Annotated in this window: 86 protein-coding genes and 2 tRNA genes (1 of these 88 running past the window's edge); 6 read left to right on the top strand and 82 right to left on the bottom strand. The window is 33.9% G+C overall.

Annotated elements, in window-relative coordinates:
* The 66 genes from RQ893_RS00440 to RQ893_RS00115 form a co-directional block, all read right to left on the bottom strand.
* On the bottom strand, positions 1 to 612 hold the beginning of the coding sequence (locus RQ893_RS00440) for a hypothetical protein (protein WP_311481085.1). Its footprint begins 762 nt before the window's first position; 612 of the gene's 1374 nt are visible here — the first part of the coding sequence; it begins with the start codon at positions 610 to 612; its stop codon lies off the left edge, out of view.
* A gap of 27 nt (positions 613 to 639) precedes the next feature.
* Positions 640 to 1401, bottom strand: a complete 762-nt coding sequence (locus tag RQ893_RS00435) for a hypothetical protein (RefSeq protein ID WP_311481084.1) — start codon at positions 1399 to 1401, stop codon at positions 640 to 642.
* A gap of 2 nt (positions 1402 to 1403) precedes the next feature.
* Positions 1404 to 2159: an HK97 family phage prohead protease gene (locus tag RQ893_RS00430; RefSeq protein WP_311481083.1), complete on the bottom strand. Its 756-nt coding sequence runs from the start codon at positions 2157 to 2159 to the stop codon at positions 1404 to 1406.
* Between the two features lie 108 nt (positions 2160 to 2267).
* Positions 2268 to 2483, bottom strand: a complete 216-nt coding sequence (locus RQ893_RS00425) for a hypothetical protein (protein WP_311481082.1) — start codon at positions 2481 to 2483, stop codon at positions 2268 to 2270.
* A 10-nt stretch (positions 2484 to 2493) separates the two neighbouring features.
* A complete protein-coding gene (locus RQ893_RS00420; RefSeq protein ID WP_311481081.1) occupies positions 2494 to 5061 on the bottom strand; it encodes a hypothetical protein in 2568 nt (855 codons plus the stop codon).
* Between the two features lie 12 nt (positions 5062 to 5073).
* Positions 5074 to 5343, bottom strand: a complete 270-nt coding sequence (locus RQ893_RS00415) for a DUF6275 family protein (RefSeq protein ID WP_311481080.1) — start codon at positions 5341 to 5343, stop codon at positions 5074 to 5076.
* 46 nt (positions 5344 to 5389) lie between these two features.
* Positions 5390 to 7033: a phage portal protein gene (locus RQ893_RS00410; RefSeq protein ID WP_311481079.1), complete on the bottom strand. Its 1644-nt coding sequence runs from the start codon at positions 7031 to 7033 to the stop codon at positions 5390 to 5392.
* Positions 7011 to 7844 carry a hypothetical protein gene (locus RQ893_RS00405; RefSeq protein WP_311481078.1) on the bottom strand — a complete coding sequence of 278 codons (834 nt, stop codon included), beginning with the start codon at positions 7842 to 7844 and terminating at the stop codon, positions 7011 to 7013. Before RQ893_RS00405 ends, RQ893_RS00410 begins: the two co-directional genes overlap by 23 nt.
* 25 nt (positions 7845 to 7869) lie before the next feature.
* Positions 7870 to 7945, bottom strand: a tRNA-Trp gene (locus tag RQ893_RS00400).
* Between the two features lie 15 nt (positions 7946 to 7960).
* A complete protein-coding gene (locus tag RQ893_RS00395) occupies positions 7961 to 8170 on the bottom strand; it encodes a hypothetical protein (RefSeq protein ID WP_311481077.1) in 210 nt (69 codons plus the stop codon).
* A gap of 70 nt (positions 8171 to 8240) precedes the next feature.
* Positions 8241 to 9203 (bottom strand): BRO family protein, encoded by a 963-nt coding sequence (locus RQ893_RS00390; RefSeq protein ID WP_311481076.1) that lies wholly within the window; start codon positions 9201 to 9203, stop codon positions 8241 to 8243.
* A gap of 102 nt (positions 9204 to 9305) precedes the next feature.
* Positions 9306 to 9482 carry a hypothetical protein gene (locus RQ893_RS00385; RefSeq protein ID WP_311481075.1) on the bottom strand — a complete coding sequence of 59 codons (177 nt, stop codon included), beginning with the start codon at positions 9480 to 9482 and terminating at the stop codon, positions 9306 to 9308.
* 68 nt (positions 9483 to 9550) lie between these two features.
* On the bottom strand, positions 9551 to 9949 hold the full coding sequence (locus tag RQ893_RS00380; protein ID WP_311481074.1) for an ORF6N domain-containing protein: 399 nt from the start codon (positions 9947 to 9949) through the stop codon (positions 9551 to 9553).
* 96 nt (positions 9950 to 10045) lie between these two features.
* Entirely contained in the window at positions 10046 to 10231 is a 186-nt protein-coding gene (locus RQ893_RS00375; RefSeq protein WP_311481073.1) for a hypothetical protein, read from the bottom strand.
* A gap of 102 nt (positions 10232 to 10333) precedes the next feature.
* Positions 10334 to 10489 (bottom strand): odorant receptor, encoded by a 156-nt coding sequence (locus tag RQ893_RS00370; protein ID WP_265214635.1) that lies wholly within the window; start codon positions 10487 to 10489, stop codon positions 10334 to 10336.
* Positions 10490 to 10964: 475 nt separating this feature from the next.
* Positions 10965 to 11828: a DNA (cytosine-5-)-methyltransferase gene (gene dcm / locus RQ893_RS00365; protein ID WP_311481094.1), complete on the bottom strand. Its 864-nt coding sequence runs from the start codon at positions 11826 to 11828 to the stop codon at positions 10965 to 10967.
* A complete protein-coding gene (gene dcm / locus RQ893_RS00360; protein WP_311481072.1) occupies positions 11813 to 12232 on the bottom strand; it encodes a DNA (cytosine-5-)-methyltransferase in 420 nt (139 codons plus the stop codon). The genes dcm (RQ893_RS00365) and dcm (RQ893_RS00360) overlap by 16 nt, the downstream gene beginning before the upstream one ends.
* A 27-nt stretch (positions 12233 to 12259) precedes the next feature.
* Positions 12260 to 12347: transfer RNA gene (locus RQ893_RS00355), tRNA-Ser, on the bottom strand.
* Positions 12348 to 12389: 42 nt separating this feature from the next.
* The gene (locus tag RQ893_RS00350) at positions 12390 to 14084 is read right to left on the bottom strand and encodes a phage terminase large subunit family protein (RefSeq protein WP_311481071.1); all 1695 of its coding nucleotides are present in this window, start codon (positions 14082 to 14084) and stop codon (positions 12390 to 12392) included.
* Entirely contained in the window at positions 14072 to 14479 is a 408-nt protein-coding gene (locus RQ893_RS00345; RefSeq protein ID WP_311481070.1) for a hypothetical protein, read from the bottom strand. The genes RQ893_RS00350 and RQ893_RS00345 overlap by 13 nt, the downstream gene beginning before the upstream one ends.
* The gene (locus tag RQ893_RS00340) at positions 14442 to 14774 is read right to left on the bottom strand and encodes a hypothetical protein (RefSeq protein ID WP_311481069.1); all 333 of its coding nucleotides are present in this window, start codon (positions 14772 to 14774) and stop codon (positions 14442 to 14444) included. The genes RQ893_RS00345 and RQ893_RS00340 overlap by 38 nt, the downstream gene beginning before the upstream one ends.
* Positions 14764 to 15411 (bottom strand): hypothetical protein, encoded by a 648-nt coding sequence (locus RQ893_RS00335; RefSeq protein ID WP_311481068.1) that lies wholly within the window; start codon positions 15409 to 15411, stop codon positions 14764 to 14766. Before RQ893_RS00335 ends, RQ893_RS00340 begins: the two co-directional genes overlap by 11 nt.
* Before the next feature lie 70 nt (positions 15412 to 15481).
* Positions 15482 to 15805 (bottom strand): hypothetical protein, encoded by a 324-nt coding sequence (locus RQ893_RS00330; RefSeq protein WP_311481067.1) that lies wholly within the window; start codon positions 15803 to 15805, stop codon positions 15482 to 15484.
* Positions 15806 to 16063: 258 nt separating this feature from the next.
* Entirely contained in the window at positions 16064 to 16498 is a 435-nt protein-coding gene (locus RQ893_RS00325; RefSeq protein WP_308652483.1) for a hypothetical protein, read from the bottom strand.
* 46 nt (positions 16499 to 16544) lie between these two features.
* A complete protein-coding gene (thyX, locus tag RQ893_RS00320) occupies positions 16545 to 17141 on the bottom strand; it encodes an FAD-dependent thymidylate synthase (RefSeq protein ID WP_311481093.1) in 597 nt (198 codons plus the stop codon).
* Positions 17142 to 17222: 81 nt separating this feature from the next.
* Entirely contained in the window at positions 17223 to 17414 is a 192-nt protein-coding gene (locus tag RQ893_RS00315) for a hypothetical protein (protein ID WP_311481066.1), read from the bottom strand.
* Positions 17415 to 17427: 13 nt separating this feature from the next.
* Complete coding sequence (locus RQ893_RS00310; protein ID WP_311481065.1) at positions 17428 to 17985, bottom strand: NAD(P)-dependent oxidoreductase; 558 nt, start codon at positions 17983 to 17985, stop codon at positions 17428 to 17430.
* Between the two features lie 63 nt (positions 17986 to 18048).
* Positions 18049 to 18312, bottom strand: a complete 264-nt coding sequence (locus RQ893_RS00305) for a hypothetical protein (protein ID WP_311481064.1) — start codon at positions 18310 to 18312, stop codon at positions 18049 to 18051.
* Between the two features lie 13 nt (positions 18313 to 18325).
* Positions 18326 to 18679, bottom strand: a complete 354-nt coding sequence (locus RQ893_RS00300; RefSeq protein WP_311481063.1) for a hypothetical protein — start codon at positions 18677 to 18679, stop codon at positions 18326 to 18328.
* A gap of 2 nt (positions 18680 to 18681) precedes the next feature.
* Positions 18682 to 19086, bottom strand: a complete 405-nt coding sequence (gene dut / locus RQ893_RS00295; RefSeq protein ID WP_311481062.1) for a dUTP diphosphatase — start codon at positions 19084 to 19086, stop codon at positions 18682 to 18684.
* Positions 19076 to 19273, bottom strand: coding sequence for a hypothetical protein (locus RQ893_RS00290; RefSeq protein ID WP_311481061.1), 198 nt, complete (start codon positions 19271 to 19273; stop codon positions 19076 to 19078). The genes dut and RQ893_RS00290 overlap by 11 nt, the downstream gene beginning before the upstream one ends.
* A complete protein-coding gene (locus RQ893_RS00285; RefSeq protein ID WP_311481060.1) occupies positions 19270 to 19662 on the bottom strand; it encodes a hypothetical protein in 393 nt (130 codons plus the stop codon). The genes RQ893_RS00290 and RQ893_RS00285 overlap by 4 nt, the downstream gene beginning before the upstream one ends.
* The gene (locus RQ893_RS00280; protein ID WP_311481059.1) at positions 19659 to 19838 is read right to left on the bottom strand and encodes a hypothetical protein; all 180 of its coding nucleotides are present in this window, start codon (positions 19836 to 19838) and stop codon (positions 19659 to 19661) included. The genes RQ893_RS00285 and RQ893_RS00280 overlap by 4 nt, the downstream gene beginning before the upstream one ends.
* Positions 19828 to 20109 (bottom strand): hypothetical protein, encoded by a 282-nt coding sequence (locus RQ893_RS00275; protein WP_311481058.1) that lies wholly within the window; start codon positions 20107 to 20109, stop codon positions 19828 to 19830. Before RQ893_RS00275 ends, RQ893_RS00280 begins: the two co-directional genes overlap by 11 nt.
* A complete protein-coding gene (locus RQ893_RS00270; protein ID WP_311481057.1) occupies positions 20106 to 20282 on the bottom strand; it encodes a hypothetical protein in 177 nt (58 codons plus the stop codon). The genes RQ893_RS00275 and RQ893_RS00270 overlap by 4 nt, the downstream gene beginning before the upstream one ends.
* 2 nt (positions 20283 to 20284) lie before the next feature.
* On the bottom strand, positions 20285 to 20476 hold the full coding sequence (locus tag RQ893_RS00265) for a hypothetical protein (protein WP_311481056.1): 192 nt from the start codon (positions 20474 to 20476) through the stop codon (positions 20285 to 20287).
* Between the two features lie 3 nt (positions 20477 to 20479).
* Positions 20480 to 20644: a hypothetical protein gene (locus tag RQ893_RS00260; protein ID WP_311481055.1), complete on the bottom strand. Its 165-nt coding sequence runs from the start codon at positions 20642 to 20644 to the stop codon at positions 20480 to 20482.
* 147 nt (positions 20645 to 20791) lie between these two features.
* Positions 20792 to 20950 carry a hypothetical protein gene (locus tag RQ893_RS00255; RefSeq protein WP_311481054.1) on the bottom strand — a complete coding sequence of 53 codons (159 nt, stop codon included), beginning with the start codon at positions 20948 to 20950 and terminating at the stop codon, positions 20792 to 20794.
* On the bottom strand, positions 20940 to 21266 hold the full coding sequence (locus RQ893_RS00250; RefSeq protein WP_308652458.1) for a hypothetical protein: 327 nt from the start codon (positions 21264 to 21266) through the stop codon (positions 20940 to 20942). Before RQ893_RS00250 ends, RQ893_RS00255 begins: the two co-directional genes overlap by 11 nt.
* Complete coding sequence (locus RQ893_RS00245; RefSeq protein ID WP_311481053.1) at positions 21235 to 21606, bottom strand: hypothetical protein; 372 nt, start codon at positions 21604 to 21606, stop codon at positions 21235 to 21237. Before RQ893_RS00245 ends, RQ893_RS00250 begins: the two co-directional genes overlap by 32 nt.
* On the bottom strand, positions 21593 to 22102 hold the full coding sequence (locus RQ893_RS00240) for a hypothetical protein (protein ID WP_311481052.1): 510 nt from the start codon (positions 22100 to 22102) through the stop codon (positions 21593 to 21595). Before RQ893_RS00240 ends, RQ893_RS00245 begins: the two co-directional genes overlap by 14 nt.
* A complete protein-coding gene (locus RQ893_RS00235) occupies positions 22092 to 22637 on the bottom strand; it encodes a hypothetical protein (RefSeq protein WP_311481051.1) in 546 nt (181 codons plus the stop codon). Before RQ893_RS00235 ends, RQ893_RS00240 begins: the two co-directional genes overlap by 11 nt.
* Positions 22634 to 22882, bottom strand: a complete 249-nt coding sequence (locus RQ893_RS00230; protein WP_311481050.1) for a hypothetical protein — start codon at positions 22880 to 22882, stop codon at positions 22634 to 22636. Before RQ893_RS00230 ends, RQ893_RS00235 begins: the two co-directional genes overlap by 4 nt.
* Positions 22883 to 22901: 19 nt before the next feature.
* The gene (locus RQ893_RS00225) at positions 22902 to 23633 is read right to left on the bottom strand and encodes a hypothetical protein (protein ID WP_311481049.1); all 732 of its coding nucleotides are present in this window, start codon (positions 23631 to 23633) and stop codon (positions 22902 to 22904) included.
* Positions 23611 to 23796: a hypothetical protein gene (locus RQ893_RS00220; RefSeq protein WP_311481048.1), complete on the bottom strand. Its 186-nt coding sequence runs from the start codon at positions 23794 to 23796 to the stop codon at positions 23611 to 23613. The genes RQ893_RS00225 and RQ893_RS00220 overlap by 23 nt, the downstream gene beginning before the upstream one ends.
* 118 nt (positions 23797 to 23914) lie before the next feature.
* A complete protein-coding gene (locus RQ893_RS00215; protein WP_311481047.1) occupies positions 23915 to 24298 on the bottom strand; it encodes a YopX family protein in 384 nt (127 codons plus the stop codon).
* Complete coding sequence (locus tag RQ893_RS00210; RefSeq protein ID WP_311481046.1) at positions 24295 to 24537, bottom strand: hypothetical protein; 243 nt, start codon at positions 24535 to 24537, stop codon at positions 24295 to 24297. Before RQ893_RS00210 ends, RQ893_RS00215 begins: the two co-directional genes overlap by 4 nt.
* Positions 24538 to 24540: 3 nt before the next feature.
* Positions 24541 to 25056 (bottom strand): DUF1599 domain-containing protein, encoded by a 516-nt coding sequence (locus RQ893_RS00205; RefSeq protein ID WP_311481045.1) that lies wholly within the window; start codon positions 25054 to 25056, stop codon positions 24541 to 24543.
* Positions 25057 to 25327: 271 nt separating this feature from the next.
* Positions 25328 to 25846: a Holliday junction resolvase RecU gene (locus tag RQ893_RS00200; protein ID WP_311481044.1), complete on the bottom strand. Its 519-nt coding sequence runs from the start codon at positions 25844 to 25846 to the stop codon at positions 25328 to 25330.
* Positions 25847 to 25903: 57 nt separating this feature from the next.
* Positions 25904 to 26083, bottom strand: coding sequence for a hypothetical protein (locus RQ893_RS00195; RefSeq protein WP_311481043.1), 180 nt, complete (start codon positions 26081 to 26083; stop codon positions 25904 to 25906).
* Positions 26080 to 26274 (bottom strand): hypothetical protein, encoded by a 195-nt coding sequence (locus RQ893_RS00190; RefSeq protein ID WP_308652447.1) that lies wholly within the window; start codon positions 26272 to 26274, stop codon positions 26080 to 26082. Before RQ893_RS00190 ends, RQ893_RS00195 begins: the two co-directional genes overlap by 4 nt.
* Positions 26267 to 26605, bottom strand: a complete 339-nt coding sequence (locus RQ893_RS00185; RefSeq protein ID WP_308652446.1) for a hypothetical protein — start codon at positions 26603 to 26605, stop codon at positions 26267 to 26269. Before RQ893_RS00185 ends, RQ893_RS00190 begins: the two co-directional genes overlap by 8 nt.
* 39 nt (positions 26606 to 26644) lie before the next feature.
* Positions 26645 to 27145, bottom strand: coding sequence for a single-stranded DNA-binding protein (locus tag RQ893_RS00180; RefSeq protein WP_311481042.1), 501 nt, complete (start codon positions 27143 to 27145; stop codon positions 26645 to 26647).
* A complete protein-coding gene (locus tag RQ893_RS00175; RefSeq protein ID WP_311481041.1) occupies positions 27142 to 27378 on the bottom strand; it encodes a hypothetical protein in 237 nt (78 codons plus the stop codon). Before RQ893_RS00175 ends, RQ893_RS00180 begins: the two co-directional genes overlap by 4 nt.
* Entirely contained in the window at positions 27368 to 27835 is a 468-nt protein-coding gene (locus RQ893_RS00170) for a hypothetical protein (protein ID WP_311481040.1), read from the bottom strand. The genes RQ893_RS00175 and RQ893_RS00170 overlap by 11 nt, the downstream gene beginning before the upstream one ends.
* A complete protein-coding gene (locus RQ893_RS00165; RefSeq protein WP_311481039.1) occupies positions 27832 to 28833 on the bottom strand; it encodes a hypothetical protein in 1002 nt (333 codons plus the stop codon). The genes RQ893_RS00170 and RQ893_RS00165 overlap by 4 nt, the downstream gene beginning before the upstream one ends.
* Positions 28814 to 29572, bottom strand: a complete 759-nt coding sequence (locus tag RQ893_RS00160) for an HNH endonuclease (protein ID WP_311481038.1) — start codon at positions 29570 to 29572, stop codon at positions 28814 to 28816. Before RQ893_RS00160 ends, RQ893_RS00165 begins: the two co-directional genes overlap by 20 nt.
* On the bottom strand, positions 29573 to 30298 hold the full coding sequence (locus tag RQ893_RS00155; protein ID WP_311481037.1) for an MBL fold metallo-hydrolase: 726 nt from the start codon (positions 30296 to 30298) through the stop codon (positions 29573 to 29575). It abuts the gene before it with no gap.
* 9 nt (positions 30299 to 30307) lie between these two features.
* Positions 30308 to 31246, bottom strand: a complete 939-nt coding sequence (locus RQ893_RS00150) for a RecT family recombinase (RefSeq protein ID WP_311481036.1) — start codon at positions 31244 to 31246, stop codon at positions 30308 to 30310.
* Positions 31247 to 31255: 9 nt separating this feature from the next.
* Positions 31256 to 33208 (bottom strand): ATP-binding protein, encoded by a 1953-nt coding sequence (locus tag RQ893_RS00145; protein WP_311481035.1) that lies wholly within the window; start codon positions 33206 to 33208, stop codon positions 31256 to 31258.
* Entirely contained in the window at positions 33174 to 33365 is a 192-nt protein-coding gene (locus RQ893_RS00140; protein WP_311481034.1) for a hypothetical protein, read from the bottom strand. Before RQ893_RS00140 ends, RQ893_RS00145 begins: the two co-directional genes overlap by 35 nt.
* Complete coding sequence (locus RQ893_RS00135; protein ID WP_265213606.1) at positions 33358 to 33540, bottom strand: hypothetical protein; 183 nt, start codon at positions 33538 to 33540, stop codon at positions 33358 to 33360. Before RQ893_RS00135 ends, RQ893_RS00140 begins: the two co-directional genes overlap by 8 nt.
* Positions 33541 to 33600: 60 nt before the next feature.
* Positions 33601 to 33948 (bottom strand): hypothetical protein, encoded by a 348-nt coding sequence (locus RQ893_RS00130; RefSeq protein ID WP_311481033.1) that lies wholly within the window; start codon positions 33946 to 33948, stop codon positions 33601 to 33603.
* A gap of 4 nt (positions 33949 to 33952) precedes the next feature.
* Complete coding sequence (locus RQ893_RS00125; protein ID WP_311481032.1) at positions 33953 to 34438, bottom strand: hypothetical protein; 486 nt, start codon at positions 34436 to 34438, stop codon at positions 33953 to 33955.
* Positions 34439 to 34440: 2 nt separating this feature from the next.
* Positions 34441 to 35565 carry a ParB N-terminal domain-containing protein gene (locus tag RQ893_RS00120; protein WP_311481031.1) on the bottom strand — a complete coding sequence of 375 codons (1125 nt, stop codon included), beginning with the start codon at positions 35563 to 35565 and terminating at the stop codon, positions 34441 to 34443.
* Positions 35566 to 35573: 8 nt separating this feature from the next.
* Positions 35574 to 35774 (bottom strand): hypothetical protein, encoded by a 201-nt coding sequence (locus RQ893_RS00115; RefSeq protein ID WP_308748472.1) that lies wholly within the window; start codon positions 35772 to 35774, stop codon positions 35574 to 35576.
* 65 nt (positions 35775 to 35839) lie between these two features.
* On the opposite strand from RQ893_RS00115, the gene RQ893_RS00110 reads away from it, so the two are divergent.
* Positions 35840 to 36202, top strand: a complete 363-nt coding sequence (locus tag RQ893_RS00110) for a hypothetical protein (RefSeq protein WP_308748473.1) — start codon at positions 35840 to 35842, stop codon at positions 36200 to 36202.
* Here RQ893_RS00110 and RQ893_RS00105 read toward each other — a convergent pair.
* Positions 36199 to 36402, bottom strand: coding sequence for a hypothetical protein (locus tag RQ893_RS00105; RefSeq protein ID WP_308748474.1), 204 nt, complete (start codon positions 36400 to 36402; stop codon positions 36199 to 36201). The two genes, RQ893_RS00110 and RQ893_RS00105, sit on opposite strands and share 4 nt — an antisense overlap.
* Positions 36403 to 36428: 26 nt before the next feature.
* Complete coding sequence (locus RQ893_RS00100; RefSeq protein WP_308748475.1) at positions 36429 to 36641, bottom strand: helix-turn-helix transcriptional regulator; 213 nt, start codon at positions 36639 to 36641, stop codon at positions 36429 to 36431.
* 158 nt (positions 36642 to 36799) lie between these two features.
* Here RQ893_RS00100 and RQ893_RS00095 point away from each other — a divergent pair, with 158 nt between their 5' ends.
* The 3 genes from RQ893_RS00095 to RQ893_RS00085 all read left to right on the top strand — a co-directional run bounded on the left by RQ893_RS00095 (position 36800) and on the right by RQ893_RS00085 (position 39511).
* Complete coding sequence (locus RQ893_RS00095) at positions 36800 to 37447, top strand: S24 family peptidase (protein WP_311481030.1); 648 nt, start codon at positions 36800 to 36802, stop codon at positions 37445 to 37447.
* Positions 37448 to 37485: 38 nt separating this feature from the next.
* Positions 37486 to 38316 carry a hypothetical protein gene (locus RQ893_RS00090; protein WP_311481029.1) on the top strand — a complete coding sequence of 277 codons (831 nt, stop codon included), beginning with the start codon at positions 37486 to 37488 and terminating at the stop codon, positions 38314 to 38316.
* Between the two features lie 133 nt (positions 38317 to 38449).
* Positions 38450 to 39511: a site-specific integrase gene (locus tag RQ893_RS00085; protein ID WP_311481028.1), complete on the top strand. Its 1062-nt coding sequence runs from the start codon at positions 38450 to 38452 to the stop codon at positions 39509 to 39511.
* 234 nt (positions 39512 to 39745) lie between these two features.
* Here the strand turns inward: RQ893_RS00085 and RQ893_RS00080 are convergent, their stop codons facing one another.
* The 13 genes from RQ893_RS00080 to RQ893_RS00020 form a co-directional block, all read right to left on the bottom strand.
* The gene (locus tag RQ893_RS00080; protein WP_311481027.1) at positions 39746 to 39943 is read right to left on the bottom strand and encodes a hypothetical protein; all 198 of its coding nucleotides are present in this window, start codon (positions 39941 to 39943) and stop codon (positions 39746 to 39748) included.
* A gap of 333 nt (positions 39944 to 40276) precedes the next feature.
* A complete protein-coding gene (locus RQ893_RS00075; protein ID WP_311481026.1) occupies positions 40277 to 40543 on the bottom strand; it encodes a DUF6275 family protein in 267 nt (88 codons plus the stop codon).
* Between the two features lie 83 nt (positions 40544 to 40626).
* Complete coding sequence (locus RQ893_RS00070; protein ID WP_311481025.1) at positions 40627 to 40830, bottom strand: hypothetical protein; 204 nt, start codon at positions 40828 to 40830, stop codon at positions 40627 to 40629.
* Between the two features lies 1 nt (position 40831).
* On the bottom strand, positions 40832 to 40996 hold the full coding sequence (locus RQ893_RS00065; protein ID WP_311481024.1) for a hypothetical protein: 165 nt from the start codon (positions 40994 to 40996) through the stop codon (positions 40832 to 40834).
* 196 nt (positions 40997 to 41192) lie between these two features.
* Positions 41193 to 41417: a hypothetical protein gene (locus RQ893_RS00060; RefSeq protein ID WP_311481023.1), complete on the bottom strand. Its 225-nt coding sequence runs from the start codon at positions 41415 to 41417 to the stop codon at positions 41193 to 41195.
* Positions 41418 to 41564: 147 nt separating this feature from the next.
* Positions 41565 to 41912, bottom strand: a complete 348-nt coding sequence (locus tag RQ893_RS00055) for a helix-turn-helix domain-containing protein (RefSeq protein ID WP_311481022.1) — start codon at positions 41910 to 41912, stop codon at positions 41565 to 41567.
* A gap of 105 nt (positions 41913 to 42017) precedes the next feature.
* Positions 42018 to 43247 carry a Fic family protein gene (locus tag RQ893_RS00050; RefSeq protein ID WP_311481021.1) on the bottom strand — a complete coding sequence of 410 codons (1230 nt, stop codon included), beginning with the start codon at positions 43245 to 43247 and terminating at the stop codon, positions 42018 to 42020.
* A 158-nt stretch (positions 43248 to 43405) separates the two neighbouring features.
* A complete protein-coding gene (locus tag RQ893_RS00045; RefSeq protein ID WP_311481020.1) occupies positions 43406 to 45370 on the bottom strand; it encodes a sodium-translocating pyrophosphatase in 1965 nt (654 codons plus the stop codon).
* A 129-nt stretch (positions 45371 to 45499) separates the two neighbouring features.
* The gene (gene rpsR / locus RQ893_RS00040; RefSeq protein WP_004828342.1) at positions 45500 to 45724 is read right to left on the bottom strand and encodes a 30S ribosomal protein S18; all 225 of its coding nucleotides are present in this window, start codon (positions 45722 to 45724) and stop codon (positions 45500 to 45502) included.
* Between the two features lie 25 nt (positions 45725 to 45749).
* A complete protein-coding gene (locus tag RQ893_RS00035) occupies positions 45750 to 46268 on the bottom strand; it encodes a single-stranded DNA-binding protein (RefSeq protein WP_311481019.1) in 519 nt (172 codons plus the stop codon).
* A gap of 1 nt (position 46269) precedes the next feature.
* Positions 46270 to 46554 (bottom strand): 30S ribosomal protein S6, encoded by a 285-nt coding sequence (gene rpsF / locus RQ893_RS00030; protein ID WP_311481018.1) that lies wholly within the window; start codon positions 46552 to 46554, stop codon positions 46270 to 46272.
* Between the two features lie 167 nt (positions 46555 to 46721).
* Positions 46722 to 47465: an LrgB family protein gene (locus RQ893_RS00025; RefSeq protein WP_311481017.1), complete on the bottom strand. Its 744-nt coding sequence runs from the start codon at positions 47463 to 47465 to the stop codon at positions 46722 to 46724.
* A 1-nt stretch (position 47466) separates the two neighbouring features.
* The gene (locus RQ893_RS00020; protein WP_311481016.1) at positions 47467 to 47814 is read right to left on the bottom strand and encodes a CidA/LrgA family protein; all 348 of its coding nucleotides are present in this window, start codon (positions 47812 to 47814) and stop codon (positions 47467 to 47469) included.
* 521 nt (positions 47815 to 48335) lie between these two features.
* On the opposite strand from RQ893_RS00020, the gene RQ893_RS00015 reads away from it, so the two are divergent.
* Positions 48336 to 49835: a hypothetical protein gene (locus RQ893_RS00015; RefSeq protein WP_311481015.1), complete on the top strand. Its 1500-nt coding sequence runs from the start codon at positions 48336 to 48338 to the stop codon at positions 49833 to 49835.
* A 196-nt stretch (positions 49836 to 50031) separates the two neighbouring features.
* A complete protein-coding gene (locus RQ893_RS00010) occupies positions 50032 to 51528 on the top strand; it encodes a hypothetical protein (protein WP_311481014.1) in 1497 nt (498 codons plus the stop codon).
* Positions 51529 to 51597: 69 nt separating this feature from the next.
* On the opposite strand, the gene RQ893_RS00005 is transcribed toward RQ893_RS00010, so the two are convergent.
* Positions 51598 to 52457 (bottom strand): P1 family peptidase (locus tag RQ893_RS00005; protein ID WP_311481013.1); only part of this gene is annotated, 860 nt, incomplete at its 5' end.

Below are 52457 nucleotides of genomic sequence, written 5' to 3'. Positions count from 1 at the left end.
TGTTCCATAGTTATCTAGAATTGCTGTTGCTGCGTCATTAAGGTGGGTATCTTCTAGGTGTTTACCTCTTAAGTCGACAATATTTTCTTTTGCTGCTTGTTTAAATACACCGTCCCATTGTAGACCTTCTTCACCTGCTGGTGCTAGACTAGAGTCACCATAGAAAAGTGCGCTTTCTGCTTGACCTAGTATATATTTCATACCGTTTTTAGTTTCTAGGGCTTCTGGTTCTGATACAGTATTTACTAGTCTCATTAGGTCTGTTACTGCTCTAGTTACATTCAAGCACTTAACTTTTGCAAGTTGTCTTTTGTAGTTAGATGTAGTATCAAGTCCTGCAATACCTTCTGGTTGGAATCCTGGTATATCTTCACCATAAGAGTCTACAACGTTAAATTCTTCAACGTTTGAGAATGCTTTTGATTTTGGAATATCTCTAAATAGTTTTAAATGTTGTTCGGTATAAGTTAGTGTTTTAAGTGTATTTTCTAGTGATTGAGGAATAATGGCGGCTCCGCCTTCTGCCCCTGGGTTAATTTGTGCAAAGTCATTAGTAGTTAGTGCCTTATAAAGGTCTTGAATTTGTGTTTGTGTTAGTGCGCTAAAAGCCATATTTTTATTTCCTTTCTAATTTTAAAATTATAAATGTTTTTCGATTATTGCTATGCACTTATTAGATAGTTGTGCACCTTGTTCTGCCTTACTTACATCAGTAGCTGTTACAAATTTATTGCCTGCTAAAAGTTCACTTGTTAGGATTTCTGCCCTTTGTGACTTTGATAAGTCTTTGTAGGTTTTCTTTTCTTCCTCGTATTTATTAAAAACTTTTGCGTTTTGTACTGACTTTCTGATATTTTCAGACTTTTTTAATTTCTTAGTTAGTAGGTTGATTGACTTTTCAAGTTCTTTGTTCTTTTCTACTACTTCATTTGAATTGTCAGCATTGATTTCTAGTAAGTCTACAACCTTGCTTAGGTTGGCTGTTAGGTCGTCAAGCCTGCCATTGATTTCATCAAGGCCTAAATCCTCTCTGACTCTTTCTAGTAGGTCGTCATATTCGACTTCCTCTACATCTTCGTCTTCTTCCTCGACTTGTTCTTCTTCGGCTTCTGATTCTTCCTCGGCCTCTGGTTCTGCTTCCTCTTCTTCGGCAATTTCATCTTCTTCTGCCTTTTCTAGTTCATTATCTTCTTCGATTTCCTCGTCGCCTTCGACTTCCTCTTCGGGTTCGGTTGTTGAAAAATCATAAGTTATTTCGTCATCATTTGTGCCTGCGACTTCATCTTCGCTGATATAATCTTCATCATCGTCTACTTCATCTTTTGCAAAGTAGTCGTCTGTTACATTTTTAAGTAGTCGATTGAGTTTTTCATCAATTCCTATTTTCTTTGTTTCGTCCATTTTCACTCCTTAAAGTTGATTATTTGGTGTACTTTATCTTCCATTTCGGGGCCGTATATGCCTTTAAACATCATGAGATATAGTTTTATATCGTCTTCGTTTTCGCTCTTATTAAGCTTGTTTTTAAAGGTTTTAAGTGTATCTAATACTTCCCTGTCACCGTCTAGGGCTTTTTGATAGTAGATTTTTCCATTTTCTAGACTTTCTTTAAGTAGGGCTGTATCGCTTGTAGTGCAAGCCGTCATTGATTTGACTACCGCATTCCATGTAGCATTAGCATTACAAGGTGTGCTTGTTACTGCCACATTTGTTACTCTTGCCTTAAGTATTTGGCCCTTTTCGTCTTCTTTGAGAATTTGTCCTTCAATAGAAAAACCTAATCTTCTAGAAGTCCCGGACTTCTGTAGGGCTATAGCGGTTTCCCAAAATCTTCTGCCATCTGCGTTGTCTAGCAAGTACCCTTCTAGGTATAGACCGTCTTTTGTGATTTTCGTATTATTCTTATCTGGATAACCAACAATCCTAGAGTTGTCATGATCCAAGTTTAAAAATCCCTTTTCTAAAAATGATGAAATATCAAGGCCTTTTTGCACAACTTTTTCACCTTGATAGTCAAGGTCTGGTGTACTAGCTAAGCCCTTAATTTTGCCTATGATTCCTTTTTTAGAATTAAAGCTTTTTGATTCTTCACTTTTTATAAGGTCTACTAAAGGTACATAAATCTGCATATCCCTCACAATCTTATCCTCCTTTCTCAAAGTACTTACTCCCTACCTCCCACCCTTTTATATAAAGATATGCAATAAAAAAGCACCTATGATTTCTCATAAGTGCCTTTTAAAAGTTTGTATTTGATTTTTATTGTTTTAAATTAAGGGTTTGATATATTTATCTGCAAGTTTTTGTTCGCCTAGTTCTACTAGGTGGTCGTAACAATTTTGTGCTTTATTTACTCCATCTAACATATCATCTGATAACATAATGTTTAAAACTGTTGATACCTCTCTAAAGTTTTCTTGTCCATCTACTTCTTTTAAAATTTCGTTTTTCATTTCTTCTAAAGAATTAATAACTTTTGCCATTCGTATCCTCCTATAATGATCCAATCAAAGCGTCGATGCCGTCTAGGTCTTCATCTTCTAAGAATTTAGTTATCAGTACTGCGGCTATTGCTCCATATTTACTACTGTTAAGTGCTACTTCTAGTGAAATTGTACCACGTTTTAATTCCTCGACTAAGTTTCCTATTGGCGATTTTTCGTTGCCGCCGGTTATTGCTTCTAATTTATCTGTTCTATCTAGCATAGTTTTTTCAATAGCTGCTGTTCTTTTGTTTGCTTTGTCTTTTGCCTCATCTGATACATAGGTGTTGGCAATTTTGTCTATAAACTCTTTGTTGCCTGACATTATTTGATTGTATATTTCTTTTCCTATGCCATTTATACCTGTTTTTCTTGCATTTTTAAATTCTTCAACACCCCAAATTCTAGGCAAGGTTAAGGCTATTTCTTCTGGGTAGGCCATTATTTCCTTATAATTGTCACTTCCATGAATTGTTTTCGCTAAAGAAAATCCTGCCATTTCAACCAAGCTTTCTTCAACGTTATGCTGAACTTCTTTTTCTAATAATCCGCCTTTTATCAAGCATTTATTTAAGATATTTTGGCTTATGCCCTTTATCCTTGCGTGCATAGCTTCATGAATAATCGCTCCTGTCTCTTCTGTTGAATTTCCTGTTTCTGCAACTATTCCTATTTCATATGGAATAACTTCGCCTGTTTCGTCATTTATATTTGACCTACAGTAACCTAAGTTTTTTCCTGAAAATGGTTTGCCATTTCTCTTTGAATACATAGGTAAATTTACACCTAGCATATCTAAAATAGCTCTACCCTTAACATCTACATGGTAGTCTTTAATCGCCTTTGCTTTATCTATCAACTCATTAATGTTGGATACTTGCTTATATTCACCTTTGCTCTCTATTTTTTTAGTACCAAATCTATCTCTAGCATTTAAGTCGTCAAGTGTGGTTCTTTTTCTGTTTTCTTCAATATATTCTTTTGAATTTTCTCTTAATCTTTGCTTGGCTCTTTTTTCCTCTAGGGCTTGGTTTTGTTCAGCTAGTGCGTTAAGGTCTGGTTCACTGCCTTGTGTTTCGGCTTTTATATCTGATACAACCTTATCAATAGCATCTTGCGCCATGGATAATATTTCTTTATCGGCTCCATCAAAACTTGATACCTTGCCAGTGTTCAAATCAAAATCAATATTTTGAAGTGTTCGTTCTATGTTGTAAGCGCGCTTACCCTTGATTTCAACTCCATTTATAGTAACACCTCTTGTGTCCGTTAGTTTAATCATTTCCCATTCATCTGCCTTTATTTTGAATGGATTATCCTGCATTCTACGTGCTTTTAATCTCCTAATTAACATTTTTTCTTGCTCTATAGTCATTATAGAATCTTTAGATGGCTTGTTTTCATCACCTGTTTTTTGCGATTCCAATTCATTTATTTTTTCTCTAGCATATGATAATATTTTTTCACGTGTTGATCCGTCTAGGTATTTATTATTAGCACCATCTTTTTCAATATAAAGCTTATCTTTGTTAAGGTCTAAGTACATACTGCTAGTATAGAATTTCAAGGCATCATAATCTTCGCTATCTTTTTCCATATTTTGTTCACTTGCTATTCTATCAGCAACACTATCTCCGGCCGCATTAAAGTATAGTCTCTTCATATCATATCTACCCCATACATTAGCGCCTTGTTGGCATAACATTCTAGGTATATAGTCAAGAGCTGCATCATACTTGTCATATTTTCCGTTTTTATAATCATTGTCAAAATCATATAATTGGTTTAAGTTGAAAACCCCAACCTCTACTGCCTTTTGCCAATAATCTATCTTGTCCGTGCCACGATACATAAGAGGTCCTATCCTGTCTTTTGAGGTAAGCGCTTCTCTTAGCACCTTATGTCTTTCATAGTCTTTTTTAATCGTATCAAAGGAATTTATATCACTAAAAGGAGCATTATTTTTCATATAGTTTATTTCAGTGTTGAATTGGAAAATTAAACCTTTCCTTATATCTGACTCTTTTTCAGCGGGAACGCCATTGGAATCAAGCACATTTCCCATATTTTCCACATCAATCTCAAGACTTCCATTACTGTACTTTTTGCGGTAAAAGTTTAGTTTTCTTTCTTTTCTTTGAGTCTCTTTGTCATCAACTTGCGTCTCTTGCTTATTATCCTTGATTTTTGCATTTTCTGTAGGCTTGCTATCTTGCATCATATTATCAAACGACAACTGCCCATTATCTTTAGTGCTAGCTTTAACTTTAGGTCTTTTAAAGTTTTTCTTGATGAAGTCTTGTAAGACTCCTGGCTTGCCCGCCGCATCATACATTTCTAGGACTTCTTTTTCGGATATATTTTTCTTTTTTCCATCTTTTGATTCAAAGATTGCCTCTTGATATGGATTTATTTTAAAATCCTCTTTTGCTGTCTCCATAGCTTCGCCTGGCGATACATATCTTTTACCATAGTAAGTTTTAAATTTACCGTTTATAAGTGTCATAACAGGAACTAGGTGTGCCCTATTCCTAACCGCCTTTATAAGGCTTTTAAAGCCTTTTATTTTCATTTTCATTCTATCACCCCTTTAATCCTTAAATAATTTTTGATTTTCCACTAAAACATTTCTAACTTTTGTGTAAATATCAAAGTACGATTCTTTCTTATCTCCGTTATAGGTTACTTCTACATATACACCATCATCTATGGTTGTAGATATTAGAATTTTATTATTTTGTAAAGTTTTGCAAGACCACACGACAAATACGTCCTCGATTCCTATAACTTTGTTATAGTGGTCTTTGTAGTATTTTATTAGCCATTCTTTGCACGCTTTTTGAAATTTATATGAATCCATTGTTTTTCTCCTTTTTAGACATAAAAAAACACGCTAGATATTGTTTCTAACGTGCTTGTGTTAGCTTAGACCTATATATAGACTTTTTCAAATCATCAATACTGACTTTTTCTTTTTCAAGCTCTAAATTAACTTGCTTTAAAGACTTACTAAATAAATCATCGCTTGTTACTTCTTCGCCTTGGTCTGTATCGCCATTTTCTGGGCTTTCTTCTTGATTATCTTCTTCATCATCTCCATAACTATCAAAATCAAATCCCATACTGTCACCACCTGGTGATAATTGCATAGCTTGTAGATAATAAGGATTTGCTATAATATCTCCACCTTCTATTTCTGGCAAGCCCTTATCTGCTCTCACCTCGTTAATAGTCATGTAAGATTCTGTCTTTCTTTTTGCTAGGTCTACTTGTTCTGATTCTGATTCATTATCTAGACCATCAAATACAAAAACGTACTCATCATCTATATTAAATCTTGATATTATGTATCTATTGATAATATTTTCAATGTATTGTAAGAGTGGTAACAATCCTTTAGCTTTTGACTGGTCAACCTTATCCTTATCGCCTGAAAAAAGGCTTGAACCTTTACCGCCTACACCACCATTATTTGGGAAATTTATTTCTGCTGGATCTATCTTGTATATAGCACAAATAATATTGATTAAGTAGTTTATCCACTTTTCAAATACCATTTCACCACCGGACTGGGCTATGTTTATAAACTCTAATTCCCCTGGCAAGGTGAATACTGGTATCTTCCATGCTCCCTTTTGCCCTGTTACCTGTGTTCTCCATTGCCTTTTAAAGGATTCTAGGGTCTGCCTGTCACCTTGGGCTGGTCCTCCCTTTTCGTTTTTGATATTAAGGATTCCCTTTGTCATTCCTCCTTGTTGGAAAAATCTCATATTGTATTCTTCGGCTTCAAGGTAAGAGGTAACTTGACTAACTATTAGCTCTATTTCTGATAGACCATAAGGCTGACTATATACATCTGTCCTAGGGTTTCTTACTGAAAAGGCCATTTCATCTGCTGTAAAGCCTGCTACAATCTGCCCATCTATAACTTGTACATAGGCTAACTCTTCACCTTCTCTAGTATCGACATCATCTGCTAATGCTGCTTCTTCAATCTCAAAATCTTCTAAAGTAGGCTTTATTGTTGTAGAGTCTACCGCTTCAAAGGCTTGTATATATTCCCCTGTTATATCATATTCAAGTTCAAAATTTACCTGGTCATAAGTTAATGAGTCCCTTAATATTTTTCTAATAAATATATCAAAATTATCACGATTAGGATTATCATTATTACCGCAATTTTCGATAAATCTTTCAATCCTGTCAATGGTCTTTTCTTGTTCTTCGTTAGGCTCTATGCTTGAATCTCTTAATTTAACCTTAAATCCAACTCCATTAGTAGAGTACTTACTTCTAGAAGTAAAAGCCCCTACCTGGTCTATCCTGGTGCTTATCACCGCTGCTATAGGTGCTACCTTGGTAGATACTTGTTTTAATAAATCAAATGATAGCTTTGTATCTTTTTCTTTAAAGTCGGTAGTTACAAACATATCCTGCATAGGTGGATCATAATTGTAGTAACTTCTTTCTATCCTGGGTGCGAATTGGTCCGCATTAAATGAACCGCCCTTAGAAGAAAAATTGACTTTATATCTCTGCTTTTCTGTCATTAATCCTCCTTTCGTAAATCATTCTGCCATCTTTATCAAATGTTGCTCCATCTGGTAGTACCTCAATCATACATTGGCAATGTGGGTGGGTAACTCCTATAACCGGTTGCCACTCTCCTACCTTCTTGCCATAATTAGTGCCATTAGCCATTAATTCTGATAAACTAAACACTTTCGGCGTCTTATCATCTTTTTCTAAATATAAATCCCTACAATGTTTACAAGCATTAGGGCTAGGCCTTTTAAACACCTTTGTTTCTAAACCCTTATTAGAATATGGACTAGAACCATCTATAATAGCCTGGGCTATACCCTCATTTTTGCTATTCATTAGCTCGGTTTTTACGACCATATCCCAATCTTGCTTGCTATCTTTAGTTATCTTTCTTAATTCGCTTGCAAGCCATGAGTCTCTAGGCCTATCATCTTTAAAAACATCATCTATAACTGAAAATTCTTTTTTTAGATAATCAATAGTAGTACTAGATACCCTTTGTCTAAACTTATCTAATTGATAATTAAGACCATCTTCTACGCTCTCTTCTGTAAGTTTGAATATAGGGTTATTAGTTGGCCTTATCTCTCTTGTAAGCCTTTCAACCTCTTCTGGATTAAGGTTCATGTTTTCGTACTTAACTTCTAACTGTCCCCTTTTATGCGCCCTTTCTAGTAAAGGTTGTAATTCTTGGGGTATGCCTAATTTTTTAGCTAAAGCTGGATCAACCTTACCACCTCTAGCTATCTTATTAATTATTTTTAAGTATCGGTCAAGTATAACCTTAACTCTCCTGTACTTATCCCTTGGGGTCATGCTTAACCTCCCTTATAATATTTTTTGGCAAAGTGGATAGGATTTGAACCTATATCTTCGGTTTTGGAGACCGACATTCTGCCTGATTAAACTACCACTTCATAAACAAGTAACCTTTAGTTACTTGTCAATACTTGGTATATTTCATCTACCGCTTGTTTCATAACTTTATCAAAGACAATACTAGCTTCGGTTTGTAACACTCTTAAATAAGTATCTCTTAAAGGATATTGTGCTGATTCTTCATTTATCGTGTTTTTGCTAGCCTTGCACAAGCATTTATGCTCTCTATTTGCCTTTTTAAAGCCTTTTATTTTTATTGCCATAGGATTACACCTCCTAGTTTTTTATACGTAAAAAGGATAGCCTGAATGACTATCCTTGATTTTTTTATATTTAATTGTTACATTCTGCTGCAAGTTCTAATATGTTTTTTGTATAATCTTTTCCCTTGCTTAGTGACAACCTAAGATTACTTATTTCACTTTCCATATTCCAAACTTCGGCTGAACCTAAACTAAAATCATCTCTAGGTTTATCTAAAACTCCTAGCCTTACAAGTTCTTCTGATATTATTCTTGTTATTTTCTTTCTTAGGTCATTATTTATTTCATATAGCCCTAAAGACCTATAAAGATTCTTCAAATCTCTAAGCCTAATATATAAGTCTACATCTTTGTTAAATTTTTCCTTACTATCAGTTTCAAAATACTTGTCAACATCTTCTAGCTTATCTGAATCAACATCATATCTCTTTATCAAATTATATACATCATCTTCAAAGAGTATGTTTAGACTATATTTCATATTATAAAAAGATTTGTTTTCATATTTAAAATCATCTAAAGACCTACCTTGTAACAAAAAACCTAAACCTTGTGTCTTTATGATCCAATTTAAGTTATTCTTAGCTTGTCCTGTTAGATACTCTAAATCTCTTACAATCAAAACAGGCTTACCTTTGTAGGTTTTCTTTTCTAGCTTGTATGGGTCTAGTTCTAGTTGCTCGCCTTTTATCTCATATTTACCAGTCTTTCTTATGCTAGGTAATACTTCATCTGTAACCCAATCTGTAAATTTTTCAGCTTCGGGTTTTCTTGATTTAAAAGATAATTTATATACACCACTTTCAGTTAAAAAACTACGTCCAGATGGTGGAATATTCAAATTGTTTGTTAAACCAACATCTGATTTCTTGATTTTTATAACTTGATTTTCATTAAAATTTCTTATATGGTAACGAACTGTTTCTTCTTTCATATCCAAACAATTGCCAACATCATAAGGATTGAATAAAATCTTATCTTTAAAATTTATTATTTCTACTAGATTACTACGATACATCATTGATTTAAACATATTATTCTCCTAATTGTAATATTTAGAAGAAATAGTACAATGTTATTGCGAATAGTATTATACTATTTTCTCCTATATTTCTTTTGTGAGGTATAGGAGTTTTTATTTGTCATCTTTCCTAATTATAATTTCCTTGTTTTTCTTATCTAAAATCAGTTCCACCTCTCTTTCATTTTCATCTATTCCTAAATCACGTAACCAAGGTATTGGCATATTTAATTTAGCTCCTCTTCCATTTCCTGCTTTGTGAAAAATAATTCTTAATTTTCTTTTCTCCATATTAGTACCTCACATTTAAAATTATATATCGTTAGTACCTTATTGTCAAGGATAAATTTAAATTTTTTTTAGGTTTTCTTTTCTAGCTTGTAGGGTTCTAGTTCTAGTTGCTCATATGCTTCTTCTTTTAATCTAAAATATGAATTTACAAGTTGCCTTTGTACTTGCCAGGCTAGATCATCAGTAAAAGATTTTACTAGCATTAGGTATCCGCTTTCGGTGAAAATATACCCACCTCTAGGACTCTCAATTCCAAAGCGACGAATTTCGTCGTTTTTGCATTTATCAACACTTAAATTGAAATAATCAACATCTTCTATAAAATGTTTTTTGTTTGTTCTAAAATTTCTACTTGCAGTATCTTTTGGTCTTTGGTGAATATAATCTATATCTTTAAATGTAACAACTCTTTGGCCTTGATATTCTTTAACTTTTATGCTTCTATCGATTATTTGTATTGTATTCACTTTATACTCCTTTATATATAATTAAAAAGTAGTATAATATCCTTGTACGTGTGATTATTACACTACTTTTCCCCGTGTTTGCCCACGGGGATTTTTTTAGTCTTTAATTTCTTTATAAGTTCTTCTTATTCCGTCTATTATAACATTTGCTCTAGATTTATTTAGCTTTTCAGAACAAAATTCTAATCTTTCTAAATCTAACTTTGATATTCTTATCCCAATTTTTTCTGTTTTTGGTTCATCTTCAACTGGTCTACCCATTTTCTTTTTATCTTTGCTCACATACAACTTGCCTTTCTCTTGCCATTAAAATATAATAATAGCATAGGCTAGTGGCAAGCCCAGCCTATACTTTTTGGTTTGACCTCTTTTTAGAGGTCTTTTTTAGTCTTCAAGTGTTTTTTGCAAATCTTCGATTATTTTTTCTAGCCTTTTTGTTTTCTCTTCTTCGTTATCTTCGCTTTTTATTTCTTCAAGCCTATCCAATAACATTCTTAGAAAACCATTGAATTGTTTGTCAGTCATTCCCATTTGATCCATTGTTATCTCCTTTCTCTTGCCATATTCAGTAAGTAATATCTTACTGTAATTATATTATACATTATGGTCGACCATAAGTCAAGTATTATTTTAAGTTTTTTAAAGTTTTTCCATTAAAAAAGAGAGTTTTCACACACTCTCTCATATTATGGTATAATAAATCTGCCCCTTTGAAGAAAGGAGGTGTTGCCCGATGGGGGAATTATTGTTGACAATTATGTCATCACTCATATTACCTTTGTTTTCTAATATTCTTTTCGAGTTATGGAAAGAAAGAAGAAACAAAGACAAAAGCAAAAAGCAGGACTGACTCTCCTGCTTTTTTGTTACCCTTGTGGGAATATTGTTATTCACTCATATCACAAAGTTTGAAAGCTTTGTGGCTTTTTTTGATGATTAAGAGGTGGCTTCTCTTACTAGGATTATATACTATAATCACTTTTACTTCAAGTTTTAAGATGTAATCATTTACTAATCATTTCTTTTTATTCGCCTTAAATAACTGCATAAAAATAGCGGCTAATACATCTACTACAATTGCATTACCCGCCTGTTTATATAACTGACTATCGCTATTTACTTTTCTAGCCTTATAAAAATCCTCATCATCAATTCCCATAAGTCGCCAATATTCTAAAGGGGTAAGTTTTCTGATTCTTAAATCGTCTGTAACTACTCCCCTATCACTATTACAAGTTAAGGTTTGGCAAGATTCTTTTTGTACTCTACCCCTACGATTATTACATCTAGGATTGATAAGGTCTATGCCATCTCCGCTATGTGCTTCAAGGTAACCTTTTTTATTGCCGTTTTTAATGGTAAGTGCCTTATTTTCTTCTTGCTCCGTTATACAAGGCTTATGATTGCACGTAAGTGTAGGACTTAGCCCCTTATCGTCAAAAACTCTAAATTCAGATGGTCTAGGTCTTGTTTCATGATATAGTTTGTGAGTCTGTATAAGTTCTGGTTCTACTACTACATTCCCTTCGCTTTTTCTATTACTAACTCCCCTGTGCCTTGTAGTGATACAATTAGCTACTTCCTTTTCTTTTGGATCATTAATTGAAGAGTCAAAAACTGTTTTACCCTTGACTCCCCAATTTCTGACAATACCGACTAATTGTTTTATCCTGTCATTAGATAGATAGTATTTTTCATCAACCTTATCCTCTAATACATCTTTAAGTCTAGTGGTCAGTACTTGCTTTTCTGGAAATTCAAATCCTTGTGTATCATCTAAGATTGATATACAAAATACCCTTTCTCTATTTTGTGGTATTCCATAGTCTTTTGCATTAAGTACCTTTGAATAGTTTGTATAACCTAGAGAAGTGAGTATATCAAGCCATTTCTGATACCCCCCCCCTTATTCTTCTTAAAGGTCAAAGCCTTAACATTTTCCATAAGTAAATATTTAGGTCTTTTAGCTTCAATTATTCTTTCGCATTCCCAAAGTAGGCTACTTCTTGTGCCACTATCCTTATCAAATCCTTTTCGTTTGCCGGCCATGGATAAATCTTGACAAGGAAAAGAATATGTAAATAAATCAAAATCTGGTAAGTCTTTAGGGTCTATCTTGCTAATATCTCCATAATTTTTAGTTTCTCCATGTATAGCTTGGTATGAGTCAATAGCAAACTTATCTATTTCGCAAATTCCTACCACTTCATGGTCTATACCTGCCCTTTCAAGTCCCATTCTTTGTGTACCTATACCGGCAAAGCTTTCAAAAACTCTTAACATAAATTAATTCTCCTATTTTTGTTTTTCTGGCGACAAGAGAGGGATTCGAACCCTCGCACCTCTTAAGGTCTAACGGATTAGCAATCCGTCCCCTTTACCGCTTGGGTATCTTGCCACAAAAAAGACGGCAAAAACCGTCTTAAATTCTTTATAATATTTAGATTTCTACCAAATCCATCTGGTAACCTTTAGATATTTTAGATCCATACTGTGTATACTTATCAACACCTATGAGTGCATAAGCTAAGCAACAAGCTAAGTGGTCTGCACCTTTTCTGGTCGCTACTTGATAAATATAACCGTCTTTGTCCCTATCTAGGATTTGTACATTCATTAAATGTTTTGTAAGTATCTGTGTCATCTCGTCTTGATAAGAATAAAATCCAATAAAGCCTTGCTTTACTGCCTGGATTGTTCTTTGCATTTTAGAAGTCTTATCTACCTTTACAAGCCTGGTCTTTTCGTTCCAATGGTCTGTAAAGTTTATATGAGAATAAGGTCCTGTAGTAGTAGTCCATGCACAAGCATAAGCGCTATATTGAAAGGCTCTTAATAATTCTGTATTCTTATCTGCGCCGTATCCTGCATCTGCTATGATATAATCTGGTTCAAATGGTTTTAATAGTGATATAACTTGCTTTACGTCCATAAGCGGCATAACATTAGAACGCTTAAATTCTCGCATACATACAACTTGTATTGTCATATTAGGTCTAATTCCTAAAACTAGTACCCATGTAGGCTCGCCCCAATCTATACCTGCTATATAGCCTATAAATTCATCTGTCCTATTTACTTCTTCGTGTGGTGATACAATATGTGTTTTAACATCATTTTCTTGGATTTCCAAACCTTTATTTGCATAAGGTTCGCCTAATACATAGTTATAAAATAACTGTTTAAAAGGATATTCTAATTTCCTACGCATAATAGAATCGGCTGATATATGAAGTGCATTTAGCTGTGATATAAAATAGCCTCTAGTATCTTTAATTTCAGGTCTCCTGGCAATCCACTTACCGACCTGCCACCTATCTAAAGGCTTTCTACACTTAATACACCTATACTCATAAGTGCCATTTTCGATTTCTTCTGTAATAGGATTAAAACCATCTTTAACCTGGATAATATTATCCATTGTGATCTCTTGCCATGTATTACAATGTTTACACTTGTATAAGTACCTTCGCTGGTCTGACTTTTCGTATAACTCATTTATTCCTATACCTGGTAAAGTCGGTGTAGACCATCTTCGCATAAGGCCATATTTAGATGAAGACATAGACTCTTTAAAAGCTAGTTCAGTTCCTAGCCTCATTCTGTCATACTCATCTGCACAATACATATCTATATCAGCACCTTCACCTTGTGATCCGTCGCCTGACGTCCTCATAAAAATATTAGAAGTGCCAATTTTTTTACTAGATACGTTATTAAGGTCTTTTGCTACTTGTCTTTGTAGGTGTGGACTATCTTTTATAACTGGACTTACCCTAGTCCTGGAAAAGTCCGCCATCTGTGCCATGGTAGGAAATGTATACATGATATTTACATTGTCATGTGTATCTGCAAACCATAAAACCTCGGCTGTTGCAAGTTCACTCATACCTAGCTGTCTTGCTTTTTGAATAACTTTGTTAGGGTGGTTGTCATTCAATACCGCTTCTTGCCACGGTCTATGTGCGAATGGATTATGATTTGATATAAAGGTCATAGGCTTAGATTTTATAGGCTTATACTTAAGTGCCCATAAGGCCGGAAAACTTCTTATAATTGTATCTTCTAGGCTCTTCTTGGCCTTTCGGCTCGACTTAAAAGAATTTACATTGTCTATAATCTTTACGCTATCCATGGTTGAATACCGCCTAGACTTTGTATAGTATCACTTGCCTTATATAGGTCTATTTCCTGTAGACCGTTTGTAAAGCTAGCCTCGTTAAGGTGTAAAATATATTCCTTATCATCAAGACCATTAGGATTTGTTATTATAATTCTTAAGTATGGGTAATAGCAATAATTAAGAAAATTCGCTTCTTCTCCATAGTATCTCTCGACCGTTTCTTGGTCTATAAATTCATTAGGGCTTATGAATCCTAGAACCTTATAACCGTTTATTTCTAATATAAGGTATCTGTCATTTAGGCTTGTCATTTGATATTCCCTAAAGTCAATTCTTAAATCTGTAGTCGACTGTAAGGTCTCTTCGATTTTAGAATAATCCATCTGGCGGCCTATTTTCTTCATCATTAGAATTGTTCATACGGATTAGCATTCGACTATATAATTCTTTAAGGCTATCATCTTCGGTCAATCCTAGAGTATCAAGCAATAATTCTTGATTATCTCCGTTACCGTTATCCATACTCTTTAATAATAAGCTTATATTAATCAAGCGGTTTAGGTCTTCTACGTTTTTTGCCCTTACTGTGCCATCTGCAACATCAAGAAAAAAATTAGTGATTAGAGTATCGACTGCATTATTAATTAGCTTATCTTGGCTGTATTTAGTTTTTAAAAGCTTGCTTGCTGAATTAATCTTCATCTTCCTCGACCTCTTTTAATTTCTTCTGGATTTCTTTTTCGGTCTTTCCTGCGTTTCTTAAATAGTCTTCGTAATAATCTGTTTCCTTGTAGTAATCTTCTTCTACAACTTCAAGCTCGGATAATACCTTTTGTTTCTCGTTATCTGGTACATACTTAAACATTGACTGTAATAACTGCATATATTTCTTTTCTGTTATTTCCTGCAAGTTTTTAATACCAAATTGTGTTAGTCCCGCCAAAGCTCCATCTGTTAGCTTGTCTTTTAATTCTATAGCCTTAAATACATTGTCAATAGTAATTAAGTAGTCATTTTCTTTGATTAAGGTTTTTAGCTGGTCTGATCCTGACTGGATAACCATATCTAAAAACTCCATATCACTTTTTAGCTTATTGACTTGCGACCCTGATTGGATTTCTCTTTCCTGGTCTTCTATAAGTTTTTTAACTGGTGCCTTATTGATAAAGTCTTCAAGGTTATTTTCTTCTACTGAATAGGACTTTCTTATTTTCCTATACTTGCTTAAATAGTCATTTGAGATGCTAAACCCTTGCTTTTCAAGGTACGCTCTAATATCCTTAATACTGCTTTTCAAGTCAATCATTCTATTGACTTCTTCAATATAAGGACTATCCATTAAAAGCTTGATTTTAGGAGGTATCTTTTGCTTGCTATTTATTTTTTTCTTTGCAATTTCAAAACACCTCCTATTCTATGTAAATTGTCTTTATATATAACTCGACTAGGGCTATTGCCCTGCCAAATCCTTCAATGATTGCTTCTTCATCTTTGCTAGAATATTGAGAAATAGCAAGGTCAGAATTATTTTCTATAAAGTTATGCAAGTCATCAATCATAGCTTTAGATTCTTGTTCTATATCTTTATGTTCATACTCATAACTATAGTTTGGGAAATAGTCCTTGACTGTGTAAGGCTTTTTAGTCTTAATTATATATAAGTCACTTTCTGATTTTTTGGTATCACTTATTTTATTATCATGATTATTTTGGCTAAAATCTTTATGTTTCATAACTCTTTCCTTGCTATTTTTCACAAATTTATAAATAAAAAAAGCCTTGATAAAATCAAGACTTAGGAGACTGGCAATGTTTTTTAGTAGTAAGAAGGGCTGGTATATAGAATAAATTAGGAGAATTTTATGTCAAACGCTTCTGAAGAACTAGATGGTAAAAGATATTCACCCGAGTACAACTGTCAGCCCGTTACTACTATACACTACTATTATAGCCTGTATTTTCTCTTAATGTGTTCACTCTTTTTCCGTTTTTCAAGCGTTCCCAAACATTTTATAGCTTAAAACCTTTAAGGCTCTATTTGCTATAGTATAAATTTGTGTTTTTTCATAGTGGTATTCTTCCATCAGATCATATACTGCCCCTCTTTGACCTGAAGCATAAAGAGTCATGACTATATCTTTTTCATCATCATCTAGATATGTTAAAGCACTTTCCACCATTTCAACTATTGCCTTGTTAATTCTATTGTTATGTTCAAGCATTGCCCTTTTTGCAATATTGTCTAGGTAAGTATCATCTAAATTTCTGCCTCCGCCTTGGACGGATTCTTCGCCATACCTAACAGTTATGCTTGTTAGGCGGCCGTTTATCTCTTCGATTCTTTCGTCTATCTCTTTTGTAGTTGTCCTAACTTGCACGTACTTTCTTAAGATTTCCTTGCATAGGCTCTTATAAAAATCTTGCACTATTCCTCCATGCTTTTCTTAATTCGGCAATTTTTTCTGCACTTTTTTAGTCATTTTCAGCTAGCATATCTTCCTTTATTTCTAGATTATAAATATCCCCATAATCTGCCAAATCAAAATCAAAGACAAATACCGGGTATTCTTCTTTCATTATTTTTAAAATCTGATAAGCAATTTCTCTTATGGATTGGTGGGCTGCTTTATCTAGTCTTAATTTTAAGAAATGCCTTAACTCTCTAAAATTCATTGTCATATATAGTCTAGTTGCCGTACATTGTGGCAATGCTCCCCTGGCCTTGTCCCTGTTGGACTTTTTGTCTCCTCCCATTTTCTTATAAACCTGTGCCAAAGACCCGCATGCTCTTTTCTTACGCTCTCTTTCTTCTTCCGTATATGTTTGGTCTAGAACTATATCAAAGTCGCTTAAATCTACATACCTGGTTGATTCTTGACTATATGAAGCAAGCCTATGCCTTACAATCTGATTGGCACAAGCCCTATCTGTGGTAATAAGAAAAGATAGGCTGCCATGCTCGATTATGGATTCGTGTCCTACATCTATAAGATTTTTTAAAAACTTTTCCCTACCTTCCCTAGTCTCACTTCTTTTAGACCTATAACATAATCTGGCTGCTTGTTCTATTTTGGATAAAACATCATCATATGATGGGTTTTCTTTTACTAATTAGACTTTATTTTCTAATATTCTTACCATGATTTTCCTTTATTCCTCAACTTTATATTTAAAATTTAACTTAGAGTCTTCATACCTTCCATCGTCGCTTAAAAACATATCGTCAAGTTCGTTTTTTAAATCTTTGATATAGCCATCATCTAGCTTTTCAATTACATTCTTTTTCTCGTCTTCGCTTATTTCTACTTCGTACTCATATTCAAATCTAACTTTTAATTTCATTTATTTCTCCTTTCTATATCCACCTAATAACTGGTTCACCTTTAAAGCCTTTTTCCCATATATACCAACAGTAGCAAATAGCACTATTTCTTGGAAATCCTTTAAAATCTCCGTTTCTAGCACAATTCACCCTCTTGCTAAATACATACACGTATTTAGGTGGATTCTCTTCAAATAATTCTCTACGCTTTACACTCTCTAAAAATTGTATCTTAAGCAGCATGGCAACTCTTTGCCCTGGTTTAATTATTTTTATAGAGTGTTCCACAAATTCCTTGGCGTGCTTATATGGTGGATTTGTGATTATATCTCCATGCCAACTCTTTATAGTGAGGTAATCTACCCCCCCCGTTCCAAAATTACGGTCTATTAAGTCGCTTGATTCCACCATGTAGCCGTGTTTTTCTAGTACCTTTGATATGTGCCCTTCACCGCAACAAGGCTCTAAGATATTTTTATCAAAGCTTTCTACCTTCAGCAATTCTTCAACCGCCTGTGGATCAGTAGCATAATAATCGTGCTGCACCCTTTCAAATTCTGAATGGTTACTAGCGCCCATAATCACAAACATATTATTGTGTGGGTTGTAATCTAAATTGTCTTTTCCTGTTTCTGATATTTCCTGTTCCTCTTTCTATGCTTGCACAAAAAATATATCGTTGTACAATTCATCTAATTTTTCTTTAGCTTCGTTGAAGCTGTTTATTTTTTCTGTTAGTATTGCAGCATCTGAATTTTCAAATACCGCTTGTATGCAATAACCATAATTATTTTCTACACCTTCATAAGATCCATTTATATTTTCATTAGAAATGTATATAGTTTGGGGTTGTCTTTTTATTATTTTTAAGCATATAGGATTAATTGCTATTCCTATATCTCCTTTTACAATAATCATTTTTCTTAACCTCTTATTGTTTTTTCAATTCTTCAATCTTTTTGAAAACATAATCAATATTGCCTTTTATTTCGTCTTTTGTCATGCTGTATACATCTTCAACCTCATAATCCTTGGTTAGGGCTATCATATACATTTCTTCCTTGTTAGGTATTAACACTAATCCAATAAGTGATATGCCTAATAGTATGCCTACTATTTTTAAAAAGCTTCCTAATATTTTTTCTTCATATGTCCCTAATCCGGTGGCAACATCAGTATAAAATACTATCCCAACAAATAGAATTGTCGTAAATAAAGCTGCAAAAACAGTAGAAATCTTTCCAATTTTATCTAGCATTGAGATTAAATATATAGTTTTTCCCATTTCTAATCCTTCCCGCTTGATCCAAAGCCTTTATCCCCTCGGCTGGTATCTGTGTCAATTTCATCTGCTTTTATAGGTTCTACTACTATTTCCTTGCCAAAAACTAACTGTGCTATCCTGTCACCTTTTCTTATTAGATAAACACCGCCACTTAGATTGGTTAAGCACACCTTAATTTCTCCCCTATATTCACTATCTACAAGACCTGTGTGGCAAAGTATACCCTCACTAGATAGGCTAGACCTTGCTCTTACGTCAGCATATATACATTCCTCAAATTCAAAGTATAAGCCTGTATCAATTAGTTTTGTTTGGCTCGGATTAAGGACTGTATCAATATTTGCCCTTATATCCCAACCTTGGTCTCCTTTATCCTTTGTTAGCTCGTATGGTGCTTTATATCTCATTAAATGCTCCTATATACTCAAATTCCCATTCCCAAACCTCTTCATCATCTAGCTTTCTTCTATAAACAAGCAAATCATAATAATCACAATCATCTAGGTCGTTATTAATATTAACACTTAAAAACCCGTCCTTAGGGTAAGTTCCTGGGCTGAAAGGTCTCATTCTCATAGCATATAAGTATCTCATTTTTCTATTTCCTCTATTTTCATGCTTTCAAGTTTTATTTTTGTAAATTCTCTAGGCAGGTTTTTGTCCCTCCAACGTATATACGCTAGTTGTGCATGAAGTCCATTCCTAGCTTCTACCGTTTTTTTAATGCTATATGTGCCCCATTCCTCTATGGTAAATTCTGGGCTATCTACTTCTACTACTGTATCTGGGTCTACCTTGCACCAATACTCCAAGTCTATGTGATCGTCTCCTACATCTACTACTGGTCCTACAATATATCCGTCTACATAGTAACCATATACATGGTTATCCTCATCTATATATCCTTTTTCTTTGCCCTCTATTACAAAGTCAGTATCTTTTATGAGTTTATCTATATCTAGGATTTTTGCTTTAAACATCATTTTATTTTTCCCTTTCTAAATCCATATCCTATGTTATTTTTGGCAATTTCATTGCTCAATTTTCTAAGTTCATATTGCTTTTTTAAGCAGCATTCAAACTCTTCTTTGTTTATCCCTTTAATATGTGTTTTTATGGAATAAATTCCGTTATCCATGCGCTTGATTTTAAAATCCATCACTAAGCCCCTTAGATAATTCCTCTCTTATAACTTGTTTGATAACTTTCTTAAGCTCTATATCATTTTCATTTAGAAGGTCTTTAATTACCGTTCTTGCCGCTTCATATAGGTAGTCTTTTTCTATATCCCTTATATAATCAGTATCAAACAAATATTCCTCTTTAATTACATTTGAAATATCTTCTTTTAAAACTTCTTTTATGTGGTCTTTTATTTCTAGCCAATCTTCCTGTGTAAAATATCCAAATGTTTTTTCTTGTATATTCATCTCTTTACAATCCTTCTTGTTTCCTCGTGTCCTATCAAATAAGGCTCTAGGTCCTCTTTGTTTTCTGCAACTGCTAACTGTTTCCATTTGTAGGTTCTATAAAAAGATATTCTAGTAGTCGGTATCTTTAACGTGCAATCTTCCTTGTACTCTAAAACATAATTAAATTTCATATTTAATCTCCCCATACCAAAGTTACAAAAACAGTATCGGTTTCATCTAAATAATTCACATCTGTTGCATCTAAAGGTGTATGACATTCTGCATAATCCCCCCAGCCAATGATTTTTTCCTCAAACAAATCAAATTCCAACTCACTTTCAGGGTCAAAATCAGAAAACCACTCTAAAAAATCTTTTACTTTCATAACTCAATACCTCTTAATTTCTTCTAAATTCAAATAAGGGGCTATTTCATAATCTATTTTAAAATCGCACTCATACTCTATATCGCTATCTTCATCATAAAGATAAGCTAAAACATCTTCTTCACCGTCATATAAAGATAGTTCTCTGATTAAATCTTTTACTTTCATGTCTAAACCTCATAAGTATCTATTACATTTATAATTCCGTCTTTTATTTCACTAGCTATTGATTCAGCTAAATTATCTCTATCTACTTCATCATCTGTATTAAAATCACCGTTCAAGCTTTTATTTATCTGTTTAGATATGAGCTCTTCAACGGTAAACCAATTTCTGTTTATCCAATCTTTTAGCTTTCTTGTTATCTGATTTTTCCACTAAGTCTTTAAAGTTTTCCAACGTTAAATTTCTCTTTTCTAATTCTTTTATCATTTCTTGTTCTCCCTTTTTTATTTTTCCATCATCAATCCTCAACTGCTTCCCCAAGACATCTGGTCATCCAATTAGGCCGGGTTTTTTCCTCTTTCTCAACCTCAATTTCATACTCGCTAGTCCTTTCTTCAATATAAAGGCTAGCATACTTCCTCACCTCACTATAAATCTTATAAGGCAGTTCACCATCAAGATTTTCTAAATATCCAGTAACTTCTGATTGAAATCGTCTATCATCGCTAACCGCAAATAAAGGCTTATCCTTGTAATAACACTTAATGAAATTACTTGCAGTTTCTACATCTAATCCCAAATTAACTAAAAACTTAATAAATTCTTTTCTCTTTGTAGTCTTCATCTTTCATTTCCTTATTCTCTGAGATATTTCGTTTTGCCGTTTCTATTTCCTTGTCTACTTTCTCGATCATACACTCAATAAAATCTTTACATTCTTGTCCGTATTCAGTTTTTAGTTCTCTTTCATAATTTCGTCTTTGGAGCTTCAAGTTTTCTAGATAGTATTCTTCGCTTACAAGGCTCATATGAAGTACCTTTTCAAAATTAGCTCTTATATGTTTCCCGCAACTAGGGCATTCCACTAATTCGTCTTGTGCATCACCATCTAAGTCACAAACCTCTACTACTTCATCTGGTTCTATTTCATGGCCACAATATGGGCAATAATCACTTCCTAACATCTTCCGCCTCCTCTTTGATATAGTTATCAAGGTCTATATCTAATTCCTTGCTGTATTTCTCAATTTCTGCATTCGTAAATAAAACTTGATAATTTTCTGTATTCTTTGCTTCGTCTACTAGCTCTGAATAATATTTTCTGTTGCTAGCTAACATGCTTATAGCTAAATAAGCATCTTTACCGTGTTTTGTCTTAAGGTATTTGTGCTTATAGGTGTGTTTTTGATTTTGATCTTCCCTTTCGTCTTCTGGCGTGCTTGAATACTTACTAAGTAGTTCGTGTAACTCCTTCTGGTGTTCTTCGTCCATTTGCTCAAATAGATAGGTGTTGGTATCAAAAATATATGGTTTATTAACACATACTGTAGCTATTTCTTCATCATAGTAGTCTTCGTCATAAGGATCGTATATTTCTATATAAGTGTTGTTTTCATAATTATAAGTATTCCAGCTATATCTCAACTCTTCTAATCTATTAGTAAGCTCTTTAGTAAGCATAAGTAACCTCTTTTATTTCTTCAAATTCTGATAAATTGATATGAAATAGTCTTTTATAAAAGTCAATTTCGTCATCTGTAAAGTTTTTCTGCAACCACTCAAATCTATCACCTATGGCAGTTAAGCAAGGGTATTGTTCACCTGTTGCTATAAAACTAGCTATGTTAAGATATAAATCTTCTCCATAATCTGTTTTGTGGTTCTTGTGCTTGTACATACTTCTTATTTCTTTTTTAAATCTTTCTTCTGGTGTTGCACTGTCTATCCAGTATTTAAGCATACTTAATCCTTTTACAAATAAATCAAAATCTTCACCGTTGTAGCTATAAATTTCTATATCTTTTTTATCCCTATAAAATTTAGCAATCTTAATTTTTTTGTAATTGGTTCTATTACCATAAACGCAAACTCTTTGAAAATATAATGTATATGATTTTTCCTTTTTATTTTTTTCTATTGAGTATTTTTCGTTTGTATGCTTCAAATATTCCTCAAACCATTTTAAGGTTCTTTTTGTTTGTGGTAATCCTATCATTTTGTCACCTTATTTCTAAAATCCCGCTTTTCTTCGTCATATACCAACTTGTATAATTCTGTGCTTGTCTTGTTTTCTGGATCTATACCATTTCTTCTTGCTAGTTCTGATAAAATCTCATGGATAAGTTCTTGGTTGATACTAAAGTTAATTTTAAAAACTAATAGCCTAAAAATCGTTTGTAGAAAACCTGTAGACCTAGTTTTTATATCTGCCTTTACTTCATCTAAGCTTAATTCATTCATTCTTGATCCTCTGTGATTTCTATCTTGATTGAGTCATAACCTCTCTAGTCACAACCCAATCCCCTATATATCTTTCGCCATTTTCTCCTATAGTTTTACAATCTTTATATTGACTGTTTCTTTTTGTCAGCTTTCTGCTGATTTTTGTATGAGAATTAGCTTTTATCACTTGACCCGTTTTTCGATTAGTAGCTGTATAAACTTCTTTCATGTTCATTTTTGCCACTCTTAACTTTGCTAGTTCAATAGCTGCTAATAAAAGTTCACCATGAGTTAATTTTATAGACACAAACCTTGATAAGGCTTTATGTTCAGCTTTAGTTAACAAAATTATATTATCCCAATCTAGGTTGTTTTTATCTCCATCTACAAACACTCTTATATAACCTTTGCCATAAATTGACTCTATCTTAGAATCTTTAACTATTGATAATAGCTGGTCTTTTGTCAATTTTATATTGTGCTTATTGTTAAGTACCTTTCGCATTTCTTCAAATTGCAATTTACTCTCATAGGGTCTTAAAGTTTCTACAACCTTATCTTTGAAATCCTCATATTTTCTGCCTGTAAGTCTTTTTACATAACCCTTTTTTCTCATATAGTTTTTTACGCTTACCTCGGATATATCAATTATAGTTGCCAATTCATCTATGGTCTTGCATTTCCAATTCTCATCAATTAGCGTTTTACCTAAATCATTTAGTCTATATACTTTGCCAAATTTAGTTTTATATAAGGTCGTTTTTGTCATTTCTCTTATTTGCCCTTAATATAACGCTAGCATTGCTTATCATCTGGCAAGCCATTTTAGAAATAGCATTTGCCTTGTCTAGATCGAATGTTGTCAAGTCCTCTTTGTTTGTTAGTTTTGTTATTTCTTTGCCTAATATGTCTTGTAATTCAGTTAATTTCATATGTTTAACTCCTTTTAATTTTGTTATTTCTTTGTTGGGTGTATCGTTCCAAACCATATAAAAGCCATTACTAGTGAAAACATTAAAAATATTATTAAGTCTTCAAACGTTTTTTCTGTCATTCTTGATCCTCGTAAATATTTCCTATTACTTCGAGTGAAATGTGTCTTGCAAAATCTCTTAAAAACTCAATATCAAAATCACCTTCTATCATCCAGGTAAGATATTTGTCGCTCCACTTGACTTCGTTATATTCAGCCTCATGGCCGTTATAGTCAACTAATATGTCGCCTTCGTATATCTCTACACCGTTTTTATCTTTTAAACCTGTAGACCACATGATATTGACTTCATCAAAGCCCCTCACTATATCAAGGTCGGACCACTTTTCGTTTCCTTCAATTTCATCAGTATAGTACATAACTTCTTTGTTTTGATAATCTATATACTTAACATCTCTTATGATTTTAAATTGTTTGTCATAAATTCTGCACTTTCTCATCTGGCCCTCCCGACTTCCTTTTCTTCTTGACAAAAACCATATAATTCATACAAAACTTTTCTTCTTTTCATTCTGCTTAGCTTGTTAAAGCCTTTGTTTATTGAGTAATTTATATCCCCATCTTTTACCTTTATGGTTGCTATTAGGTTGCGTTTTGTATCGTAAAGTTCAAATCCTTTGTTGTTTTCGCGTGCTTGAAATTCTTCGCCTAGTCTCTCTAATAGTTTTTTATGATCCATAGGTCATTCCTTATTCTTAATCATGTAATCCAGGATATAGCCCCATAAGGCTTTTGCCTCCTTATTTTCTAGAAACCAATAGCCGACAAATAACTTGAAATTACTTTCACTAGCTTTATTAATTTCTCCTATATCCCAACAACCGTCACTTGTACCTATTTTAATTTTTCTATTATCCGACTTTGCATATAAACCTAAAGTTTTTATATTTTTAATCAGTTCATCTTCTTTGTTTTCTTCAAGTTCCATTTCTACAACAGTCATTAGTGCATAGTTAGCAAGGTCTACAAGGCTATCCCTAATGGATTCATTCTCCACTTCAGCTTTTCCTTTGCTGTGGATTCCTTTAATCCTATTTACCTTGTGTAGGATCTGCACTAGTCCTGATTCAAATCCCAACTCTTTGTAAACTTCAGCAAAGCTATTGCCATAGTCAGCGTTCTTTTTCTTGTATAGGTCTAGACTCTGTTTCATTATTTCTTCAAGCCTTCTAGCTCTTATATCTGTATTTTCTGTCATTTAGTCCCCTTATTTTCTCCTAGACTTATTGCACTTGTTACAATACCTAGGTCTTTTGTTTAATTTTTTATATTCTTCTTCGGTCAAAATTCTTTTCATAGCAATTAGATATTTCTTTTCCCTAGGATAAATTTGTTTATCTATTAAAATGCGACACTTAGTGGCTTCTTTTTTCGTGTAAAAGTGGGCGTGCTGTTCGTACTTTCCATGCTCCCTTTTTAGCAGCCGTGGTCTTTTCATTTTTGGATAATAGATGATTGATAATTTCATGCTATTTTCCATTGGTTTTATAATCTAAAAACATTATTCCGTGCCTATAAGGTACTTCGTATTCGCCTATGTCTTCTTGTTTTACATATTTTCTTCCGTATAGGCTTTTCATATTGATCCACACTTCCCATGGTATGAAGTAGTATTTGTTTTGTATACCTCCACAAACACCTACAAATCCTCCTAGTTTGTGTTTAAGGTCTAATACTTCCCATTGCTTATCGCTTACTACGTCTTGCTTTAATCTATCTGTAGTGGTGTATTTAGCTTCAAAGCATATAGACCTACCACCTTTTAGAGTTCCCTCAAAATCCGGGTTAGCATTCGCTGTAAATTGCCCCTTAAATTTTCCACCCTTGTATAGTTGTATAACTCTAAACGGTTCATCTATTTTTGCAATTTCCGCTATGCCTTTTTTTCTGTAGTAGTCGCAAGCATCGGATATTACCTTTTCAAAATTCTTACCAAATCCATTATTTTGTAAACTTCTGTATCTTATTTGAAATCCCTTTTCTTGCACATTTTCTCCTAGTCTTCACTTGCTTTTATATAAAATACTGGATCGTCCTCAATTTCTTTACTTGTCATTGTTGGTCTCTTCTCGCCAATACTTGATTGTTTCAAGCATCACCATGCCTATAACGTCACCGTTAGCTTTTATTTCCAAGATTCCCCTGTCCTCATCTACAGAGTATTCATCACAATCAAAATCTTCTTTTCCGCCAAATTTAAAATCAACTGTTACTTTTTTGTTCATACTTCCTCGTTTCTTTGTGCCGCGTCTCTAATTTCCTGTATCAAGTCCAAATAATGGAAAAACATCACTCTATCAAATTTTTTATAATGTTTTTTCTTGAAAAAATTATTCTCCCATGAAGTGCCTATTTTATAATCATAGGCTATCATTTCTGCCTTTAAGTCTTCGATTGATTTTTTATTGTTATTCATATTGCATATGGCACTTCTTTTGAAATTTCTTGTTGATATTTCTTCTTATTTCTGTAAGCTGATTATATTCTTCACCAAGCGCTTTTAGGTCTGTGAAGTTATAATAAGCATACAAAATTTGGAGAATTGTATATCCATATGGTGTTTGAAAAAAATCTTCGTCAGCAATAACCTCTTTGTCCATTCTTTCGCTTGCCTCATCTGGGTATCTTGAATTATCAACTGTATTGATAACGCTTAAAAGGGCATAAATATTCATATCTTTATAACTTGTAAAGTCATATAGTAATCCATCAATAACAATATAATCTCGTCCGATTTGTACTTTCATTTTGTTCTCCTTTTGTTTTCTGTTATTTGTTTAGTTTTTTTAAAATGGTATGGCACCATTGTCTTCTATCTCGCTAAAATCATCTTCATAAAATCCATTGTCATTATTTCGTCCATAATTGCCCCTAGATTGATTTTGTTGTCCTCGGCTAGTATTTACATTAGAATTGTTATTCCTCGCCTGCTGGGTACCATTTTGACTCGAATTTGGTAGGAAGGTGACGTTATCTGCAATCACATCTGTAGTGTAGATTGTTTTTCCACTTTCCCTATCCTGGTATGATCCTGTTTGAAGTCTCCCTTCAATCGCACATGGGTTGCCCTTAAATAGGTATCTGTTGGCATTTTCTCCCATCTTGCCCCATACATATATCCTCGGAAAATCTGCTGTAGGTCTATTTTGTGCTTCTAGTTCTTGTTTTTTCTCCCTGCTTAGTCTTTTATTTACTGCTAAAGTAAAAGTGCATACCGCTTGATTTGATTGGGTATATTTTAATTCTGGGTCTCTTACTAAGTAGCCCACTAAATCTACACGATTCATTCTTGATTCTCCTTTTCGTTATCTATAGCCATCACCCCATAGAATTTCTCGCTATCAGCACTTAAAAATCCTTCATGAATAGATTTCACATATTTACTTAGCATATTAAGTTTTCCTCTTATTGTAAAACTACCGTCTAGATCATTGATCCAAAATTCTATAAAATCATCAATTACAACTATTTCTTCGATTTCTTCACTATCTTTTTCTGCAAACATTAGCTTAATTTTCATCTCGATTCTCCTTTTCGTCTATAACTTCAATTCCATAAAAATCTTCATGGTCTAGCATTAAGTGCCTACCCTTACAATAAACACTTAAGCCCTTGGTGTACTCGTTGATATATAAAGCTATAAAATCATCTATTTCTTCATATCTGTTTTTCGGATAACCGTCTTCAGTCAATCCGTCATGATATACTAATTTGATTTTTACATGGTTTTTTGGCTGTTTTTCTTTCTTATCAGTCGATTCTTTGCCTGTTGTCTCTTCTTCCCTAACTTCTTTTAGCCTTTTCTTTGATATTTCGTAAAGCTTTGAACTTAGGCTTGCCATTCCACTTACTGCTGCTATTTTGCTGTCAGCGTCCATGTTTTTATCGAACAATTCGTCTTTCTTGTCAAGCTCAACTGATATTGCCATTAATTGATTAAGTAAAATTAGCTCATAGTCGTTTATTTCTAGTTTCATTTGTTCTCCTGGTTTTTTAGTCTTTCTAATCTTCGTCTTCTTGCAATTTCTGATATGGATTCCTCTTTTGTTGGCTGTATCTCTGCTTTATCGTTGTAAGTTCCCTCTAGGACTTTTACAAAGTTACTAGGCTTTACGAACCAATCAAAGGTCGCATTCCACGTGCTGATGTAGCCTTTTAAAAATCGGCTATTATCTATGGTCTTAATTGCTTTTAAAACATCATCTAGGCTATATTCACTGATTCTTGCCTTTAACATCTTGTACCTATCAGTTCCTGGATTTAAGGATTGTATCTTGGGTATATTGCCATCTAGCTTGTTCCACTCGTCTATGATTTGGCTTTTCCGATTAGGTTGTGGTTGTTTTGCCGTATCGGGTACCGATTCGGTGGGCGTATCGTGTACCGTATCAGAGTATAATTTATTTTTTTCTGAAATGTTGAATTTTTCCACTTCTTCCGTATCGGGTACCGATTCGGTAGGCGTATGAGTATAAGTATAAGTATTAGTATAAGTATTAGTATAAGTATTTAAGATATAGTTCCTCTTACTTATTTCTTGCTCAAATATAGTTTTTATACTTTTATCTACATCTCTTTTTGATAACTCCCACCAATCAATCATGTTTTCGTACACTCTTTCGATTAAGTGAAGGCTCGATACTTCTTCAAGCGTTCTAGTTACCATTTCTTCAATAGGCCTACCACCTCTATTTATGGTGTATTTCATAGCATTATGGATTGCTATTTCCTGTTCTTCAAAATCATAAGTTATCCTGGTGTACTTGTTCATAAACCTATCTATCAAAGTTCTAGTCGATTCTGGACTATAGCCTATTTCAAAGGCCATTAGCTTTATAGGTAGTTTAAAGATTCCTGTTGAATTACCTCTAGGACAAGTAAGTAAATACATCATGAATAGCTTATCTTCTGGGCTGTACTCATCTATAACTTGTTCATCATTCCAAAATTCACGTTCAATTATTGTTCTGCTCATATCCTGCCTCTATTTCGATTATGTATTCCATAGTCTCTTTAAATTCAGTCCAATTCTTAACCGTCTTGGCAACCTCGGTTAAGTAATCTTTATCAACGTATTTAGAGACCCTTTTTAGATAATTAATTCCTACTGGTTTGTTATAATAGTAAAGCCTATTGTTCAAAATTCCGCTTATATAGTATAAATCAACATCTGCACCTTTCTCTGGATTTGCTACATAATAAGCAATTCTTGGTATCATATCAAATGCTTTGTTAGTATCTGAATATTGAATTATCGACCTATCCATAGCTTCTAGTAAATCTTTTAATTTATACTTTTTAAGCCATTTTTTTATTCGCTTTTTACCTTCGTCCGTAACTTCACAATCGGTTGCTATCTCAAACTCTTCACAAAATATTTCAACAACATCATTATCAAGGTTTTTTAATTCATCTCGCCATTCTAACATCATGTCTATTTGGTTTCGTTTTTCTTGTAGCTCTTCCATTTCCTGCTGTTGCTTTGTCACCATTGAGTTATCCGACAATTTCCTATCAGATTTTCCTCTATTGCAATCCCTGCATGAGGTTATCAAGTTTAATAAATCATTAGTACCACCCTTGCTTACTGGGTTTATATGGTCTACTTCCAAAATCACATTCGGTGCTGATTTTCCACAATATTGACAAGTAAAAGAGTCTCTCTTGAAAACTTCAAATCTTAATTTCTTACTAATTGTTTTTCTCTTTGCCATCTAGCAAACCTCCACTTCTACTCCGCTAACTTCCTGTATCTGTCTTTTAATTTCCGCTTCATCACTATTACCATCTGATAAGTGCAAAACATAAATCTTTTTACACTTACTCAAATCCGCAAGTTTAAGGGCTTCTACAACTGTTTCAAGGCTCATATGATTTTTCACAATCCTATTTCTCAAGCTTGCATGAATGAGTCCATATCTTAACTTGTTATCAATTTTTGACTTTGTATAATTGCACTCAATCATGATATAGTCGACCTTTGGTATCTTATAGGGCAAGTAGGCTGTATCTGTAACAAAAAAGATTTGTTCCCCTTGCAATAAATCGCTTATTACATATCCAACTGGCTCTCTAACATCATGTATTGTCATAAAAGGTGTAATCCTATAGCAACCGATATTAAAAGCCTTGTAGGTCAAAATATCGCCTATTTTGATACCCTCAAATGTATTAATCCTATGTCCGTATAGCTTTAAGGCTTCCGCCGTTCCTTTAGTCATGTATAAGTCAATACCTGCCCTTGCTAGGTCTTTTGCTGCTTTTGCATGGTCAAGGTGTTCATGTGTTATCAAGCAAGCACCTATCTCGCTAGTCTTAAAGCCTAGCTTTCTTTGAATCACCTTGAATGGTAGCCCACACTCTAGTAAAAGCGTGGACGACCCGTTGTCTAACTTGTAGCAATTACCGCTAGACCCTGTTCCTAAAACTTCAATTTCCATGTCAATCACCTAAAATGGTGGATTTTTCACTTCTACAAAATCATCTGTAAAAAAGTCAGGTTGTATTTCTTCTTGTTCTTCTTCGATGATTTCATCTGGCTCTGTATCTATGTTTTCTGCTATAGCTTTAACTTCTTCCTCTTTAAGTTCTTCATTGCCAATGTCTAGCTCTAGGGTATTTGCCTTATGTTCTAGCTCTTGGCTTATCTCCTGGTCTGTATAAGCTGCTGACTTATCACTTGCACTTACTATGTCAGAATCATCTGCCGTATTGACAAAGGATTTTACTGCCCTTGATTTAACAGTTTTTATAGCCTGCTGGTCTGGGAAATTTTTATGTGCTGGTGATTCGCCTTTTGCCCCTCCCATGGCCCAAGAGTCTTTTATCTGCTCCATTGTCATGTATTCTGTGTACCTGACATTTCCTCTTCTATCTGTGATTACTGCAAAGGCTCCTGTTATATCCGACTTAGTCCACTTGCTTATATCTGGTTCATAGGACTTGACTTGTATAACTCCTTTTTTAGGATCAAAGACTAGTTCTAGTTTGTCATTTTTATAGACCGCATAGGCGTATGTCTCGCCTATATCCTCGCCCCCTCTTTTAGCTAGGGCTACATTGCCTTGATAGGATATAGATAAGGTGCAAGTATTGCCGTAAGGGATAAAGTAACATTGCTTTTTATCTGGGTTTAGCCCTTTTTGCGCCATCTCCATAATCGTCTTTAAGATTGACTCTTGGGTACAAATGTCTACAATCGCCTTGCCTTTATTTGGTCCTTTTTCTATCGGTTTAGTTATCAAGTACCTTGCCGCTTGGATTGCGTTTTTATAGCTATAATTTTCTGGTATGTCTACTTGCTTGTTTTCGACCATCTTTGTGTACATACCTATAGCCTGGTTGATTATCTGTGTTACTCCTGTTTTCATTGGGATTTGATTTGTCATGTTTAACTCCTATAATTCTTCGACTTTTAAATTCTTAAGTTTGCTTACTGTAAGTGTTATAAGTTGGCTATCTACGTCAATTAGCTTGTTTACACTCTCTGCATTGTCTACAAAGATTGGTATTTGCTTTTCAAAGTGCTTACTTAAGGCCTTTATAACATCTAGACCCGCATTTATCTGTGCCGCACTATTAAGTGATCCGTAAGGTACTCCGCCATAAGTTGCATCTGCAACCTCTACGATTCCTCCGTTGATTTGTGTATCAAATAGCTTAAACTCTACAAAATTAAATAGCTTATTGATTTTGTCATTAACTAGCTCTGCATAGGTTTTTGTGTACTCATCGCACAAAAACAATTTGTACTGTTCACCCTCGTAAGCTATAGCTAGGTCTTTTTCCTCTTTTTCGTATTTGCTTATTTTTTCGTCCAATTTCGCATTTAAACCTTGATTAGATAGTTTAGTATTAATTTCATCTAAACTTTTAACTAAGACCTGTTTTTGCTCCAATTTTTGGGTATTATCGACCTTACTTATATCGTCAATTTCTTTTTGGATTGCTTTTGACTTTTCTCTTCTCTCGTCTATCTCTTTAAGTGCTTTGTCACAAAGTTCTAATTTTTGTGCTTTATCAAGCTTTTCTTCTTGGTCAGCTTCTAGCATCTTATTAGCCGCCCTAGCATCGCTAATCTTTAATAATGTGCTTTGAATTTCTTCTAGCTCTTCTTTGTTTGCTGCTAGGTCTTCTTCTAGGCTCTTAACTTCACCCTGGCAATATTGACCATCTTTGCCTATCTCTTCTAGTCTTTTGCTTTTATCTAGATTAAAATGCTTTAAGATTTCATCTTTCTTTTCTGGATCAAATTCTTTTCCACAAGTAGGGCATATAAAATTTCCATCAAATTTTTCTAATTGTATATTTTTCCATTTTTCCCTTAGTATCTCCATATCTTTTTTATATTTATTGATTGAGTCTCGACTTCTTTCTTGATACTTTGCTAGGGTCTTTCTTCTATCAATTAAGTTTTCTATTTCATAGTCTGCTGCTGTTATTTTCCTTCTAGTATCGTTTAAATCTGTTTCTGCTTCTTTGATTAGCTTAGCTTTATTATTTTCAAACTCTCCTGTGATTTTGTGACACTCACTTAGTAGGTCTGTCATAGCTTTTTGCTTTTCTTCTATCTCTTTGCCTACATCTTTAGTACCTGCTAGGTATTTATCTATATCATCTATGGACTTTTGGATTTCTGATTTTTCCTTTTCTAGCTCGGTGAAATCTTCTGTAGTTTTTGTTTTTTCTAGTTCATCAATCCTTGCTGGTATCTCTTTTAGCTTGTTATTGATTTTTTTACTACTAGCATTGGCCATAGCTTGGATTTCATCTATGCTATAATGTTCTAGGTCTAAGTCTTTTAGTTCTTTTTTAGCCCTTATTACATCATCTGTGCTTACATCTTTTACAAGACTTAAAAGTATGTTCCTACGCTCTTTTTTGTCTAGGATTGTGTTAAAATATATTGGATTAGATAAAAGATTAAATTCATCTTCAGTAACGATTTTTCCTATCTCGTCTTCATATTCTTTTTTCTTTTTTGGCACGTCATTTATATAAAAATCTGTAGTATTTCCTGTAAAGGTTTCTGTGTTAGATCCTCGTTTTTTGCTCCAAACTTCTTTGTATATTCTTTCAAATTTTATTCCCTTACCGTCTATATCAAAGATTCCTACTACGCTTGATTCTAGGTTATGAATTATGTCGTTATTCTCATCATAAGGCTTGATTTCATAGTCCTTTCGATTAAAACTATCCTTGCCCCATAATAACCATGAATAGGCGTCAAATATAGTCGATTTGCCTGTGGCATTGTCACCGCTTATGTTGGTCTTTTCTGTAAAGTCTATCTCTTTTTCTTTGATTCCTTTAAAGTTACTTAGGGTTAATTTCTTTAAAGTTACGTGCATATACTTTTCTCCTAATTTCTTTTGATAATTCTTCTGTTAGTATTTTTTCGTCATGACTTAGTTTTTCTTTGTCTAGTTTTTCAAAAATTCCATTTAGATAAATTACTGCATCAATATCCCGCTTGGATATCCATAGCCTAATCTCTTTCCTAGTCATGAAAACTCCTTTTTAGCTTTGTTTTGCTGCTGATTGCAACTCTTAACATAGCTAGCTTGTCTGATCTGTCTTTTTCGTTTTCAGTCTGTTCTATCTTTCTCTCCATAAAAATTAGAGTTTCTAGACTTCTACTTTGTAAATCTTCAAAATATTTTTGTTGGTCTTCTATTTTCATCTTTTCTCTTTTCTTTTTGTAAAACATAGGGTATAATTTACCTATGTTTAACTTTTGAAATTACACTAGCCACAAGCCGGCAATTAAGGTTATTACTGCAAAAGGGACTCCCCACATTGCACAATAAGGTGTCCTGCCAAACATGGATATTAGAATCCACACTATAGCTAGGCCTGTGATTAGTGTTTTTTCTTTTAGTCTTTTATCTGCTAAGCCTTCTAATTCCTTTAGTCTTGCACTATCGATAGGATCAAGGCTTTTTTTATTTGCCTTATAAAGTTCGTATCTCTCTTTTCTTCCAGGTATCCTTTTTATCTCCCTAGCCCATCTAGGTCCTATTACGTCTTCTGGTCTTTCTATTTTGATTTGTGGTAGTTCTTTATTTGTTGGTCTGTATAGTCTTTGCATTGTTTCAACCTTTCTTAGCTTCGTCTAGTTTCTTTTTATGTTCATATAACTTGTCACTATCAAATTGCACTTCTTCGTATGAGTTTAATCCCTTGATTATTCCCTCATAGTATCTTTTCTCGGTTTTTCCAACTGCACTAGCTAGGTTGTAATTTCTTCTTAAAAACCTGTAAATGTCGCTACAAGTTACCCCATATATATAGCTTGGATATCCTACTAATTCTTTCGCCAGCCTTCTTACGTTGTAAGTTATATTGTCTTCTTGGTCATGAGTTATTTCGTATGATAATTCTAAATCATCAACTCTTTGAGTTAGCTCCTTATGCTCTTGCCTAAAATCTGCTTGTTCTCGCCTAAACTCTACAAATTCCCCTCTCATATCTGTTAGTAAGTTATTTGTCATTGCTAATGCTTTGTTCATCGCATCTACTGTTTGTATAAAGTTCATATCGCTTTTAGTTTTTGGTGTTTTGTTTGTGTATTCTGTCATGTCTAGCTCCTATATTTTTTTATTGCTTCTTCACAATTGATATATAACTGTTCTGAAAATTCTCTTAAATGTTTAACTGAATCTAGGTATAGATTTCTTTCTCTAGGTGTAACCTCTTCTAAATATTCTGTTAGATATAATTGGCCGCCTATACTTCTTAAAAATCCTGCTATTGAGTAGTGCATACTAGTAATATCACTTACTCTCTTTCTGTGTGCTTCTTCTGTTTCTAATTGACTTATCGCTAACTTTTTATCGTTAATTAAGCTAAGATTTTTTGTAATTTCTTTCTGTAGGTCATCTTTAAGTCTTTTGATTTCTGATTTGTAGTACCTTATATCAGCCCTATCTACTTCTTTAATAACTTCTTTAACTTCTTCTTTAGGCTCTTTTTGTAATTCGTATAGCTTGTTCTCTAGCTCTTTTTGATAGGCCATTAACTCTTTTAATTCATCTTGTAGGTCTTTATAATCTTCTGGTATAACCTCTTTTTCTATGATTTCTGGTTCTCTTTGCTCTAGCTCGATCACTTTATCAGCTAGTCTTTTGTTTGCTGCTGTACTTTCTTCTAGTTGTTTTTCTAGCTCTTTAACCTTGGTATAAGCCTTGTGTGTGCTTATTTCCTCATTGTTCCATTGTTCAAGTGTTTCTGGGTCGGCATTGTCGGCAATGTACTTTTCTTTTCTGTATTGCTCGCCGCTTCCTATCTCTAGTTTTCTTGCTACAATATCGTCTGTCTCACTTCCCACAAAATTTTGGGTAACGTCAAGGTCTGTCCTATTGCCTTGTCTTTCTTTTGCCTTGACTCTCTCAATCCTTTCAAGCTGCCTTGCATACTCGATTCTTTCTGACTTATTGAAGTCTTTTCTGTTTTCGTTTTCGTTGATTTCAAGGTTTAACTTATGTTCAGCATCTTCTACCTTCATGATCCTAACTTCTACTTGCTTATAGCCTAGCTTTTTCATAGCTTCTAGCCTTCTTTCACCTGCTATAAGTTCAAAGTCTGGAGTCACTACTGGCGGATTGATAAGCCCATTTTTTGCTATATCATCTGATAACTCTTTAAGGTCTCCCATATCCTTTCTGATTCGGTCGCCTACCTTTACTTTTTCAATGTCAATTAGCATTTATCCTCCTAAGTCCTCATGTTATCTAAAAACTCTATAATGTCTTCTTTTTTGTAGAGTTTTGATTTCCCTGTAAGCTTAACTATTCTAAGTCCTTTTTGCTCCCACTCACTAAAGGTTTTATTGTCCTTAAACTGAAAGTAGTCTTTCATATCTTGTAGGGTCATATAGTCTTTTAAAACAGTCAGCCTTTCTTCTACTTTTTCCATTCCAGTCTCCTATGCTTTTCTTAAATATCTATTTGTCATATAATATAAGTAAAAAGGAATTAATTATGCTAACTTTTGAATCAGCTGTACTCTTACATAATCTTAAACAAATAGATAATCCTTACATTTTTGATACTAACGACTTAGAAAACCAAGCTTTAATAGTCAATTACAAAACTTTAAAATTTGTTAAATCTTCTTATTACACCTATGATCAATCTTGCTCATTAATTGCTAGGATTGATGAATTAAAGTTTTTAAAAGAAAATGAATATTTAGAAATTGATAATAAATCAATTACTTTTACTCATAAAGGTTATAGACCTTACCAAATTTCTTTTATTAATTTGTGTAACTTCTTAAATAAGTCCATTCTTGTGCCTATTATTGTTACAATCCTAACCGACTATTTTCTCAATCGTCGTTAACGGCATTTATTAATCAAAATCGTTGTTATCATTGCCACAAGACCTGATATAAAACAATCAAACCAATATCTTTGTCTTGTCCCTTCATTCTTGTTAAACCAGTCTAAAAATCCTCTACATTCATTAAAGGGTACATAGGCTGGCCTATTATTTCTGATTTCTTCTAGGTCTTTTTTTATGTTTTTTATAAAATCGTCCATTCCAGTCTCCTATGTGAATTTACGCTTTAAGCGTTATTTTTGCCTAAAAAAATAATATTATTATATGTTACGTTATACAATTTTTCGATGGCTTTTATTTGCATTGCATCTGGAAAAGACCTAGCATTTTCCCATCTACTAATTGTGTCCTTTGTAACACCTAGCTTTTCGCCCGCCTCTTGTTGTGTGTAGTTATTATTAATTCTTAAGGCTTTTAGTGTCATTTTAATTTCACTCATAGGCTCACCTCACTTTCTGTTACCAATTATATTACGCTTTTAGCGTTTTGTCAAGAAAAATATTTAAGTTTTACGTTTTATGTGTAAAATATTAGCTTTTCTTATTGATTTTTTACGCTTAAAGTGTTATAATCATATATGTAAAGGAGGTGAAAAAAGTGAGTGACTTAGGTAATAAAGATATATTGGCTAAAAACCTAAAAAGATATATGGAGCTTAAAGATGTTGATAGAAATACCTTATCAGAGATTATAGATGTTCCATATAGCACGTTATCTGATTGGATTAATGCTAACAAATATCCTAGAATTGATAAAATTGAATTGTTGGCAAATTATTTCAAAATTGAAAAATCAGATTTAATCGAGCGACCAAGGATAGATGTTTATAGTTTACCAGGTGTTCATAGGGTAGAAAACTTAATAACAGTCCCGATACTAGGCCATATCCAATGCGGTATGCCTGTATTATCAGAATGCAACTATGAAGGATACTTCAAGTTAGATCCTGAATTGTGCAAAGCGGATTTCTCTCTAGTGGCAGATGGCGATAGCATGATAGATGCTAATATTCACGAAGGCGATATAGTCTTTTTCAAAGAAACCCCTGATGTGGAATCCGGAACCATAGCAGCGGTTTTACTAGACGACCAAACCACGCTAAAGAAAGTTATTAAGATGGACGACACGCTGATACTACAACCAGCAAACGACGCTTATAAACCTATCCTAGTTAAGCAAGGAGAATATAACAACATTATGATCCTAGGCAAAATGGTAGGTGTATTCAGTAAAAGAGATAAGTAAAAGTAGGGGCAATAGCCCCTACCCCTTATCATATATTTATGGAGAATATCATGAAGAAAAAATCATTAATGCTTGCACTTGCTATACTAGCACTTGTAGGTTGCGATACTAAAAAAGATGATACTAAAGAAGTCAAAGAGTTAAAACAGGAAATAGAAGACTTAAAAGCTAATGTAAAAGAATTAAAAGGCAATGATGACGCAAAGGGCGAAAAAGAACTTAGCTATAGCGAACAAATACAACAGAATATTAAAGACGCTGAAAAGAAGTATAAAAGCGAGCCTAAGCCTACAGATAAAAGTGGATTAAAAGAAATAAAGGCTGAATTGGAAAAGAAGAAACCGTCTAATTTGTCTGATATTATAATGGATAATGTAAAGGCTATGACCGCTGATGCAGTAAGTTCTGTAACATTTGATGAATCAGTAAAACTTATTAAGAACAATCCAGAAATATTTTTAGATGATAGTGCATCTGATACTATGATAAATATGTTTAATAGCGTGTTTTGGGACGAATTATATGTAGATGCAAAAACTCCTCAACCTATAACAAAAATTGAGGGTACTTATTTTAGAGAATTTAAAGCTTCTCTTGATTCTGACAAATTTAATGTTTACCAGGTAGGATTTTTCCCAAACCCAAGTAGAGACGACGTCCACTATTTCACCGTATTTTATTGTGGAAATATAAGTAACTACCTATACCCTAACGGCAATAAGAATAATTATTTGAAAATATGGGCTTTACCAGTAGGCGTATACCAATTAAAAAATGACGATGGCGAAACTCATACAACCTATATATTTGTATCAAGCGATACTTTCCAACATACCGCATACAAATATTTTGAAGGTGAATCATACTAAACAAAAAAGACCCCAGCAATCACCACAAAAGCAAAGGTCTTTTTAAGCGTACGTAAACACAATAGAAGTGTGCCTACACTTCTATTATATCAGAAACCCTATAAAAATAACAGGGCAATAATAGGAGGAAAAAATGAAAATTGAACAATACAAAACTAAAAGCGGAACCAGGTATAAATTCCAAATCAGATTAGGTGATAAAGTCACCAGGAAAGGTGGATATAAAAGTCAAAATGCCGCTATCTTTGCATACAATGAATTGATACAAAATTACAATGATAAGCTAAACGGCAATTTTACCTATCAAGAAATATACGAAGAATGGCTAGATGTATATAAAACCAAGGTAAAAGAAACAACCTATGAGTCAGCAACTAGTATATATAGACTCCATATCTTACCTTTATTTGGTGATATGAAGATAGAAGATATCAATACAAAAATTTGCCAGATGTTTGCAATGAGTTTATCCCAATTTGTAAAAGGTAAAGAATACTTTAATTATGCTAAAAGAGTTATGAAATATGCGGTAAAAGTATATGCCTTACCAAAAAATCCATTCAATGATGTAATCTTACCAGACTTTAAAGCACCCCAAGAACAAATTAACTACCTAGAACCAGATGAAGTTGCTAAGTTACTAGACTACTTCAAAGGTGATATATACTGGCTAGCCCTCTTTAGGTTAATGATATATACAGGACTTAGAAGAGGTGAAACCCTAGCCCTAACATGGGAGAACCTAGACCTAAAGCAAAACACTATAGCAATTGATAAAACCCTAGGAATAGGCGAAGATAAAAAGGTGATAGTATCAAGTCCAAAAACTGAAGCGTCTAAAGCAACCCTAGATTTAGATCCAGGAACAGTACTCATACTAAAAGAATACAAACTACAAGCAAATTCTGATATAGTATTCCCAAATGGAAAGGGTAAACATAGACGACTATCAGATATATCAGACAAGCTAAAAAAAGCTTTAAAAGACCTAGGATTAAAAGAAATAAGAGTCCACGACCTAAGACATACCCATGCAACCCTACTCTTTGCTAGTGGTGCTAGTGTAAAATATGTACAAAAAAGAATGAGACATACCAAAGTGGAAACTACCTTAAATATCTACACTCATGTAACCAAAAAAGATAAAACAGATGCACTAGATAACTTTGTTAATTATATGGCAAAAAACGCCTAGAAAAAACCTGTAGCATTTTTGTAGCATTGAATTTTAAAAGCCTTGTAATTACAAGGCTTACAAGTCATTTGTTTACGCCTTCTATCCCGCACCATATAAATTTTATTCAGTATAAAATTAAAAACCATGCAAAATACACAAGACGGAATAATAATTATTCTGTCTTTTTTGTATAAAAATGCTTTTTATATCAAAATATGAGCTAATGTAGTATTTTTATCATAAAATTAAAGCTTAGCCATAGTATATATCCAATATCTCGTATCTAGTATCCCTATCCTTTATATCAGTCTTAAATTTGCTTTTTTCATCATTTACTTCCTTAAATCTCTCATAAGGCACATAAGACTTTAATTCCTCCAGGGACTTTTCCTCAAGCTTAGAAGCCAATTCTTCATCCACACCTAATTTTACAAAATCTTCCTTTTTCATTCTGTCTCCTTAATAAACATTTTTACCTTGGTTCAGTCCAACATATATGTCTTTGTTCTTTAACGTCTTCAATACAAAAAAGACTATAAAAAAATCGCACGATTTCCGCACGATTAATTCCTTGATATTTACTTGCTTTGTGTGAAAATCCACACGATTAATTCACGATTATTTTCTAATTTTCTTTGAATAATGTATTAACTTTATATCTTGATTTTTTTCTGTTTTGTAGTACATTATTGTTAATAACAAAGCACATACGTGACCCCTTAAAAGGATTTTCCTTTGGGTCTCGCCATGTGCTTTGTTTATTTTTTATATGTTTATAATTGATTAACCTATTAATTCTCCATTGCTAAACATAATATTGTTTTGCTTTTTATAGATGTCAAAATATGTTTCTTGATTATCTCCATTTTGTGTGCATTCTACATATATTCCGTCTAAAAGAGTTGTAGAAATTAGTATCTTATTATTTTGTAAAATCTTACAAGACCAAACTACAAATATATCTTCTATACTCAAACCTTTATTAAAGTTTTCTTTGTAATGCTTGATTAACCATTCTTTGCAGGCTTTTTGAAATTTATAACTATCCATTTTTTCTCCTTTTTTTGTACTAAAAAAGCACCTCTAACTGAATGTCATAAGTGCTTATCTTTATTATTTCAATGTTCAAGAAATTATTTGTTTTTCTTTTCATCAAATTCTCTTGCTTTTCTTCTTTCAACATCTTTTTTGATGAATTCTTCTAATTCTTTCTTTGCTTTTTCTTTTTCTTCCTCAGATAATTCAACATGACCAATTGTTTCTCCTTTGAAAGGAGCAGTGAATCTATTTGTTAGTAATTCCTGCTTTTCTTCTTCTGTTAGCTGTCTTTTAGTCATACTATTTCTCCCTCAGATAAAAATACCGAACATTTCCAATTTGGCTTATATTTTTAACTATAAATTCTGAATTCCTTTGATAAAGAACTTCTTCCTCATCAAGTCCTATACTTGATATATCTTTACCCATTTTTGAATTATTTATATAAATTTTTACATTAGCCATATCATTATATGAATTTGCTTTTGTAGTAGATGTATAAGCTTTTTAATTTGCTATTAAATTGTTAACATCATTGTATTTCTCAATATACAAAGTATAATTGTGTTAATAAGTAGGGTTTCCTCGCTCATTAAAATGCTTTTTAGAGCAATCTAATAAGTTTGGTGGGGAAACCCTTTTTTACATATCATATATTACATCACCAAATATTCTCATCTGGATAGTATTCTTTTTTAATATTTATAAGCTTTTGGATACTGGCTCTTACTTCCTCCTGCCTTTTTTCATTCCAATCGCCGCTTTTTGTGAAATATTCTAAGGTGGATATGGTTCTTTTTATGTGGAAATAGAGCGCTTTGGGACCGTATTCTTTGCCGTCTATGTTTAAATATTTTTTGTCTTTTTTATAGATAACCTTTATCATTTTTCCTCCTTTCTAAATCCTATCCAACATAGCTTGGAGGTAGTCTGACTCCCCGTGTCTCCTAGGCGTTTTTTCACTATCCACTTTTATTGTGTGATCCATATTGTCCTTTATATTATTTATATTTATATTATTATCTGTGCAATTTTATCCTACATCCTGCTTGGTATTTTCTACTAGAGGGTATGGGAAATTTTTAATAGGTATGTTGTTATTAATTTGTACATATAGTTTGCGCCTCTCAATCATTTTTGTCTTATCCTTATATTCATAGATTCTTTTTATAAAATCAAGATCCACAAGCTTTGATATGGCATGAGAAATTGATGATATAGACATTTGATATATTTTTGCAAAGTATTGGTTGGTCGCATAACAATAGCCTTTCTTATTAGCTAGGGCCAAAATATCTGAGAACAAAATTTTCTCAAAGGCCGACAATCTCTTATCTAACCTAATTTCTGCCGGGAGGATTGTATAGTATGTAGCTTTCATTATTGCTCCTTTCGTAGTGTAGATTTTTGCTATACTCTCTGCCTATATATAGAATTTTAAAGAAAAATGTCCCGATTTTTGGCATAAAAAAAGCGCAAGCTTGACTTACACTTTTCTTTTAAAAAAATTTTCATTTAAGACATACATTAGAGGTCGTTTTTTGACCGCTTTTATTAGGTCTATTTCTTGATAATAATCTAACCTTGCCTTTATCCTTGATACTGGCTGACCATCTTTTTCTAAATCTGAAATTATCCTAGCCCTTTCAATAGCCTGGTTTTTTGCGAAATATTTATTCATTAAAAATATATCCACTAAATTTAGATCGAAGTCATCCATATCCTTTAATTTGTTTTCGAATTTCTTAAAATCTTCTATTACGTTCTCTGTAGCCTTGTTAAAATATTCCAAGATATTTTCTTGGCCTTTAATGATTAATTCTAAGAATGAATCAACAAAAAAATTAACTTCTCCTTTTGATATGGGGTCATTTGTCTTTTCGAAGGCCTTGTAATAGGTTGTTCTTTCAATAAGTGAACCCTTAGATAGTGATAGGGCAGTTAGGTAGGAGTAGTCTTTTTTTAGGTAAATAGCGGATAAAAACCTTCCTACCCTACCATTTCCATCATAGAAAGGATGAGTGTAGGCAAAGTAATAGTGGCTGATGGCGATTTTAATTAGGCTTGGTAGGTTCGATTCTGCCATAAAATCCATCATTCTTTCCATATTATAGGATATTACATCTTCCCCGTCCACTCCTTGGTGGATGACTTCGCCACTAACGCTTCCTGCTTTTTGGATATAAACTGGGCCTTTCCTATAAAACTTTCCATCAGGAAGATTTTCTTTTTCGATTTCTCCACTGGTGATATTATCGTATATTATCCTAATATCTTCATTTGTTTTGGGCGGATTTAATTTATTATCTAATAATAACCTATAAGAATTAAGAGTCCTTCCAAACCTCTTGTTATTTGGCTTTTTCTCTTCAAGGATTTTTTTGGTTGAATAAATTATTTCATCTTTATTTGAATCTATACCCTCAAGAAGGTTTGAAGCTTCGAGGTCATTTGCAATTAAGTCAATAAATAAATATTCTTTGTATTCCTCTTTAAATCCCTCTGCCAAGACCATCAAAATTTGATCGTTTTTCTTAATTGTTTCAACCATAGACATGGTTTTTATTGATGGAAGGAAATAAAGACTTATTGGAATTGTTTTTTTTATTTTATAAGGGAGAGAAATTTTCTCAACAACTTCATTATTTATTCTTGATTTATATACAGATTCGTATTTATCTTTGTTTTTGTAATAAATTTTATATAAGTATTCCATTTCTCCTCCTTTTTGCTTATAATTTAAAATTTCTAGATATTTTTAATTTATTATAAGAAAATTTAACTTGATTATTAAAAAAATAACCTTATTTTGATTTATTATACCCAATTTTCCTCACAAAAAAAGACCCCATCTTTCGATGAGGATCTTTTGTTTTAGATAAATAGTCCGGCGCAGATTACTGATACTACTGTCATTAGTTTGATTAGGATGTTTAGGGCTGGACCTGATGTGTCTTTGAATGGGTCTCCTACTGTGTCTCCTACAACTGATGCTTTGTGAGCGTCTGAGCCTTTGCCATCGTCACCGTCTAGGGTTTCGATGTATTTCTTTGCATTATCCCAAGCTCCACCTGCGTTTGACATGAAGATTGCCAATAACACGCCTGTTACTAGGGCTCCTGCTAAGAGTCCGCCTAGGGCTGTTGGGCCAAATACTAGGCCTACAAAGATTGGTACTACTATGGCGAGTACGCCTGGAAGTATCATTTCTTTTAGGGAAGCTGATGTTGAGATTTCAATACATCTTTGATAATCTGGTTCGCTTGTTCCTTCAAGAAGTCCTGGGTCATTTTTGAATTGTCTTCTTACTTCTTCGATCATTTCTGTTGCAGCTTTTCCTACTGAATTCATTGTTAAAGCTGTAAATAGGAATGGTAGCATGCCGCCTACGAACATTCCAGCTACTACATGGCTGTCTAGGATTGAGATTGTTTCTAGTTTTAATGTTTCTGAGTAGGTTACAAATAGGGATAGGGCTGTGAGGGCTGCTGAGCCGATTGCAAAGCCTTTACCTATGGCTGCTGTTGTATTTCCTATTGAGTCTAGCTCATCTGTGATGTCTCTTACTTCGCTTGGTAGGGCCGCCATTTCAGCGATTCCTCCGGCGTTGTCTGTGATGGGGCCGTAGGCATCTACTGATACTGTTGTTGCTGTTGTTGATAACATACCTACTGCTGATAGGGCTATACCAAATACTCCGTCTGCCCAGTAAGCTGTTATAATTCCAAGGGCGATTAGGATGATTGGTCCTACTGCTGATAGCATACCTGTTGATAGACCTGCTATGATGTTAGTAGCAACACCTGTTTTTGATTCTTCTGCTATATTTTTTACATATTTAAACTTATCTGATGTGTAAACTTCTGTTAGAAGTCCTATGGCGATTCCTACTATTATTCCTGTGATAATTGCAAGAGCTGCTCTTAAGTTTCCAAAATATGCAAGAGATAAAATTACTGATGCAATTATTACAATTGCTCCAGAAACATAGATGGTCATCATGAGTGCCTTTTGTGGTTCTCTATGGTTTTTGGATGTAAATAAGAAGCTTGCTACTAGGGATGCTAGGATACCTATTGCTACAAGTAGTAGGGTAAAGTTTAATCCCGCCTCGCCATAAGATACAAGACCTAGGGTGATAGCTGAGATTATTGCACCGGCATAGGATTCAAATAAGTCTGCTCCCATTCCTGCTACGTCACCTACGTTATCTCCTACGTTATCTGCGATTACTGCTGGATTTCTTGGGTCATCTTCTGGGATGCCTGCTTCTACCTTTCCTACAAGATCTGCTCCAAGGTCGGCTGCCTTTGTATAGATACCACCACCAACTCTTGCAAAGAGGGCAACTGATGATGCGCCTAGGGAATATCCCATTACTATGGCTGGGTCTCTAAAGATTAAATAGCAGATTAAGAGGCCTGAAAAACCAAGTCCTGTTACTGCATATCCCATTACAGATCCACCTGCAAAGGCAAGTTTGAGGGCACTGTTTGTGCCACCTTCCATTGCTTCGTTTGCACATCTAGCGTTTGCTTCCGTAGCTGTTCTCATTCCAATAAAACCTGTTAGCATTGAAAAGCATGAGCCTATTAGATAACAGATCATAATCCTAAAACTTAAAAAAATCGAAATTAGGATTGATACTACGACTACAAAGGCGATTATATATTTATATTCGCTTGAAATGAAGGTCATAGCACCATTTTTAATGTATCCTGAAATCTCGTGCATTCTTTTTGAACCTCGAGATACAGGAAGGATTCTCTCTTTGATTGTAAAGGCCATTAGCACAAGGGCTAGGATAGCCACAATAAGAGAAATAATAACAATTAACATAATTCCTCCTTTAGTATTTAGTTATAATCATAACTATACTTTTATATATTAAATATTCATGTTCTATAACAAATAAAAAAGGGAGCGGTGCTCCCAAAATGCTTATTGAAATTTTTATTTATATTTGTCTTAGTTTTCTTCGTAAGGCAATAGGGCTACTTGTCTAGCTCTTTTGATTGCTCTTGTTATTTCTCTTTGGTGTTTTGCATTAAGACCAGTTACTCTTCTTGGAAGAATCTTACCTCTGTCGGTAACAAATCTTTTAAGAGTTTCAATGTCTTTATAGTCTATTACCTTTGATGGGTCTTTTACAAATGGATCAACCTTTTTTCTTGGTTTAAATCTTCTTGCCATTGTAATTCCTTTCTTTTATATTTTTCTAGAATGGAATTCTGCCATCGTCTTGGATTTCAGTAAAGTCATCATCAAAAAAATCATCATTGCTGGTCTGTTGACTTGCTTGGTTTTGATTGTTTTGATATTGGTTTGTTTGAGAATAGTTGTTAGCATAGACATCTTGGTTGTCACCTGGGTTTGAGCTATGACTTTGTCTTTCTGACCTAGATCCTATAAACTCAACATTATCGGCAACAATATCTGTTGTATAAACTGTCTTGCCTGTTTCCCTATCTTGGTAGCTTCCGGTTTGAATCCTACCTTCTACTGCGCATTGACTTCCTTTAAAGAGGTATCTTGAGGCATTTTCTGCCTGCCTACCCCAAACAGTTATTCTTGGAAAATCTGCTGTTGGACGATTAGCTGCTTCCGCTTCTTCTCTTCTTTCTCGACTTAGTTTTTTATCTATCGCTAATGTGAATGTGCATACCGCTTGATTTCCTTGGGTATATCTTAGCTCAGGATCCCTAACAAGGCGTCCTATAAGTATCACTTTATTCATATTAGTCCTCTTTTCTAATAACCATGTATCTAAGAACGAAATCTGAAAGTCTTAGTCTTCTTTCAAATTCTTTGATATGATCTGGTTCTGACTTGAAATCTACGATATAGTAGTAACCTTCTTTAAGATCATCGATCTCATAGGCAAGTCTTCTTTTTCCCCAGTCATCAACTGATACAACTTCGCCATTTTCTTCGATATGACCTTTAAATCTATCTAGAAGAGCATTTCTGTCAGCATCAGCTAATTCAGTCTTGAAAATCAATACTGCTTCGTAATTATTCATATTTTCACCTCCCTGTGGACTATTGACCCCGTTTATACTACGGAGTAGAGATTACCTATTGATAATACTCTAAGTATCCGCTTTTGTCAAAGAATATTTGTCTTGCTTTTATGAGAATAAAAAAACTAAGGCAGCCCTCGGGCTAAACCTTAGTCTTATTTTCTTTATTATAAGAAGAATACAAATATAAATAGTGGCATCAATATTACAGTGCAAATACCAGCAACAGCTATGGATAAGCCACTCATAGCTCCTTCTACTTCTCCCATTTCGATAGCCTTTGATGTACCCATGGCGTGGCTTGATGTGCCAATTCCTATACCTTGGGCAACAGGGTCTTTAACCCTCATAACCTTCATTACTGTTGGTGCGGAAATTGCTCCTACAATTCCTCTTAGTATAACTGTAATTGCTGTGACGGCTGCATAAGCATTAATGGTCATCTCATCTGCTCCAAATTTTGCAACATATTCCTCTGTTAGGGACTTGGCGATTGGTGTGGTTACAGATTGAGGCATCATAGCTATGGTAAGATCTTTTTCAAAGCCAAAAATCTTTGATAAAAGATAGGCTGAAAGGATAGCCACAAAAGAACCAACTAATACACCAATTAGGATTGGAATGAGGTTAGCCTTTAGTTTTTCAATATTTCTATAAAGACTTACTACTAGGGCAACAGTAATAGGAGCTATCATAAAGGAAATATATCTGCCACCCTTGTTAAAGTTTTCATAAGAAATACCAGTTAATTTTAGAAAAATTATACTAAATACAATGGCAAGTAGGAGTGGATTTAGGATGGCAATCTTTGTTTTTTTATTAATTAGCATCCCTATCCTAAACATAACTATAGATAGGATAATTCCGAAAAAGTCATTATCTGCTACATAGGTATTTAAAAATTCGCTCATCTTATTTCCTCACTTTTTGTACTAATTCGACAACTTTGGCAGTCACAGCCATAGTTATCAAACAAGATATAACCATTACTATCAAAATTTTAAAGGCATTATCTCTGATTACATCAAATTGCACCATAAGACCAACACCAAGTGGTGTGAAGGTGAAGGCTAGGATAGATGTTAGAAAATCAGATGTTTCCCCTATATCGTCAACCTTTATTAATTTTGCACAAAGGGCAATAAATAAAAAAATCATACCAAAAACTGGCTCTGGGATTGGTAGGCCTGTCAGTTTTTTGGCAATAAAACCTAATAATAAGAAAAATAATAAATAACAAAATTCTTTTAAATATTTCATAAAGTCTCCTCAATTTTTTATGTAGATAGTTCATTTTTTGCTTGCTGGCTCTTAAATTTCCATATCACTTCTCTCCTAAAATGTATTTTAAATAATAATTCTTACCCTAAGCAAGTCTCTCCTCTTGCTTATTCTAGACCAAAAGTTACTCCCAAGAAAAAATTAAGTTGAAAATAGAATATCACTATATTTTTCCCAAGTAAAGATTTTTACTCATTAGTCTATCAGTAGTTTTTATTATAACATACTTCATCGCTAATGAAAAGGTTTTTTTACCATAGATAAAGAGATATTTCTCTCTAAAGTATTGTGAAATCAGCACTAGCATTTGATAAGAAAATAGCATTTATTATTTGAAGTCTCATCTTGCTAGAATAAACTTCCTTATCAAATAGGTAAAGCTTTGCACCCATCTTGTCGATTATATTTCACGATATTCTTTTGTAATTTATTAAGAAAAATAGTAAGTTAATAAGGAACTATATATTTTAATAAAAAGGAGGTTCAAGAGTAAGGTTATTATGAAAAAGAAAAATTTAGCCCTAATGATGGTTTTGTCAGCTGGATTTCTTATCCATGGCATCTCTACTGCCCATGCTGATGAAAATGTCTTTTTGAAGGAAATAGACCTTAGCAAAGAAAACGGCTTTTGGGAAGGAATTGACTTTAGCAATGCCGAACATTATACAGGTACAATAGATGAAAATGGCGAGTGGAATTTTACCAAAGTTCCAAAAGAAACCGAAGTAAAATTAGCCAAGTACACAGATGATGACTATAGGGATATAAGTGAAGTTCGTGATGTAATTGACGAAAGAGATGCCCTAGTTGAGAAGTTTAGAAACTTAAAAAAGAAATTTACCGAAGTTGAAAAAGATGCAACAGCTCTCCCAACCGATGAAGAAAAGAAAGAAGCCCAGGCTCAGTGGGATAAGGGTTCTCTTGGTTTTTATGATAAAATGGGATCAAGTGAAGCTGTCGAAGTCTTTAAAAGCCTTCCTTCTAGAAATGGGGTAGGCTATAAAGCAAGTACAGGTCCTAAGTATCTTGAGATTAACAAAATCACCAATAAGATAGATGAGCATGACTCAAGAAGTCTTGAAAACATGAAGAAAGGTATTGAGTCTATTAGAGATGTTAATGCTAAAAGACATAAAGACGGTGGAATTGATGGTATAAAACTAAGTGTCATTGGTATATCAGACTTTGACATGGCTGTAGCCCAAGCTAATGCCAACTATTCTAAAGATATTATAGAGCATTCTTCTGTATATGGACCTCCATACGAAAACCTAGCCTGGACCAATGGTGATATAAATGCACCAGAAGCAATTGAAAGATGGTGGGATAAGGAAAAAGTAGTTTTTGATTTTCTAAGAGAAAAGGGTCTAAGCAGCAGGAAACAAATGGAAGAATATATAGCCAATAATGAAGGCGATATCAAAAATAAATTTTGGAGCCCTCAAGTTGGCCATTACCTAAACCTAGTTGATGACCTAGGCTGGGGAGCAAATTTTTGGAGACATGAAGATACAATAAGCTCTGGATATGGTATAAATACAAATGGTAGTATCTACCCTATCACAAAGTCTCTTGTAATGAACCCAGAAAGCCCTATAAATAGGACAGTTTACTCCATAGACGACTACGAAAAAAGATTTTTGACCTACTACACAGACCTAAAATCTATAATCAAGGATAATAAGAAAATTGTAGACAAGTCAGCTTTAGAAGAAATTGCGAGTCTTAAAAGTGAAATGACTGGTCTTAAAGGTCAAATTGATAGTTGCGAGCAAAATCTAAAAAACCTCAAGAAAAAAAATGTGGTCTACCTTGAATTGAGAGATACCATCAAGGACAATAGGGCAACAGTTGATGCAGTTCAATATTTGCTAGAAAATAGTCCTAAAAAAATTGCCCATGCAAGAGCAAAAATTTTAAAACTTCTTGATGAATCAAAGGTAATTTGTGAACAAGCAGAAGCCTTGCTTAAAAAGGCAGGAATTACTTTTGACTTTTAATAAAATAATCTTTGAGAAAAAATCCACTCCCCTAGATAAGAAAATGATCTAGGAGGTGGATTTTTTTAATTAACGAGATATTAAATCTCTTTTATGCCTGACCCACCATAGTATTTTGTTATTGTAAAGAAAAAAAGTGAAATGTAACTAATGAAAGATTGTATTTTTAAAAAAGGAGGTTTACAGTCAAATTATTATGAAAAAGAAAAATTTAGCCCTAATGATGGCTTTGTCAGCTGGTTTTCTTATCCATGGAGTCTCTACTGCCTATGCTTATGACATCGATGATGCTACTGCTGATGCTAATGCCTACATTGATCAACTCATGTGGTATGAAGAAGACTATGACAAAATGCAAGAGGAAATCAAGAAAGCAGAAGAGGCCCAAGCCCAAAAACCTACTAACAATAATCAGGAAAACCCAAGCAAGGATAAGTACACTGATGATGACTATAGGAGCTTCGATGAAGTTCGTGATGTAATTAACGAAAGAGATGCCCTAGTTGAGAAGTTTAGATCCTTAAAAAAGAAATTTACTGAAATTGAAAAACAAGCAACTGCTATTCCAACAACAGAAGAAAAAAGAGCTGCCCAAGCTAAGTGGGATAAGGGTTCGGTTGGATTTTTTGAAGAAATGGGATCAAGTGAGGCAACAGAAGTTTTTAAAAGCCTTCCTAGCAAAACCGGCTATGGCTATAATCCAAGTACTGGCCCAAAATACCTTGCAGCTAATAAAATCACTAATAAAATAGATGAAAATGACTCTAGAAGCCTTGAAAATATGAAAATCGGCATTGAATCCATTAGAGAAGTTAATGCCAAAAGGCAAAAGGATGGCGGCATTGATGGTAAAAAATTAAGTGTCATAGGTATTTCTGACTTTGACATGGCTGTAGCCCAAGCCAATTCAAACTATTCGAGCAAAATATTAGAACATTCCTCTGTTTATAGCCCTCCATACGAAAACCTTGCTTGGGCTAATTGCGATAAATCTACTTCATTTGCCATTAAACAGTGGTGGGACCGAGAAAAACCTGTCTTCGATTACCTAAGGTCTAAGGGACTTAAAAACAGGGATGAAATGGAAAGCTATATAAATAGACACGAAGAAGAGATGAGTAAAATGTTCAAGAATCCCCAGGTTGGTCACTATACAAACCTAGTAGACGACTTGATGTGGGGCTATGACTGGTCACCTGAGGACACTATTAGTGCGGGATTCGGATTAAATACCAAGGGTAGTGTTTATACTTATACAAAATCAGTTGTAATGAATCCAAGCTCTCCTACAAATAGGACAGTCTATTCCATAGATGACTACGAAAAAAGGTTTATGAAATACTACAACGACCTAGATTCTATAATCAAGGGCAACAAGAAAATCGTTGACCAGGATAAATTAGAAGAAATGACCAGCCTAAAAGGCGAAATGACAGCTTTAGAAAGTCAAGTCCAAGCCAAAACAAAGTCTATAACAGGGCTAAAGAAAAAATATAAGGTCTACCTCGATTTAAGGGCAACTATAAAAGACAATAGGGCGACAGTTGGTGGAGTTCAATATTTGCTAGAAAATAGTCCTAAAAAAATTGCCCTTGCAAGAGAAAAAATTTTAAAACTTCTTGATGAATCAAAGGCAATTTGTGAACAAGCAGAAGTCTTGCTAAAAAAGGCAGGAATCATTTTTGATTATTAATAAAAAATCTTTTAAAAAAATAAATCCACTCCCTAATGAAGAAAATTTCACTCTGGGAGGTGGATTTTTTTAATTTTCTTTGCTAGAGTAAATAGCATTGGCTATAGCCATAGACATGGCTTCGGCTGCCAAAGCTCCTACTAGGTTTATATTTGCTTTTACCTTGTTTGTGGCAAGGGAAAATATTGTATCACCGTCAAAAAGGGTGTGGACTGGGTTGATGGATCTTGCGTAACCATCATGGGCCATGCCGGCAATTTTTGTAAGCTCGGTCTTAGAAAAAGTTCCGTTGGTGGCGACAGCTCCGATTGTAGTATTAGATGGCTTTATATCAGCAAAAGAGCCTAGGATTTGGTCAATCAAATCAATGGTTTTAAGCATCTTGCCATCCTTTGTTGGTCCTGCAATTTGGAGGCCCTTTTGGTAGTCAAAAATATCTCCATAAGCATTTACTGCAACAATAGCAGAAACTACTAGGTCGCCTTTTTTTATAGAAGCCTGGCCCAAACCTGATTTTATCAAGGAATCATGGCCCAAGGCCTTGCCAACAGTCGCACCTGTGCCTGCCCCAATAATTCCCTGGCTCTTATCATCATAAGTCGCAGAATCAAAGGCTTTTTGGGTCATCCTTTCATCTGGCCTTGCCTTGGGATTTTTGTAGGCTAAGTCAAACAAAACCGCCTGGGAAATAATTGGAACAACTCCAACGCCCACATCAAAGCCTACGCCCTCTTTTTCTAAAATTTTCATCAAATGGCTAGCCGCTTCTAGTCCGTAGGCAGACCCACCAGATAAAATAATAGAAGAAACTTCAGAAACTTGGTTTAGGGGATTTAATAGGTCAGTTTCACGAGTGCCCGGCGCCCCTCCCCTTACGTCAACACCTGCAGTATTGCCTGGGTCTGGAAGGATGATTGTAAGACCTGTGC

The sequence above is a fragment of the uncultured Anaerococcus sp. genome (assembly GCF_963510915.1).
Classification (GTDB): domain Bacteria; phylum Bacillota; class Clostridia; order Tissierellales; family Peptoniphilaceae; genus Anaerococcus.
This window is presented reverse-complemented; position numbering and strand designations above follow the sequence as displayed.

Coding starts and splice junctions, on each gene's coding strand:
- RQ893_RS00060 (WP_311481023.1), bottom strand. CDS start 41,417: ATGATAAAGGTTATCTATAAAAAAGACAAAAAATATTTAAACATAGAC.
- RQ893_RS00220 (WP_311481048.1), bottom strand. CDS start 23,796: ATGAAATTAACTGAATTACAAGACATATTAGGCAAAGAAATAACAAAA.
- RQ893_RS00350 (WP_311481071.1), bottom strand. CDS start 14,084: ATGGATAGCGTAAAGATTATAGACAATGTAAATTCTTTTAAGTCGAGC.
- RQ893_RS00265 (WP_311481056.1), bottom strand. CDS start 20,476: ATGAAAGTAAAAGATTTTTTAGAGTGGTTTTCTGATTTTGACCCTGAA.
- RQ893_RS00055 (WP_311481022.1), bottom strand. CDS start 41,912: ATGAAAGCTACATACTATACAATCCTCCCGGCAGAAATTAGGTTAGAT.
- RQ893_RS00050 (WP_311481021.1), bottom strand. CDS start 43,247: ATGGAATACTTATATAAAATTTATTACAAAAACAAAGATAAATACGAA.
- RQ893_RS00150 (WP_311481036.1), bottom strand. CDS start 31,246: ATGACAAATCAAATCCCAATGAAAACAGGAGTAACACAGATAATCAAC.
- RQ893_RS00015 (WP_311481015.1), top strand. CDS start 48,336: ATGAAAAAGAAAAATTTAGCCCTAATGATGGTTTTGTCAGCTGGATTT.
- RQ893_RS00235 (WP_311481051.1), bottom strand. CDS start 22,637: ATGATAGGATTACCACAAACAAAAAGAACCTTAAAATGGTTTGAGGAA.
- RQ893_RS00145 (WP_311481035.1), bottom strand. CDS start 33,208: ATGCACGTAACTTTAAAGAAATTAACCCTAAGTAACTTTAAAGGAATC.
- RQ893_RS00185 (WP_308652446.1), bottom strand. CDS start 26,605: ATGAAAGTACAAATCGGACGAGATTATATTGTTATTGATGGATTACTA.
- dut (WP_311481062.1), bottom strand. CDS start 19,086: ATGAGATATAAAGCACCATACGAGCTAACAAAGGATAAAGGAGACCAA.
- RQ893_RS00100 (WP_308748475.1), bottom strand. CDS start 36,641: ATGAGTGAAATTAAAATGACACTAAAAGCCTTAAGAATTAATAATAAC.
- RQ893_RS00080 (WP_311481027.1), bottom strand. CDS start 39,943: ATGAAAAAGGAAGATTTTGTAAAATTAGGTGTGGATGAAGAATTGGCT.
- RQ893_RS00390 (WP_311481076.1), bottom strand. CDS start 9,203: ATGTTTAAATCAATGATGTATCGTAGTAATCTAGTAGAAATAATAAAT.
- rpsF (WP_311481018.1), bottom strand. CDS start 46,554: ATGAATAATTACGAAGCAGTATTGATTTTCAAGACTGAATTAGCTGAT.
- RQ893_RS00345 (WP_311481070.1), bottom strand. CDS start 14,479: ATGATGAAGAAAATAGGCCGCCAGATGGATTATTCTAAAATCGAAGAG.
- RQ893_RS00070 (WP_311481025.1), bottom strand. CDS start 40,830: ATGACTAAAAGACAGCTAACAGAAGAAGAAAAGCAGGAATTACTAACA.
- RQ893_RS00300 (WP_311481063.1), bottom strand. CDS start 18,679: ATGGGAAAAACTATATATTTAATCTCAATGCTAGATAAAATTGGAAAG.
- RQ893_RS00315 (WP_311481066.1), bottom strand. CDS start 17,414: ATGAAATTAAAAGTTAGATTTGAATATGAGTACGAAGTAGAAATAAGC.
- RQ893_RS00125 (WP_311481032.1), bottom strand. CDS start 34,438: ATGACAGAATACACAAACAAAACACCAAAAACTAAAAGCGATATGAAC.
- RQ893_RS00335 (WP_311481068.1), bottom strand. CDS start 15,411: ATGGATAGTCCTTATATTGAAGAAGTCAATAGAATGATTGACTTGAAA.
- RQ893_RS00410 (WP_311481079.1), bottom strand. CDS start 7,033: ATGACAGAAAAGCAGAGATATAAAGTCAATTTTTCTTCTAAGGGCGGT.
- RQ893_RS00180 (WP_311481042.1), bottom strand. CDS start 27,145: ATGAATCGTGTAGATTTAGTGGGCTACTTAGTAAGAGACCCAGAATTA.
- RQ893_RS00105 (WP_308748474.1), bottom strand. CDS start 36,402: ATGGACGATTTTATAAAAAACATAAAAAAAGACCTAGAAGAAATCAGA.
- RQ893_RS00385 (WP_311481075.1), bottom strand. CDS start 9,482: ATGGAGAAAAGAAAATTAAGAATTATTTTTCACAAAGCAGGAAATGGA.
- RQ893_RS00435 (WP_311481084.1), bottom strand. CDS start 1,401: ATGGACGAAACAAAGAAAATAGGAATTGATGAAAAACTCAATCGACTA.
- RQ893_RS00225 (WP_311481049.1), bottom strand. CDS start 23,633: ATGACAAAAACGACCTTATATAAAACTAAATTTGGCAAAGTATATAGA.
- RQ893_RS00260 (WP_311481055.1), bottom strand. CDS start 20,644: ATGAAAGTAAAAGATTTAATCAGAGAACTATCTTTATATGACGGTGAA.
- RQ893_RS00010 (WP_311481014.1), top strand. CDS start 50,032: ATGAAAAAGAAAAATTTAGCCCTAATGATGGCTTTGTCAGCTGGTTTT.
- RQ893_RS00205 (WP_311481045.1), bottom strand. CDS start 25,056: ATGACAGAAAATACAGATATAAGAGCTAGAAGGCTTGAAGAAATAATG.
- RQ893_RS00135 (WP_265213606.1), bottom strand. CDS start 33,540: ATGAAAATAGAAGACCAACAAAAATATTTTGAAGATTTACAAAGTAGA.
- RQ893_RS00090 (WP_311481029.1), top strand. CDS start 37,486: ATGGAGAATATCATGAAGAAAAAATCATTAATGCTTGCACTTGCTATA.
- RQ893_RS00370 (WP_265214635.1), bottom strand. CDS start 10,489: ATGGATCAAATGGGAATGACTGACAAACAATTCAATGGTTTTCTAAGA.
- RQ893_RS00170 (WP_311481040.1), bottom strand. CDS start 27,835: ATGAAACTAGAAATAAACGACTATGAGCTAATTTTACTTAATCAATTA.
- dcm (WP_311481072.1), bottom strand. CDS start 12,232: ATGTTAAGAGTTTTTGAAAGCTTTGCCGGTATAGGTACACAAAGAATG.
- RQ893_RS00415 (WP_311481080.1), bottom strand. CDS start 5,343: ATGGATTCATATAAATTTCAAAAAGCGTGCAAAGAATGGCTAATAAAA.
- RQ893_RS00395 (WP_311481077.1), bottom strand. CDS start 8,170: ATGGCAATAAAAATAAAAGGCTTTAAAAAGGCAAATAGAGAGCATAAA.
- RQ893_RS00035 (WP_311481019.1), bottom strand. CDS start 46,268: ATGAATAAAGTGATACTTATAGGACGCCTTGTTAGGGATCCTGAGCTA.
- RQ893_RS00310 (WP_311481065.1), bottom strand. CDS start 17,985: ATGTTTGTGATTATGGGCGCTAGTAACCATTCAGAATTTGAAAGGGTG.
- RQ893_RS00215 (WP_311481047.1), bottom strand. CDS start 24,298: ATGAGAAAGTGCAGAATTTATGACAAACAATTTAAAATCATAAGAGAT.
- RQ893_RS00405 (WP_311481078.1), bottom strand. CDS start 7,844: ATGACCCCAAGGGATAAGTACAGGAGAGTTAAGGTTATACTTGACCGA.
- RQ893_RS00230 (WP_311481050.1), bottom strand. CDS start 22,882: ATGAATGAATTAAGCTTAGATGAAGTAAAGGCAGATATAAAAACTAGG.
- RQ893_RS00245 (WP_311481053.1), bottom strand. CDS start 21,606: ATGTTAGGAAGTGATTATTGCCCATATTGTGGCCATGAAATAGAACCA.
- RQ893_RS00270 (WP_311481057.1), bottom strand. CDS start 20,282: ATGAAATTTAATTATGTTTTAGAGTACAAGGAAGATTGCACGTTAAAG.
- RQ893_RS00190 (WP_308652447.1), bottom strand. CDS start 26,274: ATGAATAACAATAAAAAATCAATCGAAGACTTAAAGGCAGAAATGATA.
- RQ893_RS00175 (WP_311481041.1), bottom strand. CDS start 27,378: ATGAAAATTAAGCTAATGTTTGCAGAAAAAGATAGTGAAGAAATCGAA.
- RQ893_RS00165 (WP_311481039.1), bottom strand. CDS start 28,833: ATGAGCAGAACAATAATTGAACGTGAATTTTGGAATGATGAACAAGTT.
- RQ893_RS00110 (WP_308748473.1), top strand. CDS start 35,840: ATGCTAACTTTTGAATCAGCTGTACTCTTACATAATCTTAAACAAATA.
- RQ893_RS00065 (WP_311481024.1), bottom strand. CDS start 40,996: ATGGCTAATGTAAAAATTTATATAAATAATTCAAAAATGGGTAAAGAT.
- RQ893_RS00285 (WP_311481060.1), bottom strand. CDS start 19,662: ATGATGTTTAAAGCAAAAATCCTAGATATAGATAAACTCATAAAAGAT.
- RQ893_RS00130 (WP_311481033.1), bottom strand. CDS start 33,948: ATGCAAAGACTATACAGACCAACAAATAAAGAACTACCACAAATCAAA.
- RQ893_RS00420 (WP_311481081.1), bottom strand. CDS start 5,061: ATGAAAATGAAAATAAAAGGCTTTAAAAGCCTTATAAAGGCGGTTAGG.
- RQ893_RS00240 (WP_311481052.1), bottom strand. CDS start 22,102: ATGCTTACTAAAGAGCTTACTAATAGATTAGAAGAGTTGAGATATAGC.
- RQ893_RS00425 (WP_311481082.1), bottom strand. CDS start 2,483: ATGGCAAAAGTTATTAATTCTTTAGAAGAAATGAAAAACGAAATTTTA.
- RQ893_RS00330 (WP_311481067.1), bottom strand. CDS start 15,805: ATGAAACATAAAGATTTTAGCCAAAATAATCATGATAATAAAATAAGT.
- RQ893_RS00340 (WP_311481069.1), bottom strand. CDS start 14,774: ATGAAGATTAATTCAGCAAGCAAGCTTTTAAAAACTAAATACAGCCAA.
- RQ893_RS00160 (WP_311481038.1), bottom strand. CDS start 29,572: ATGGCAAAGAGAAAAACAATTAGTAAGAAATTAAGATTTGAAGTTTTC.
- RQ893_RS00020 (WP_311481016.1), bottom strand. CDS start 47,814: ATGAAATATTTAAAAGAATTTTGTTATTTATTATTTTTCTTATTATTA.
- RQ893_RS00280 (WP_311481059.1), bottom strand. CDS start 19,838: ATGGATTTTAAAATCAAGCGCATGGATAACGGAATTTATTCCATAAAA.
- RQ893_RS00120 (WP_311481031.1), bottom strand. CDS start 35,565: ATGCTAATTGACATTGAAAAAGTAAAGGTAGGCGACCGAATCAGAAAG.
- RQ893_RS00290 (WP_311481061.1), bottom strand. CDS start 19,273: ATGAGATACTTATATGCTATGAGAATGAGACCTTTCAGCCCAGGAACT.
- RQ893_RS00210 (WP_311481046.1), bottom strand. CDS start 24,537: ATGGATCATAAAAAACTATTAGAGAGACTAGGCGAAGAATTTCAAGCA.
- RQ893_RS00155 (WP_311481037.1), bottom strand. CDS start 30,298: ATGGAAATTGAAGTTTTAGGAACAGGGTCTAGCGGTAATTGCTACAAG.
- RQ893_RS00085 (WP_311481028.1), top strand. CDS start 38,450: ATGAAAATTGAACAATACAAAACTAAAAGCGGAACCAGGTATAAATTC.
- RQ893_RS00075 (WP_311481026.1), bottom strand. CDS start 40,543: ATGGATAGTTATAAATTTCAAAAAGCCTGCAAAGAATGGTTAATCAAG.
- rpsR (WP_004828342.1), bottom strand. CDS start 45,724: ATGGCAAGAAGATTTAAACCAAGAAAAAAGGTTGATCCATTTGTAAAA.
- RQ893_RS00115 (WP_308748472.1), bottom strand. CDS start 35,774: ATGGAAAAAGTAGAAGAAAGGCTGACTGTTTTAAAAGACTATATGACC.
- RQ893_RS00250 (WP_308652458.1), bottom strand. CDS start 21,266: ATGAAGACTACAAAGAGAAAAGAATTTATTAAGTTTTTAGTTAATTTG.
- RQ893_RS00305 (WP_311481064.1), bottom strand. CDS start 18,312: ATGATTATTGTAAAAGGAGATATAGGAATAGCAATTAATCCTATATGC.
- RQ893_RS00045 (WP_311481020.1), bottom strand. CDS start 45,370: ATGTTAATTGTTATTATTTCTCTTATTGTGGCTATCCTAGCCCTTGTG.
- RQ893_RS00025 (WP_311481017.1), bottom strand. CDS start 47,465: ATGAGCGAATTTTTAAATACCTATGTAGCAGATAATGACTTTTTCGGA.
- RQ893_RS00140 (WP_311481034.1), bottom strand. CDS start 33,365: ATGACTAGGAAAGAGATTAGGCTATGGATATCCAAGCGGGATATTGAT.
- RQ893_RS00275 (WP_311481058.1), bottom strand. CDS start 20,109: ATGAATATACAAGAAAAAACATTTGGATATTTTACACAGGAAGATTGG.
- RQ893_RS00195 (WP_311481043.1), bottom strand. CDS start 26,083: ATGAACAAAAAAGTAACAGTTGATTTTAAATTTGGCGGAAAAGAAGAT.